Origin of the sequence: Deinococcus humi (assembly GCF_014201875.1) — a bacterium.
Lineage (GTDB): Bacteria > Deinococcota > Deinococci > Deinococcales > Deinococcaceae > Deinococcus > Deinococcus humi.
In genome coordinates, this window is the sequence record NZ_JACHFL010000001.1 from 111398 (window position 1) to 166225 (window position 54828).

The window sequence follows — 54828 nt, forward strand, 5'->3', positions numbered from 1 at the left end:
ATGCCCGCCGCCGTGGTCAGGCCCTTGGCCTTGTGTCCCCGGTCCGAGAAAATTGCCCCCGCCCCCAGGAAGCTGATGCCGCTGACCACCGCGCCCAATAGGCCGATCATGTCGAAGCGTACGCCATTGTCCCAATCGCCAAACGAGGTGATCAGCGTCTCGGCCAGCACCACGAACAGCGCTGAACTCATGCCGATCAACATGTGGGTCCGCAGGCCCGCGCTGCGGTGGAGCTGTTCACGCTCCCAACCAATGGCGCCGCTGAGGACAAAGGCGACCAGTAGACCCTGCATCAGCTTCAATTCATCCCAGATGGCTTCCATGGCCTCAGTTTAAGCAGGCGGCCAGCCCTGGCTCCCGCTTCGTCTCCGGGGGTAAAGAAGCAGGCTCATCTGCGCCTTGATAGGATGGCAGACCTGATGACCTCCCGGTTCGTGATGAGCAGCCCTGTGTCTGGCAGTCCCCTGTCCCAAGGGGTGACCCCGTGAGCGGCGGTCTGGTGGCCCTGCTCGATGACGTGGCGGCGCTGGCCAAGCTGGCCGCTGCTTCCGTCGATGACATCGGGGCGGCAGCGGGCCGGGCCGGGGTCAAGGCCGTCGGCGTGGTGGTGGACGATACGGCGGTCACGCCGCGTTACGTCACCGGTTTCACGCCGGACCGCGAACTGCCGATCATCTGGCGCATCGCCCGGGGATCGCTGAAGAACAAGATCGTGTTCATCCTGCCTGCCGCCCTGCTGCTCAGCCAGTTTCTGCCGTGGGCGCTCAACCCGCTGCTGATGGTGGGCGGAGCCTACCTGTGTTTTGAAGGGGCCGAGAAGCTCTACGAGGCCATCTGGGGGCACCACGACACGCAGCAGGAGGAAGTGATCAAGCTGAGCAGCGCCGCCCACGAGGAAAAGATGGTCTCGGGCGCGATCCGCACCGACTTTATCCTGTCGGCAGAAATCATGGCGATCTCGCTGGCCGAGGTGGCCGACCAGCCCCTCGTTTCCCGCGCGCTGATCCTGGTGGTGGTGGCCCTGATGATCACCGCGCTGGTTTACGGCGTGGTGGGCCTGATCGTCAAGGCCGACGACTTCGGCCTGAAGCTGACCCGCAGCGGCTCAGGTGCGGCGCAGGCCATCGGACGCGGGCTGGTCAAGGGCATGCCCGTGGTCATGTCGGCCCTGTCGGTGATCGGTACGGCGGCCATGCTGTGGGTGGGCGGCCACATCATCATCGACGGGCTGGACAAGTTCGGGCTGACCTGGCCGGCCCATACCCTGCATGAGCTGGCGCTGGCCGCAGGGCACGCGATTCCCTTTGCAGAGGGTGTTGTGGAATGGCTGGTAGAAACGCTGGGCTCGGCTCTGGTGGGCGTGTTGCTGGGCGGAATCATCGTGGCGGCGCTGCACCTGCGGCCTGCCAAGGCGGCGGCCCACTGAGGGGTTGACCGGGACGCGGCCCACCACCGGCACAACTCCAGTTCCTGGGTCAGGAGCGCTCCAACAGCCACGCCAGCAACGCTTCCCGGACCTCCTCACGAGGCTCGTCGTTGAGCAACTCGTGGTAGCCGCCCTCTTGCAGGACTAGGGTCTTGTCGGGGCTGGCAATCGTGTCGAAGAACCGTTGGCTCCCTGCCGGATCGGTAATGGTGTCTGCCGTGCCGTGAAGGATCAGGGTCGGGAGCTGCCAGCGGGGGTAGTGGGCCCACAGCTTCTGGCTCAGTCCCAGCATGGTGGCGGCGGTTAGAGCGCGGACCTTGCCGTGGTACATCAGCTCGTCGGCCTCGTAAGCCGACACTTCCGCGGTCAAACGGGACAGGCCGCCCGTACCCAGATCGCTGACCGGCGCCGCCGGGGCCACCAGCGCCAGCAGTGGGGCGAGCGCCTTGATCAGCGCCGATTCCTTCTGGCCCACCAGCAGGGCTGGGCTTGACAGAATCACGCCTGCCAGTCCACGTGGGCCGCGGGAGGCACTTGCCGCCGTGACCAGGCCGCCCATGCTGTGGCCCAGGGCAAACAGCGGCAGCGGCGTATCGTCGCCGGGACGGGAGCGCAATGCCTCGCGGGCTTTCAGATGATCGTCGACCAGCACGTTCAGGTCCACGACCGCCCGCCGTCCCCCCGAGCGGCCGTGACCGCGCTGGTCGTAGGCGTAGACGGAAAATCCGCGCTCCACGAGCGTGGGAATCAGGGCGTGATATCGCTCGACGTAGCGGGTGGCGTATTCGCCCACCCCGTGCGAGATCAGCACCTCCCCGCGCGGTTGTTCGGCCCGCCAGACATATCCGCTGACCGGCGCACCCGGGACGCTCCATTCTTCCTGCGGCCATTGCCCACTTTGCATGGCGCGAGTCTAATGCCCTGCCCGCTCACATAAAGCCCGGATGAACCGCGGTCATCACGGCCCCGGCAGGGCGCGCGGCAGACTGTCGGGATGGCAGATATTGCAAGGAAAGCGAATGCCCAGTGGATGGGTGACCTCAAGGGTGGCAAGGGCAACATCAGCACCGAGAGTGGCACGGTCAAGAACGCGCAGTACTCGTTCAGCACGCGCTTCGAAAACGGAACCGGGACCAACCCGGAAGAGTTGCTGGCCGCCGCACACGCAGGCTGCTTCACCATGCAGCTGTGCGCGATCCTGGCAGGTCACGGCCACGATCCGCAGGACGTGCGGACGGAAGCCACCTGCGAGATGGTCAAGGATGGCCCGGGCTTTAAGGTCAGCGCCATGAAACTGAACGTGCGCGGCAAGGTGGGCAACATTGATCAGGCCGAGTTCGAGAAGCATGTGGCCCAGGCGGCCAAGATGTGCCCCCTGAGCAAGGTCATGGAGGGCAACGTGGACATTACCCACGAGGCCGTGCTGGAGTAGCCCACTGCGCACCAAGAAGAGCGCCTCCGCTTCGGCTGGGGGCGCTCTTCTCTTTTGGTTTCTAGTCAGCTGACCGGCGCGACTACGGCTGCTTCGGGGTCGGCTCGGTGGGCTGTGCAGGGGTAGACGGGGGCGTCTCCCCGCCTCCCGGCGCCGAATCCCCGGGTGCCGGCTCCGCTGGCGTGCTGGCCGGCGGCGTGTCCGTTCCGGGCGCCGCTGGAGTCTCTGGCGTGGTGGGCGTTTCGGCTGGTTTCTGCTCCACCGGGGCGGGTTCGGGCGTGCGCACCGGCTTGTACTGACTGCTGAAGATCCGCAGGTCCGCGTCGTCCACCTTGCGGTCCTGGTTCAGATCGCCCACTGAGGCGGCCTTGCCATAGTTTTCCATCAGGATCGCCAGATCCTTCAGATCGATCTGGCCGTCGCCGTTCAGGTCCGCGCCGCTCAGGCGGGTGCGGGCGGCCTCAGCCGTCCAATCTTTGAAGCCCAGCTCACGGGCCAGTTCCTGCCGCACGGCCTGTTCCAGCGGCAGCGGTCCCGCCGGGTTGAACTCGATGCGGCGCGTCCCAGCCACCGTGACCACGCGGGCCGCCACGTCGGGGTTGAACGGCGCAGCGCTGCTCCCCGCGCCGCCCAGGACCAGCACCGTACCGCTGCCACTGTCCAGCGTCACGGGCAGTTCCTTGGTGCTGATGGCACCCAGGGCCGCCTGCACGGCGCGGGTCAGGGCCTCGCCCTGCGGTTGCAGCTTGACGCTGGCGGCATCGGCCACACCCAGGCCCACAGTCAACAGCAGCGCCGCACAGAGGGGACGGAATCCCCAGAGGCGCTTCATTTGGTCCCCAACGCGGCGCGGATGGCGTCACGTAGTTTGGCGGGATCGGTGATCGGTGCCTTGGCATCCCCGGCCGACACCTTGCCGTCCGTGACCGGGTACAGCCCCTGGTTGAAACCCACCAGCGGGCTGTCCTGCTTACGGGTGTACAGCAACGCGAAGACCTCCTGTCCACTTTTCAACTCCGGCAGATCCGCCAGTCCCTGAAGGAAGAACAGCGCAGGCTTGCCGTCGTTCTGCGGCAGGCGGGCGGCGTCCCCGCTGATGGTCTCGGCCACGGTCAGCGGGTAGGCCAGGTACGTGACCTCGCCTTCCTTGACGCTGACGGCCGCCCCCAGCGTACCGCGCACGATCACTTCCGCCTTGCCCACCTGCTGCGCCAGCGTCAGGGGGGGCGCGGTGGTGGCCCCAGCTGTGGCCGCCAGAAGGGCGGCCAGCACCATTCGCCGGCGCATCACAGTGGCGCTCCAGTGTTCAGCCGCGCCCCGGGCTCACCCTGAACGGGCGGCTTGGGCGGCTCAATGGGGTTCGCGGGGTCTTGTCCCGGAGGCGTTGCAGGGGTGTCGCTGGGCGCCGTCTGGGGAGCGGTCGGCGTCGTCTCGGTCGGAGGCGTTGCGTCGGGTGTCGTCGGCGTGGGTGTCGTGGTGGGGACGGGCACAGCTTCGGTAGAGGCGGGCTGCTCCGTGCTGGCCGGAGTCTCCCCCTTGCTGGCCGTGGAGGTTTCGCTCATGACCGCCCCCGCCATGGTTCTGCCCGCCAGCAGCTTGCCTGTGCCGTCGCGGGCTTCGTAGCCCAGTTTGGTGGCGTCCAGGGTGACGGGCTTGGCCGGTTTGACTCCAATCAGGGCGACACGGACCCCGTTGCGTGGAACGGTCTTGAACCCCATGTCCACGGTCAGCACCTGACCCTGCTGCTGCCAGAACAGCACGCCGCTTCCCTCGGAGGCCTGCACGCGGGTTACAGCCACGCCCGCAGGCAGTTCCCAGTTCAGGCGGGCGGCGCGCACGTTGCGGGGCGCGGTGATGTTGACAGGAATGCGCGTCTCGCCGCGAATCTCGCCCGAGGGCAGCTTGGGGGCCAGCGACAGGGGCGGCAGGGTGTTGACGTTGACGGTGTATTCCTTGGCCCGCGTACTGAGGGTGGAATCGGTGACTTCCAGCGTGAACTTGTAGGTGCCGGTGGTGGTGGGCATGCCGGTCAGGCGCTGACCGCTCAGCTTGATGCCAGGAGGCAGCGTGCCGCTCGCCACCTTCAGGGTGTACGGTCCTGCGCCGCCCGAGATGCTCAGATCAGCCCCGTATTCCTCCCCCTGGTACATCACGGGCAGACCAGCGGCGCTGTCGGCAAAGTAGAGGATGTCCCGGCCGCTCCCGGTGGAGGTGCCGGTGACCGGCTGACCGCATCCAGCCACGGCGAGGCTCAGCGCCAGGGCCAGCGCGGGCCACGTTGTGCGAACTCGCTTCATGCCCGCCAGTGTACCCGCCGCCCCGTGTCAGTCCCGTGAGTTTGCGGTGATTTACCGGGGGCCAGGGATGGGGGGCTGGTCAACAGCTGCACCCAGCGTGTGATTTTCAGGACCCGCTGCACCAGCTGTCGCTGAATCTAGCTCCCCACGTGGCGCGAATCTGAAATCTGCAAACGCTCAATAGACCTGGGCCACTTCGGCGGACCAGCCACGGTCTCTTTCTACCCATGCTCTAGACTTGCCGCCATGACAACTGCAGCAACACCGCTTCCCGCCCTGCCCGGCGTGGGCGAACGCCTGGGCCGCTACACCGTCAACCGCGTCGAGAGCCTGCCCGAGATGAGCGGGCACCTGATCCTGCTGACCCATGAGAACGGGGCGCGGCACGCCCATGTGGTGCGCGACGACGACAACAGCGCCTTCGGCGTGACCTTTCCCACCGTGCCGCGCGACAGCACCGGGGTGGCACACATCCTGGAACATATCGTGCTGATGGGCAGCCAGAAATACCCGGTGCCAGACCCGTTCTTCGCCATGCTGCCGCGCAGCCTGAACACCTTCATGAACGCGATGACCAGCAACGACTGGACCACCTATCCGTTCAGCACCCGCAACGAGAAGGACTACTTTAATCTGCTGGGGGTGTATCTGGACGCCACCTTCTTCCCGCTGATGCGCTACGAGAGCTTCCGGCAGGACGGCCACCGCTTTGAATTTGAAACGCCCGATGACCCGTCCACCGAACTGAAACTCCAGGGCGTGGTCTACAACGAGATGAAGGGGGCGATGGCCTCGCCGGGTTCGGTGATGTGGCGGGCCTTCGGCAAGGCGCTGTTTCCGGACCTGACCTACGCCAACAACAGCGGCGGCGCGCCGGAGAATATTCCGGAGCTGACCTATGACAACCTGCGGGCCTTCCACGCCGCGCACTACCACCCCAGCAACGCCTTTTTCTACACCTACGGTAAGCTGCCGCTGGCGCGCATTCTGGAGGAGATCGAGTCGCACGTCATGTCGCGCTTCCAGGCGCAGACGCTGGACGTGAGCATTCCCGATCAGACGCCGTTCCCCGAGCCGCGCCAGGAGCGCGTGACCTACCCCGGCAGCGACACCGAGCGCGGCACCCAGGTGAGTGTAATGTGGAAGCTGGGCCTGAGCAACGATGCGGACGCCAACCTGCGCTGGAGCGTGCTGAGCGACGTGCTGCTGGGCAACGCGGGAGCGCCGCTGACCCGCCCGCTGATCGAGTCCGGCCTGGGCAGCGCGCTGGCCGATCTGACCGGCTACCGCGACTCCTTCCGTGAGGGGGCATTTGCCGTGGGCCTCAAGGGACTGGGCGCCGGTCAGGTACAGGCCGTGCAGGACCTGGTGCTGAACACGCTGCGGGAGATCGTGGAACAGGGGATTGATCCGGCACTGATCGAGAGCAGCCTGCACCAGTTCGAGATCGGCCAGAAGGAGGTCAGCAATTCCGGCTTTCCCTACGCGCTGGGCGTGATGTTCCGGCTGCTGGGACCGTGGTTGTACGGCGGCGATCCGCTGACTGGCCTGCGCCTGGACACCCAGCTGGAGAAACTGCGCGCCGATCTGGCCGCGGGCCAGGTCTTTGAGCCGATGTTGCAGCGTGAATTGCTGGACAACCCCCACCGCGTCACGCTGGAACTGGCCCCCGATCCCGAACTGGTCACCCGCATGGCCGAGCAGGAGCGCGAGCTGGTTCAGAAACTCAGCGCCGACTTCACCGACGAGGACCGCCAGCGCATCGTGGCCGAGAGCCTGAGACTCAAGGAATTGCAGGCGCAGGAGAGTGACCCGGACGTGCTCCCCACGCTGGTCCTCTCCGACGTGCCCGCCAGCATTCCGCCAGTCCCATACGACACCGAGGAAGCGGGCCGTGCCCTGATCGCCCGCGTGCCCCAGCCCACTGGCGGCCTGACATACCTGGACGTGCAGGTGAGATTGCCCGAGTTGCCGGACGACCTGCTGGAGGTACTGCCCCTGTACGCTGCCGCCGTGACCAAAAGCGGGGCGGCAGGGCAGGATTATGTCGCCCTGGCCCAGCGCATGGAGGCCGTGACCGGCGGAGTCAGTGCCAGCGCCAGCAGCGGCGTGCGCCCCGACGATTTGCACCGGTTGCGCCTGGCAGTGTCGTTCAGCGGCAAGGCGCTGGCCCGCAACGGGGAGGCGCTGGTGGAGGTGATGCGCGACATCATCGCGGCCCCTGAATTCACCCGCGAACGGCTGGAGCAACTGCTCAAGCAGCGTCTGGCCGGGCTCAAGGCCAGCGTGGTCAACTCGGGCAACGCCTACGCCGAGCGTCTGGCCGCCGCGCAGGTCAGCCCCGCCGCCGCCATCAGCGAGACCTGGGGCGGCCTGAGCGGGCTGGAGACCCTTAAGACGGTTGTGGAGGAGAACAAGCTTGACGACCTGCTGGAGCGCTTCGGGCGCATCCATACGCTGCTGCTGTCCGGTCAGCCGGTGCTGTGCCTGACGGCCACCCAGGACGACCTGGGACTGGATCTGACGCCGCTGGCGAATCTTTTCACCACGGAGACCCCGGTGGGCCACCCGCAGCCCCGCCCCCATGACGGCGGCCCGCAGGCGCGCGTGACCGATTCCCCGGTGGCGTTCAATGCGGTGGCCTTCGAGACGGTGCCATACACCCACGCCGACAGCCCGGCGCTGCTGGTGCTGGCGCGGCTGCTGCGAAGCGAGTACCTGCTCAAGGAACTGCGCGAGAAGGGCGGCGCGTATGGCGGCAGCGCATCCTTCGATCCGCGCGAGGGCGTGTTTGCCATGTCCAGCTACCGTGATCCCAACATCGCTCGGACCTACCGCGTCTTCCGAGATGCCCGCGCTTTCCTGAACAGCGATCTAGGCGTTCGCGAGGTGACCGAGGCGGTTCTGTCGGCCAGCAAGGCGCTGGACCCGCTGACCAGCCCGGATACCGTGGGCCGCCTGCGCTTCTTCGGTGATCAGGCAGGCTTCACGCCGGAGGTGCAGGCAGCCTACAAGACGCGGCTGCTCAACGTTGGCCTGGACGATCTGAAACGCGTGATGGACACCTACCTGACCCCGGAGCGCGCCGCCTACGCCTTGGTGGCTGGACGTGACCCCAACGAGGAAATGCTTGAGCTGGGCCTGAAGTTCAACGTGCAGACCGTTTAGGGTGGTGCAGCAAACAGGACGGGGGTCACTCTTCCCGTCCTGATTCAACAGTGAGAAAAACGCACGGGGCGCCTGAATGGAAGCAGGATTCCTTTCGGGCTGCTGGCTGTCAGGCTGAGAACATGTTCAACCAAACTAATCTGAAACGGCCCGCCGCCTCTTTCGCCGCCGTCATTGGTCTCAGCTTGGTGTTGAGTGCCTGTGGGGGCGGTGAAATCGTGACGCCTGATCCTGATCCGAAGCCGGACCCCACCCCTACAGAGCAGGTGGGATTGATCAAGGGCCAGATCACCCCCTTCAAAGCGGGTGACGTTTTGAGTGTCAGAGCAGGTGTTGAGAATGATCAGGATTCGGCGATCGCCAGAGCACCTGTTGACATGAAAGGGGCATTTGACCTTCAATTACCCATGGTTAATGTCATAACCACGAACTTCAATGGTAAACTGATAAGTCCTAAATATGTTTTTGGCTGCGATGATTCTCAGATTGACAAGGAATCCTCTTTCACGACAGGCTTACTACTACTTCCGATCAATGATTTAAAAACTGATAAATTTCAATCGATTATCGCAGAAGTTGATCCCAATAGCCCAACCTTCAATTATAAAGCATGGTATTTCGCGAATATGGACGGGAGTTTAAAATTCAAAGGGGATTGCATCCTTAGAGGCAAAATAGACACCAATTTGAATTTCAAGAGGGGCTGGAACGTCGTCAACACATACACCGATACCAGTGCTGGAACAACGACCTACACCATTACGTCACAGCCTGAAGATCGCATCCCCTGGACATTTGCTACGGCAGCAGCGACCAGCCTAAGTCTGCGCGGGCAAAGCGTTCAGCTCACTAAAAACTACTTCACACCCTGGAAGAACCTGCCCCAGTATCAGAACCGCTAAGCGCTCAATAGCAAAAGCCCCCGCACTTATGCGGGGGCTTTTCTGGTGGCTCGGCAGGTAGGGGTCGAACCTACGACCATTCGATTAACAGTCGAACGCTCTGCCACTGAGCTACTGCCGAACACTGGTCCTTCTCAGATCCTACTCCCGAAAAAGCGTTGGGGGTAAGGTGGCGGGCCGTTTCCGGCGCGAGAAGGATAGTACCATCCGCCTTCAAAACACGCAAGTCCCAGCCACTCGCCCAGAGGACGGGTGAAAGCGCCCCTCTTCTAAACCAGTTCCGCCTGGGCCGCCTGTTCCTGACGGAACTGCAACTCGTACAGGTCACGGTACAGTCCACCCTGGGCCAGCAGTTCAGCGTGGGTGCCGTCCTCCACCACTTCCCCCCCATTCATGACCAGAATGCGGTCCGCATTGCGGATGGTGCTCAGACGGTGGGCGATCACGAAGGTGGTGCGGCGCAGCATCAGGCGTTCCAGGGCGGCCTGCACCAGAGACTCTGATTCGTTGTCCAAGGCGCTGGTGGCTTCGTCCAGAATCAGGATGCGTGGGTCCTTGAGGATGGCGCGGGCAATGGCGACACGCTGGCGCTGACCGCCCGACAGTTTGACTCCGCGCTCGCCCACCACGGTGTCGTAGCCATGTTCAAAGGCACGGATGAAATCGTCGGCATTGGCCGCCTTGGCCGCCGCTTCCACTTCCTCAGGCGAGGCGTCGGGGCGGCCATACAGAATGTTTTCGCGCACCGTACCGGAAAAAAGCAGCGTTTCCTGCGGCACCAGGCCCACCTGAGCGCGCAGATCCTGCAGTGGGTATGAGCGCACGTCCTGACCGTCCACCCGCAGGGAACCGCCCGTCACGTCCCAGAACCGCGGAATCAGATTCACGAAGGTGGTCTTGCCCGCGCCGCTGGGGCCGACCAGAGCCACCACCTGTCCGGCAGGCACGTCCACATTGATGTGCCGCAGCACCGCCGCGCCCTCGAACTGGGATTCGCCGTCGTAGGTGAAGCTCACGTCGCGGAATTCCACCCGGCCCTCGGCACGGGCCAGGGACAGCGGGGTGACCGGCGCGGGGAGATCGCTGCGCTCGTCCATCAGCTCGAAAATGCGGCTCGACGCCCCCAGCGCTTCCTGAAACTGGTTGAAGATGCCGGTCAACGCGGCCACCGTGCCACCCACCTGCAGCGCGTAAATCAGGAAGGTCACCAGGTTGCCGGGAGTCATGCTTCCTGCCATGACCTGCCGCCCGCCGTACCACAGCACCACGGCCAGTGCGCCGAAGGTCAGGAAACTCATCACGCCGCCCATCAGGGCTTGCAGGCGGGCGCGGCGCAGGGCGGCCAGAAAGCTGACAACGATGCCCTGGCCGTAGCGGTTCCTCTCCACGTTCTCGGCGGTGAAGCTCTGCACCACCCGTACCCCGCTGATGGCTTCCTCGGCGTTGGCGTTGGCGGCAGCCACGGCGTCCTGTACCTCGCGGCTGACCTTGCGGATGCGCCGACCGATCACAATGGCCGTGCCGATGATCAGCGGGATGACCGCCAGGGTCAGCAGGCTCAGGCGCGCGCTGGTCAGGATCAGCAGGATCACTGCCCCGATCAGGCTGACCGACTGCGCCGCAAGCTGCGCCAGCGCCGTGCTGGTCACGGTCTGCACGGTCCCCACGTCGGCGGTCAGCCGGCTGGTCAGGTCACCGGTCTTGTGATCCCCAAAAAAGCGCGGCGACAGGGTCAGCAGGTGCGAGAACAGCGAGCGACGCAGGTCCGCCACCACGCCCGCCCCCACCCGCGACAGCAGGTACGACTGCGCCGCCCCGAAGAGTGATGACAGCGCAAAGATGCCCAGCAGCAGCAGCACGGTGCGGTCCAGCGGCCCGGTGTCGGTGCTGCCCACCTTCAGGAACGAGGCGTCGATCAGCCGCCCGAACAGCAGGGGGAAGACCAGGTTCAGGCCGCTGGAGATCAGTGTGGCCAGCGCCCCTAGAATGAAGAGGAACCGGTACGGTCTGGCGTAGGCCAGCAACCGGACCAACTGCCGGGGATCGCGTTTGGGACGGGGCGCGTCGGGATCATGGCTGGAGGTAGAACGGCCAGGGCGCGAGAACATGCGATCAGGGTACGCCTGCATGCGGGGTCAGATGGCCGGAAAGATGACCAAGCCTGCCCCGGTGGCTTGCCAGCATAAACTGGCGCATGACCATCGGTGAGCACCTCACAGAATTTGGCGGCTTTCAGGTTCAGCAGTGGGAGCCAGGACAGCCGCTGAGCGACACGGCAACGACGATTCACCGCATAGCCGTGGATTACGACGATGAGAACAACTGGACTGACAAATTCCGGACCTTTCTGGCGCTGCCGGGGGTGGAGCAGACTCAAGGGCTGGTGGTGGGCCTGTGGACAGACGAGAGCACGGAAGGCGACGTTTCGCCCATGATCGAAGCGCTGGTCAGTGCCCACGGGCAGCTCCCGCAGCTCAGAGCCCTGTTCATCGGCGACATTACCTACGAGGAGAACGAGGTGTCGTGGATCACGCAGGGCGATCTCTCTCCCGTTCTGGCCGCCTACCCACAGCTCACCCATCTGGGCATTCGCGGCGGCAACGACCTGAGCCTGGGTCAGATCCATCTCCCCGAACTGCGCGAGCTGATCGTCCAGGCGGGCGGTCTGAGCGCTGAAGTCGTGCGCGAGGTCACCGCCGCCGAACTGCCCAAGCTGGAACATCTGGAACTGTACCTGGGAACCGAGGATTACGGCGCGACGAACGCCGCCGACGATCTGACGCCGCTGCTGGACGGCTCACGCTTTCCGGCCCTGAAGTACCTGGGGGTGAAGAACAGCGAGCATCAGGACGAAATCGCGCAGATGTTCGCCCATGCTCCGGTACTCGATCAGCTTGAAGTTCTGGACCTGTCTCTAGGAACCCTGACCAATGAGGGCGCAGCTGCCCTTCTGGACAGCGAGCGTGTCAGGACGCTGAAGAAACTCATCCTCACCCACCACTTCTGCACTGAGGAAATGATGGAGAAGCTGGCCGCGCTGCCCATTGACGTGGATACCTCCGATCCTCAGGACCATGAGGACGACTGGCGTTTCGTGGCCCTGGGGGAATGAGGCCGGCTCCCGTTGTCACCAAACTGCCACCCTGCGATGTGCTGCTGATCGCCCCGCCGCAGGGCCGACGCGCCCGCGCTTTCGGGGCCACCCTGAATGACCTGGGCTGGCCCCCGGCGCGGGTGGTGTCGTATCTGGATTTGATGGAGGACCGCGTCAGGCTGGCCGATCAGGTGCGCCCCGGCAGCATCGTCCGATTCGAGTCTCCGGGCGAGGACATCGGCACTGAACTGGCCCTGATTGAGATGGGAGGCGGGCCAATGGTGGATCTGGAGGCAGGCGAACTCGCTCCGTCGCGGGCGTGGCACGCGGGCTTCAGTCAGGTTCTGCAGGCATTGGACGCGCAATTGCAAAATGCCCCCCCCCACACCCGCATGCAACAGACCGCCCACATCCTGACCATGTTCGACAAGCCTGCCACGCACGCGCGGCTGGGGGCAGCGGGCGTCCCAGTGCCAGAAGCGCTGCCGGAAGTGAACTCGTTCGACGGGCTGATGGTCGCGGCGAGGGAACGCGGCTGGACACGGCTGTTCATCAAACTGGCTTACGGCTCCAGCGGTTCAGGCATCGTCGCTTTGCAATGGACCGGGCAAAGGGTCAGCGCCGCAACCACCGTACGTCAGGAAGCTGGTCGTCTGCTCAACTCACGGCGGCTGATCAGATCACAGGACTGGGCGGAGATCAGGGCGCTGATTGACGCGCTGGCCCCGCACCGCCTGCACGTCGAACGCTGGCTGCCCAAGGCCAGTTTTGGCGGCGGCACCATTGATCTGCGCGTGGTGGTCATAGGTGGAGAGGCGCGGCACGCGCTGGTGCGAACGTCGCGCGGGCCGATTACGAATCTGCATCTGGGGAATCAACGGGGCGACATCGAGGCGCTCAAAACGGAACTGGGTGCGGAACGCTGGACAGAAGTGGGGCGCACCGCCGAGGCCGCCCTTGCCGCCTTTCCTGGCGCCCTCTACGGCGGCGTAGACCTGCTGCTGACGCCAGGGTGGAAGCGTCGGGCGGTGCTGGAAGTCAACGCTTTCGGCGACTACCACCGGGGCATTCTGGTGGGCGGCAGGGACACCTACGCGGCAGAACTGTTTGCGCTGGGGCAGGCGAAACGGGGAGGGCAGAATGCTGAATGCGCGTGAATGGATCGGCACCTGTGACGTGATGCTCCTCACACTGGACAGCTTGCGCTATGACGTGGCCGTTATGGCGCTAGAAGCGGGAGAGACGCCCCATCTCGCCGCTGTCCTGCCCGGCGAAGTGTGGGAGAAGCGGCAGACCCCCGGCAGCTTCACCTACGCCGCGCATCACGCTTTTCTGTCGGGCTTTCTGCCCACGCCCGCGCGTCCGGGGCGTCATCCACGCCTGTTCGCCGCCGCTTTCGAGGGCAGCCGCAGCACCTCGCCGCAGACCTTTACCTTTGAAGAGGCCACCTTGCCGGAAGCGCTGGCGACTCGCGGCTATCACACGGTCTGCGTGGGCGGTGTGGGCTTCTTTAATAGGCGCTCGGCGCTGGGAAGCGTGCTGCCTGACCTGTTCGCCGAGGCACACTGGTCCCCAGCCAGCGGCGTCAAGAATCCTGACTCGGCAGACGTGCAGATGCGTGTGGCAGCGAAGGCCCTGGAGGCCGTTCCGCCAGGGCAAAGGGTTTTCATGTTGCTCAATGTTGCGGCCACCCATACGCCCACGCACTTCTACGTGCCGGGCGCGCGGCAGGATTCGGTGGAAACTCAACGGGCCGCCCTGCGAACGGTGGACGCCGCCCTGCCTATCCTTTTTAACGTTTTGCGCGCACGCGGAGACACGTTGCTGATCATCTGCGCCGATCATGGCACCTGCTTCGGCGAAGACGGCTACCACGGTCACCGCCTCGCACATCCACAGGTGTGGACGGTGCCATACGCGGAGCTTCTTTTGAAGGAAACTGAAGCATGACTGCCACCCTGCCGCCCGCATTGGCCGAATTGCTCAGGGGCGGCCCCTACCAGAGCTACACCTACGGCTATCCACACAAGACGGCCTACCGCCCGTTGAGCAAACCCGTGGCCCTGCGCGACGCCTGGGCCAACGAAAAACGCGACTCTCTGTTCCTGTACCTGCATATTCCCTTTTGCGAAATGCGGTGCGGCTTTTGTAACCTGTTTACCGTTGCCAACGCCCCGCTCAGCCTGGAACGGGCGTATCTGGACGCGCTGGAACGGCAGATGAAGGTGGTGCGCGGAGCACTGGACGGTGCGAAGTTCTCGCGCCTCGCCATTGGCGGCGGCACACCCACCTTTCTGGAGGCACAGGAGCTGGAACGTGTGTTTGATCTGCTTGACACGCATTTCGGGGTGGCGGGACTGCCTGCCAGCGTCGAAACCTCTCCCGCCACCGCCACGCCAGAACGGTTGCAGGTGCTGGCCGGGCGGGGCGTTTCCCGCGTCAGCATTGGCGTCCAGAGCTTCCTGGAATCCGAGGTCCGGGGCGTGGGACGCGCCCAGAGCAATGCGGAGGTATGGACTGCGCTGGACAACATCCGCGCTGCCGGGCTGCCAGCGCTGAACATTGATCTGATTTACGGACTGGCCCACCAGACGCCGCAGACGTGGCTGGAGTCGTTGGAAACGGCGCTGATGTGGACGCCAGAGGAGCTGTTTCTCTATCCGCTGTACGTACGGCCACTGACGGGAATCGGGCGGCTGGGGCGCACCTGGGACGACGAGCGGCTGGAATTATACCGACTGGGGCGTGAATTCCTGACCTCGCGCGGGTATCTGCAGACCTCCATGCGCCGTTTTCAGCGGGACATCCTGCCGCTGGCCTCCGAGCCGGAATATGCCTGCCAACTGGACGGCATGGTGGGGCTGGGGTGCGGGGCACGGTCCTACACGCGCGGTCTGCACTACTCCAGCGAGTATGCCGTGGGCCGCGTGGGCGTGCGCGAGATCATTCAGGACTTCGTTCAGCAGCCTGCTGGGGCCTTTGAGCACCTCACCCACGGCATCTATCTGAGCGAGGATGAGCGGCAGCGACGGTACGTCTTGCAATCGCTGCTGCACATATCGGGTCTGAATCTGGAAGTGTACTGTCAGCAGTTTGGCGGTAACGCACTGGCTGACTTCCCACCGCTTGTCGGATTGGCGGATACAGGCCTCGCCAGGCTTGAAGACGGCGTCTTGACCCTCACGCCCGCTGGCATGGAGCTGTCCGACGCCATCGGGCCGTGGCTGTATTCGCCTGCCGTGCGTGCGCTGAGCGAGGCTTACGAGTGGAGCTAGAAGGCCCCTTACCCGCCGCCTGCGAAGAGGTTCAGAAAACGGCGCCAGAGCCCCTCTCCGTGCTTTACCGGGGACCGCTGTCCAGTTGCAATTACGCTTGCCCATACTGTCCCTTCGCCAAACACACCGAGACGGCGGCGGAGCATGCAGCAGACGCACGGGCACTGGCCAGGTTCAGTGCCTGGGCGGAAACGCAACCTTTCTCCCTGTCTATTTTCTTCACGCCGTGGGGTGAGGCGCTGGTCAGGCCGCGCTATCAGGCCGCTTTAACCCACCTGAGTCATCTGCCGCACATTCGGCAACTCGCCATTCAGACCAATCTCTCCGGCTCGTTGAGGTGGCTGGAAAATGCCGAGAAATCGAAGATCGGTGTGTGGGCCACCTATCACCCCGGCGAGGTGGCGCGCGAACGCTTCCTGACCCGCTGCGCCGAACTAGACACTCTCGGCGTGCGCTACAGCGTGGGGGTGGTGGGCAAGAAAGGGCATTTCGGAGACATTGAAACCATGCGCGCCGCTCTGCCAGGGCACGTTTACCTGTGGATCAACGCCTTCAAGGTGGGAGACGGCTATTACTCGCAGGCCGATCTAACCCGACTGGGCGCGGTGGATCCACTGTTTGAGGTCAACACACGCCGCTACCGCGTGCGCGGCATGCCGTGTAACGCGGGCGAGACAGTCATTAGTGTGGAGGGTGACGGCACCGCCCGCCGCTGCCACTTCATCGAGCGGCCCATCGGTAATATTTACGAGCAGGACGTACGCGACTTGCTGCGCCCCCGGCCCTGCACCCGCTCAAGCTGTGAGTGCCATATCGGCTACGTCCATCTGCCGGCACTAGACGCAGCCTCTGTGTACGGCGACGGGCTGCTGGCGCGTCTGCCTGACCCGACCCTGTGGGCGGACGCAGCGAGGCTGGAAACGTATCTGGCACGGGCACGAAACCTCCGAGCAAATTGATCTGCGCCCACCCTACGCCTCGATCACCGGTTGATACAACCCGGCGTCATCAAAACCCGCCAGCCACGCTGAGGCCGCCTGGGCGCGTGTGATCGTGGGTGGCACGCGCAGGGTGTAACGCCGCCCGGTGGAGGGGCAGCCCACGCAGACGGCCACGAACGGCTCGTCGTCCGGCAAATCCACGCGGACCAGGGTGCGTTCGCCACCCGCATCAGTGTCGCGGTCCAGCACCTTCGCGCCCACTTCCTCCAGAAAGCGCTCGGAGCCGATGCGCTCCATCATCACGCGGCGGACCTCGGCATTGGGCTGGGCAAGGATTTCCGCGCCAGAGATGGTGTGGGGGGCAAAGGCCAGCCGTTCGTCCACACGGACGCCGCGCCAGCGCAGGGCAGCAACTGAGCCAGCGGGCAACCCGGTCAGGCCGCTCCCAGCTACATCCAGCCAGCCGCTGACCCGCAGCCCCCGTGGCAGGGCCGTAATGCCCCGGCAGCCGGAAATGTCCAGTTGCGCCACCTGCCTCAGCCATTCCGGCAACCCGCGCAGGCTCAGGCAATCCCGGGCCGACAGATGGCCGAAGCGTACCCGAGCGTGCATGGGCCAGCCTGAGAGCGCCTCGCAACGGTTGATGTTCAGAAAGCAGACGTCCAGCCCCTCGGGCAGCGATTCCAGCGAGAGGCAGTCCTGCACATTCAGCGAGCCGACCGTTAGGCCTTCGGGAAGCGTCTGGAGACGGGCGCAGCCGTCGAGCGTCAGGCGAAATTGTACGCGCAGGCTGGCCGGAACGCTCTGGAGGGGCAGATTTCTGGCAATCAGTTCGCCCACCTGTAAGTCTTCGGGCAGCTCGGTCAGGCCAGTATCGCTGAGATCTAGGGTGTCGCCGCTCAGGCCGTCGGGCAGGCAGCGCAACCCTTTCTCGCCGGACAGATCCAGGCGCCCCCGGAATTTCAGAGGCCCACGCGCCTCACCACTCAGCAGCAGTTGCCGCACCTCAGCGGCGTTCAGAATTTGGGGCATCAGTCCAGCACCCGGCGAATGGCTGCGGGGCTGTATTCGCGCTGCATCCATACCTTGTAAAAGCCGCGAGGCAGCGTGATGGTGGCGTGTTCCTCGTGGATCAGATCGGCGGTGTCGGACAGCACCTGCACGTAGGTGTCTGTGTCAGCCGTGTAGAGCTGAACTGCCGCTGCGTCGGAGAAGCGATGGCTATGTCCCGTGACCTCACCGCGAGCCAGCGTGGCGCCGGGGCGGGAGTGGGCATTGGGCATCGTGGGCACGCTTTGGACGAGAACATCACCGTGGCGGTAGAGCATGAAAGACCTCCTGAATGGATGAATTGGGCAGATTGATTACGTTCACAGCATAACAGAATGTATGTGCTACGGCAACTTAGGAAACATTTGCCGAGATGTCTGGTGAGACCGACATGGTTAGCGCCTCCTGACGATCTGCGCATTCCTCACGTTTCCTTGCTTCTCAGGAGCCGCCCCCGGCAATTGGGAGGTACACTGGTGGGTGATGACTGATCTTTCCCCCCTCCGTCGCCTGCACCGCGTCCAGGAACTTGACCTGGGCCTTGACCGTCTGCGCGACGAGGAACAGAATTTCCCCGATGACCTGCGCGCTGCCCGCGCCGAGCAGGAACGTCTCAACAACGCCCTGGAAGACACCGAGATCACCCTGGAGGGCGTGGACAAGCGCGTGCGCCAGCAGGAGCAGGACCTGGGCGGCACCCGCGAGCAGATTGCCCGCGCCGCCGAGGAGCAGGAAAAGAACGCCTTCGACGCCCGTGCCCAGAGCCAGTACGGCAGCCGCATCCAGCAACTCGGCGAGCGCGCCGATGAGATGGAAGAGGATCTGGCCCCCCTGCGTGAGCGTCAGCGCGAACTCAATGAGCGGGCCGCCGAGCTGAGAAGCCAGCACCGTGCCTTGCGGCCCAGCCTGAACGAGATGGAGCAGAGGGACGAGGCACGCATTCAGGACCTGCGCGCCCAGGGCGAGGCGGACCGTCAGGAACGCGCGGGACTGGTCAGTGACCTGGACGCCCGCACCGTGCGCGAGTACGACATGATCCGCAAGGCCAAGAAAGGGCTGGGCGTCGTGGAGATCCGGAATGGACGCTGCACTGGATGCAATGTGGTGTTGCCCGTCAACGTTCAGCAGAAGGCCGCGCTGGGCAAGCTGCCACCCGTGAAGTGCCCGTCTTGCGGCCGATTCCTGATCCGGCTGGATCTGGACTAGCCCACGGTGGGTGTTGCCGTCGCTTGACGATGGAGCGGTTCAGCACACCACTTAAAATCCTCCCTCCCCGAACACAGTCCTGATTTCCTCCCTCTCTAGGCCCGATCCCAGCAGCGTCAGCAGCAGGATGCGGGCCTTGTGGGCGTTCAGGAAGCTGGCGGGAATGGCCCCGGCCTCCACCAGCGTCGCGCCGCCGCCCGCATAGCCGTAAACCGGCAGCACGGGGCCGGCGTGGGTGCGGGTGGCGATAATCACGGGCTGTGCCGTGGCGGCAATGAGGGGCAGCAGTTCGGCGGGCAGGTTGCCGGTCCCCAGGGCGGCAATCACAATGCCGTCAGCCCCGGTCTGTGCGCCAGCGAAGCCCTCGCCGCGCCAGCCCGCGTAGGCGTACAGGATGTCCACGCGGGCATTCAGACTGTGGGGCAGGTAGGTGCGCCGGGCTTCAGGGGTGGCGAAATAGCGGACGTAGGCGGCATCCTGCGTGCGGTCAATCCGTCCAATCGGGCCGGGATAACCGCCGAAGGCGTCCACGGCAGTGGTATGCACCTTGGTCACGGTCCGTGCGTCGAAGACGTCGCCGCCAAAGACCACCAGCGGGCCGCGTCCGGCGCTCTGGGGATGCAACGCCACTCCGGCGGCATCCAGCAGGTTTGCCGGGCCGTCCCACGACACCTCTCCCGCGTGCCGCATGCTGCCGGTCAGGACGACAGGTGTGGGGGTCGAGAGCAGCAAGTGCAGCGCGAAGGCCGTTTCCTCCAGCGTGTCGGTACCGTGGGTCACGACAATACCGTCGTGGTCCGGGGCGAGTTGCCGGATCAGCCCGGCAAGCTCCAGCATATGCGCGGGCGTGATGTGCGGACTGGGGAGGTTGAAGGGCTGAAAGTCATGCACCTCCACCCCCAGCAATCCGGGCAGACTGGGGGCCTGCTGGGGGGTCAGCCCACGCCCATCGGGGCTGGGACGGCTGGCGATGGTGCCGCCGGTGTGGATCACGGCGAGACGCTTCATGGAACGCTGCATGGGGAGCATTGTGGAGTCTGGCCGGCCCCAACAGAGCGTGGTCTGGGCAGCGGCTCACCCGGCACAGGCGGCTTGCATTACACTGGCGCAAAGGTGAAATGGAATGACTGCATATAGACGTCCGCTGGACGTGGTGATCCTTGCGGCGGGTCAGGGGACCCGCATGAATTCTGCCCTCCCCAAGGTGCTGCACCCGGTCGCGGGCCGCCCGATGGTGTCCTGGGCCGTGAAAGCGGCGCGTGAGCTGGGCGCACGGCACGTCGTGGTGGTGACCGGACACGGCGCGCAGGCGGTGGAGGCGGCGCTGGAGGATCAGAAGGTGGTCTTCGCCCGTCAGGAGCAACGGCTCGGCACGGGGCACGCCTTTCTCTGCGGGATCGACGCGCTGACCACCGCCCTGCCTGAAGACGCCCGGCGGGACGCGGACGTGCTGGTGCTCTACGGCGACACGCCGCTGCTGCGCTCTGGGACGCTGGAAGCCATGCTGGAGGACCACCGCGCGCGCGGCAGCGCCCTGACCATTCTGACCGGAGAACTGCCCGACGCCACCGGGTACGGCCGGATCATCCGCGACGCGCAGGGCGATGTGGAACGCATCGTGGAACAGAAGGACGCCACTCCCACGGAGGCGGCGGTGGGCGAATTCAACAGCGGCGTGTACCTGATGGACTCGCGGGCCGGCGAGCTGGCGCACCGGATCGGCAACCACAACGCGGCGGGCGAATATTACCTGACCGATCTGCTGGGCCTGTACCGCGCCGAGGGCGAGGTGGCCCACGCCTTCAAGCTCAGTGACCCCGACGAGGTCATGGGCGCCAACGACCGCGCGGGCCTGGCCGAACTGGAGACCATCCTGCGCCGCCGCATCAACGCGGCCCACATGGCCGGGGGCGTCACGCTCCACGATCCCGACACCACGCGGATTGAGGACACCGTGAAACTGGCCCGCGACGTAACGCTGGAACCCGGCGTGATCCTGCGCGGTCAGACCTCTCTTGGCGAGGGCGTGAGCGTGGGGGCCTACAGCGTGGTCAGCGACAGCGTGCTGGAGGCGGGCGTGGTGGTCAAGGCCCACAGCGTGCTGGAGGGGGCGCACGTCGGCGCGGGCAGCGATGTCGGCCCCTTTGCCCGCCTGCGCCCCGGCAGCGTGCTGGGCGAGGGCGTGCACATCGGCAACTTCGTGGAGACCAAGAACGCGCGCCTGAGCGCCGGGGTCAAGGCCGGACACCTGGCCTACCTGGGTGACGTCGAGATCGGCGCAGAGACCAACGTTGGAGCGGGCACGATTGTCGCCAACTTCGACGGCGTCAACAAACATCCCAGCCGGATCGGCGCGGGCGTCTTTATCGGCAGCAACAGCACGATCATCGCCCCGCGCACGGTGGGCGACGCCGCCTTCATTGCCGCCGGAAGCGCCGTCCATGAGGACGTGCCCGAGGGCGCCATGGCCGTGGCCCGTGGCAAGCAGCGCAACATTGAGGGCTGGTCACGGCGCTACTGGGGCGGCATGCGTGAGAGGGTGCGGCAGAAACTGCCATGGCTCTCTGGCTGGCTGGACCGGGAGGGATAGGGACAGCGCCAGCGAGGGGACCGTGGCTGACGCTACGGTCCCCTCGTCTATGTGCCTGCCCTTCAGCGCGAGCGCAGGGTGGTCTGCGTGGCGCTCATGAACTCGGCGCGGGTGCGCGGATCGTCGCGGAACACCCCGCGCATGGCGCTGGTGGTGGTAGACGAATTCTGCTTCTGCACGCCGCGCATCGCCATGCATAGGTGCGTGCCTTCCATCAGCACGGCCACCCCCTTGGGGTCCAACAGTTCCTGCACGGCGTCGGCCAGTTGCGTGGTGATCCGCTCCTGCACCTGCAGCCGCCGGGCATACAGATCCACGATCCGCGCGAACTTGCTTAGCCCCAAGATCTTGCCGTCGGGAATGTAGGCGATATGCGCACGCCCATAGAAGGGCAGCATGTGATGCTCACACATGGAGTAGAACTCGATGTCCTTGACGATCACCATCTCGCTGCCCTCGGCCTCGAAGACAGCGTTTCCTGCGGCCTCCTGCAGGGTCATGCGGTAGCCGTCTGTCAGAAAATTCCACGCCTTGGCCACGCGGTGTGGGGTCCTGAGCAGGCCCTCGCGCTGTGGATCCTCGCCCACCGCGGCCAGCCACTGCCCGGTCAGGGCGCTCAGGCCGGGCAATTCCAATTCCTCCTGCATGAATGGATCGGCGGCGAGATCGACATCGGGGACGTTCGTGGTCATTGAGCCAGTATGGACTGACAGGGGCGGATTTGACCGTAACTTCGGTTAAAAGTTCAACATTGACCGTATGAATCTGCTTTGCGCCCCTGAAGGGAAGAGACCCCGTCAGCGCTGCATTTTGGTCTGACGGTCTTAGTTGGCATCAGCATGGAGAACGCGCACTGCCATGGTGCGCCAGGGAAGAGGGTTCGTAAATAGCAACCGACGGTTGACCTGGAGGGTATCAAGCCACTGAGCGCAGTGGTGAGGAACAGCGGTCCAAGCCACACCCGTTCCAGCAGGACGCTGACATGCAAATAGGCCGCCCCCGAACTCCGGCAGGCGGCCTTCTGTCATTCTCCCTAGCTGCGGCTCTTGTACCGTTCGAGCAACTCGGCCTTCAGCTCGTCGAAGCGCACACCCTTGCGCTCCCGGTGACCGTCGGGCCAGCGCTCGCGGGTGCTGACCTCGCGGGCCTCCTGCTCCTTGTCACCCACGATCAGGATCACGGGGATCTTGGACAGCTCGGCGTTGCGGACCTTGGCCTGCATGCGGTTGCTGGAATCGTCCACCTCGGCTCGCAGCCCCGCTGCGTGCAGCTCGGTGCGCAGTTCCTCGGCGTAGGCGTTGTGGCGGTCCGCAATGGGCACAATGGCGATCTGGCGCGGGGCCAGCCACAGCGGGAAGGCCCCGGCGTAATGCTCGATCAAGATGCCCACGAAGCGTTCCAGACTTCCGAAGGGCGCGCGGTGGATCATGACCGGGCGGTGGTCCTGGCCGTCCTCGCCGACGTAGGAGATGTCGAAGCGTTCGGGCAGGTTGTAGTCCACCTGAATGGTGCCCAGCTGCCACTCACGTCCCAGCACATCCTTGACCACGAAATCCAGCTTGGGACCGTAGAAGGCGGCGTCGCCCGGCTCGATGCTGTAGGGCAGGCCCACTTCTTCCACCGCCTGAATGATCTGGTCTTCCGCCACCTGCCAGTTCTCGGCGTCGCCCACGTACTTGTCGCTCTGGGGATCACGGGTGCCGACGCGGAAGCGCACGTCGTTCATGCCGAAGGTCCGCAGCACCAGCACCGTCAAGTCCAGCACGTCCAGGAACTCTTTTTTAAGCTGATCGGGCCGGCAGAAGATATGCGCGTCGTCCTGCGTGAAGCCGCGCACCCTCGTCAAACCGTTCAGTTCGCCAGACTGTTCGTAACGGTAGACCGTGCCGAATTCGGCCAGGCGCACCGGGAGGTCGCGGTAACTGCGAGGCTTGCTGTCATAGATGCGGATGTGGTGCGGGCAGTTCATCGGCTTGAGCATGTACTGCTCGTCATCGACCGTGATCGGCGAAAAGTTGCTCTCCGAGTAATTCTGATAGTGGCCGCTGGTCTTGTACAGCTCCAGGTTGCCGATGTTGGGTGTGATAACGCCCTGGTAGCCGCGCCGGAACTGCTGCTCCTTGAGAAAGGCGGCCAGTTCCTCGCGCAACACCGTGCCGTTGGGCAGCCACAGCGGCAGGCCCTTGCCCACCAGCGGGTCAATGGTGAACAGTTCCAGTTCACGGCCCAGCTTGCGGTGATCGCGGCGCTTGGCCTCTTCCAGCCGCTCCAGGTACTCGTCCAGCTCCTTCTGGGTGGCAAAGGCCACGCCGTAGATGCGCTGGAGAATCGGGTTCTTCTCATTGCCCCGCCAGTAAGCGCCGCTGGTGCTGGTCAGCTTGAAAGCCACGGGCAGCTTGCCGGTGTTGGGGAAGTGCGGCCCCCGGCACAGATCCACGTACTCGCCCTGCGTGTAGAAGGTGATCGGCTGCCCGTCGGGCAACTCGGAAATCAGCTCCACCTTGTAGGGATCGAAGGAAAATTGCTCCAGTGCCTCGGCCTTGCTCACCTCGGTCCGGATGATGTCCAGGCCGCGCCCGATGATCTCACGCATGAGCTTCTCGATCTCGGGCAGCTCCTCCTCGCCCAGCGGTTCGGGCAGATCGAAGTCCTGGTAGAACCCGTTCTCGATGCTGGGGCCGACGCCACGTTTCACCGCCTCGCGGGGGTAGCCCTTGCCCTCGTAATACTCGCCCACCGCCTGACTGAGAACGTGGCCCAGCGAGTGCCGGAAAACGCTCTGCGCCTGTCCCGGATTCTTCTTGGTGATCAGGCTGATCTCCGCGCCCTCGGGCAGAGGGGTCATCAGGTCCGTCAGCACGCCGTTGGCGGTGGCGGCCAGCGCGTCCTGGGCCAGGCGCGGGCCAATCGCCTGAGCGGCGTCCAGGGCCGTGGCCCCCTGCGGGAGGTCCAGTTGTTTTCCATCGGGAAGATAAACGTGCATGGTTTTTACTCCTTGGTTGAGCACAAAAAAGCCCGGTCTGGCCGCGAGGTCAGCACAACGCCTGAAAACCGTGGACAGGTTTTCAGGCGCGTGGAGTTCGCGTGTTCAGACCGGGATGCTGGGGTATTCGCCGCCACACGGCTGCCATCACCAGACCGGAGTGATGGGCGCGTGACTTCATGGGTTCAGGATAGCGGTTTAGAGGCGGATGGGGCAAGGCCAGACCGCAAATGACATCAGAGGCTCTTGTGGAATCGAAGGGGCCGTTAGACAGCAGCCTCTGACGCCTCGGCCCGCGTTCCCAGCCGGTAGGCCCGACGCGCGTTCGCGTCCGTCATTCGCTCCAGCACGTCGGCAGGCATCTCACGCAGACTGGCGATAAAATCCAGCGTGTGGCGCACGTAGCCGGGGCGGTTGGGCTTGCCGCGTTTGGGCACGGGGGCCAGGAAGGGCGCGTCCGTTTCGAGCAGCATGCGTTCCAGGGGCAGCGTACGGGCGGCCTCGTGAATCTCGTGGGCGTTCTTGTAGGTGGTGTTGCCCGCGAAGCCGAAGAAGGTGTGCTCGCCGCGCTCCAGCCCAAAGCGCAGCAGGTCCGGGTGACCGCTGAAGCAGTGCAGGATGACGGGCACGTCCGGCCACTGGCCCAGCACGTCCATCACGCCCCGGTGGGCACTGTCCTGGCCCTGTTGGTCGCGGGTGTGAATTACCAGCGGCTTGCCCAGGCGTTGCGCGAGCTCCAGTTGCCACTCGAAGGCGCGGCGTTGCGCGGCCCGCTGAGTGTCGTCCCAGTAGTCGTCCAGTCCGCTCTCGCCCAGACCCACCACGCGTGGATGACGGGCCAGTTGCTCCAGCTCGCGCCGCGCCTCCGGGGTGTCCTCTGTGGTGTCGGTGGGATGCAGGCCCACGGTGGCGTATACGTCAGGAAACTGTTCGGCCAGGACGACGGCGTTCCGGGCATGCTCGGGGCTTGCGCCGATGCAGACCATCGCGCTCAGGCCCAGCTCTCCGCGCGCGGAGGCCGGATCGTCCAGGTAGTCGAGGTGGCAGTGGGTGTCGATCATGAGGGACAGGGTAAGGCTCGACAGGCCGCCTGTCTGGTGCTTTGATCCTCTCCCCCACTACACTCCCCCCTTCACCCATCACAGGCCCACCACTCTCATGAGGAGGGAGCGCTAGAGTGCCCGCGTGCAGAAAATGGGCCTCTACGCGCTGCTGGCGATCCTCGCTTTCGCCCTGATCTTCGCCTTCTTGCCGGGCGCGGACCGGACGGGACCGAAGACGGACGCCACCCTGCAGGGCGTGGAGTTGCGCCTGTTTCCCGCACGCGACGCGGACGCGGTGTGGAGTTTTGCCGCGCAGAACGTCAGCAGCAATCCGGTGTCCAACGAAACCGTCCTGACTGGCATTTCCGGTGGCAAGCGGGTCTTGAAGGAACGCGACGCTAGCGGCAGACTGACAGGCCGCGAAACGCTGGACGCCACGCTGGACGCGCCTGGGCTGACCATCGACGGCCAGGACGACATGACCACGGTTAAGGCCAGCGTCAGGCTGGTCAAGGAGTGTGCGGACATCGTGATGACCGGCCCGCCCCAGAACCCAGTCAAGATCGAGCAGGGCTACGGTTTCACCGCGCCGGTGGCCGACATCACGTCTCCCCTGGTCGATGTTCACGCCGAGAAATTGCGGATGTCGTTCCAGTTTGACCTCGACGACATGGACAACGAAACCTCCTCGACCACCTTCAAAACGGAGGCCGAAGAGATCTGCAAGGACGGAAAACTGGTCCCCAGAACCTGAAGCGCCGGCCCCTGCCCCTTCCTATAAACCCATCTAGGATCCAACTAAGGAGTCCCACCATGAAACGAATTGCCCTGATGATCGGTCTGCTGAGCCTGACCGCGCTGGCCCAGACCGCCGCCAACCCCAACCGCATCGTCAAGATCCAGGGTGGGGCGCGCGGCAACGTCCGCACCGGACCACTGACGTACAGCGGTAACCCGGTCAAGGCCACCGTCAGTACCCTGAAGATTGAGGCCGCGCAGGCCACCCTCGCCGCCCCCAGCGGAGTCGCGCTGCTGGAGGCCGAAGGCAAGCGCACCGCCAACTTCACAGGCAACGTGCAGGTCGACCGTGGCCGCCTGAGCGCCAGCGGCAGTGCCCTGGCCTACAGCGAGGCCACCGGGCAAGGTGTCCTGAGCGGCAATCCCAGCGCCACCTTCGTCCCCGAAGACAAGGAAGACGGCGACAAGGTGAGCATCAATGCCTCGCAGATGAGCCTGGACGTGGACAACAACGTCTCCACCAGCACGGGCAACGTCCGCCTGACCAACGGCAACCAGACTGGTAAAGCCGACAAACTGATCTTTGACGAGGACAAGGAACTGGCCCAGATGACCGGCATGCCCAGCCTGACCCGCGCGGCCAAGGCCAACCAGAAGGAACTGACCATCACCGGTCAAGAGGTCCGGGCGCTGACCAAGACCAAGACGCTGTACGTGTCGGGCGGCGTCAAACTGGTGCAGGGAACGCAGACCACCACCGGCAATGCGGTGTACTACGACGACCGCAAGAATGTGGCCTACGTGGTGGGCAACGCGGTTAGCGTGGACAGCAAGAGCAAGGTCACGGTCCGCGCCCCGGCCAGCGGCTACCTGGAACAGCGCACGGACCTCGGGCGCGTGCGTGCCCTGAACTCGGCGTACAAGATTCCCGTCGAACAGTTCAAGCTGAGCGGCGAGAAGTAAGCTGAGGGGTATGCGGAGGTCTGGAATCGGGCGGGCAGGGCTCAGGGGGGTGGGCGTCACCCTGGCCCTGATCCTTGGCACAGGGCTGCCAGCGTGGGTGCTGGCGCAGGATGCGGCTCCTGCCACCCCTCCAGGCCAGACCGAGCCTCAGCAGACCCCCACTCCTGCGGTCCCAGATCAGGCCACCCCTTCCGCTCCGGACACCACCGAAACGGAGCCGGGGGCGGAAACCTCCAGCCTGGAACTGGTCCGCAAGAGTGACACCGACGGCCAGGAGCGGCGCATCCGCATCGTGCGGACGGGAACCAGTGACGACACGGGCATCTTTGCCCTGTGCAGCCCGCAGGAGGAAGACCCGAAGGATGCGCCCACGCTGGCCGTCTTCAGCGAAACCGGACCTGGAGGCGTGCGGATCACCATCGACAAGAATGTGATTCGGGTGCCCCTGGCGGTGGTCACGCAGCAGCAGCCCGGAGACGGCGAGGAGGGCAGCGACGGACGGGTGGAAGCCAGCGCCGGAACGGCCCGCTTTCTGGATGATGTTCCCGCCGACGCTACCGAGCGCCTGCCCCGTTGCGGCGTGGAGGCCACCCCCAAATCCGTCCCCGACACTGTATTTGTCACCCAGGGCAAGACCGAACTGAAAGGTCAGAAACTGGTCTACGACGAGACGGACGGTATCGCCCGCATTGACGGCCCCGTAACCTTCCGGCGGGCCAACGAGACGGACCCGCTGACCGGCAGCAGTGAGCGCATTGAGGTCAACGTGGACGAGGAGAAGACCACGCTGGTGGGCAACGTGGTCCTGAATAGCGAGGGCGGGCGCGTCAGCCGGGCGGGACGGGTAGAATATGACGACGCCGCGAACCTGGCCCGCTTGATCGGCACGCCGGAGCAGCCTGCCGTGAGCGTCAAGGGCGGCGATACCCTGCGGGCCGGGATGATCCTGTACGATCTCGAGAAGAACGAGGTCTACGCCGTGAAAGCCGAGGGCGGGACCATCACCGGGGAATTTGTGGAGGAGGGAGACACGCCTGGAACCAGCTCGGCCCCGGGGACCGCGCCCGCGACCAGTCCTGTGTCTCCCGCACCTTCTTCAGGCACGCCAGACCCCAACTCCGACAACCCAGACGCCCCGCCGCCCGGACCTACAGACCCAGCCTCGCCACCGACGCCCTGAGGACGGCCGCACTGCGCTCCAGTGCGGTCTTTTCTTCGTCGGTCAGGTTGGGCAGCACGCTGGCCTCGATGCCTCCCGACGCCACGATACGCGGCAGGCTGAGGCTGACGCCGTATTCGGGAGTGGGCGCGCTGACGGTCAGCACGGCCCGGCGGTCCCCCAGCACCCGCTCGACAATGCGGGCCAGCGCCGCGCCAATGCCGTAATAGGTGGCCCGCTTGCCACCGATAATGCTGGCGGCGGCGCCCCGCGTACCGGCCTCGATCCCGGCACGGATTTCGGGAGTCCAGGGCAGGCCGCGCGCCGCCATGAATTCGGCCACCGGCAGCCCGGCCACCGTGGCGCTGCTCCAGGCGATAACCTCGCTGTCGCCGTGCTCGCCCAGCACGTAGCCGTGAACATTGGTGGCGTCCACACCGGCGTGCTGCGCGATCAGCCAGCGCAGCCGCGCGCTGTCCAGCACCGTGCCGGACCCCATCACCGCGTGGCCGGGAGCCAGCCGAACGGCCAGATCGGTCAGCGCATCCACCGGGTTGGTGGCGATCAGCAGCACCGCGCCGGGAGCGCACGCGGCCACCTGCGGGATGATCTGCCGGAAGATCTCGGCGTTGCGGTCCAGCAATTCCGGGCGGCCCTCACCGGGCTTCTGGTTGGCCCCCGCAGCCACCAGGACCACCCGGCTGCCCTCCAGCGCCGCGTAGTCGCCGCTTTCCACCCGCACGCCGTGGCTGATCGGGGCAGCGTGGGCAATATCCTGGGCCTCGGCTTGCGCCCGGCCTCCGTCCTGATCGACCAGGACCAGCTCACTGCACGAATCGCGCAGGGTCATCGCGTAAGCGGCGGTGGCCCCCACCAGCCCTGCGCCGACGACTCCGACTTTCATGTGTGGCGGTCGGGCAGACGAACGGTCAGCACCGGGGTATGGCTGCGGCCCACGATCTTCTCGGCGCTGCTGCCGATGAAGAAGTGTTCGAGCGCACCCTGCGCGTGCGTGCCGACCACGATCAGGTCCGCGCCCCAGCGCGCAGCGGCCTCCACGATGCCGGTCACCGGATCGCCCACGAGTTGCTCGGTTTCCTCGCCGTCCTGCATCAGCGCGGCCAGCCGCCGGGCGTCGGAGTCCTCCAGCGAGTTCAGCAGCCCCGCATCGAAGACCGCCGGGGTCACGCCGCCCATCAGGTCCGGCGAGGCGGTCACGCGCGCGTCAGTGACGTGCAGCAGCCGGATCTGCGCACCGGGGAAGCGGGCCCGGGCCACCGCCAGCGCGTGCTGGCTGGAGGGCGAGAAATCCACGCCCACGGCAATCTTGGCAAAACCAGTCGAGGTCGGTTCACTCTGGGTCATGCCTGCAACTTACTCGCGTGAGTGGGTGCGAGACAAGGTCACGGGCGGAAGGCGGCGGCTTGCCCTTACCATGTTCCCCATGTTCCGCCGCCGCCGGCCCCTCCCCCCCTTTCCGTCCGGAGGCCTGCTGGTGGGCGGCGCGGCGCGGGACTGGCTGCGCGGCGAGTCCCCGAAAGATTACGACTGGGCTGTGCCGGAGCCGGTGGGGGCCGCGCGGACGATGGCGGACGCGCTGGGCGGCTCGGCCTTCCCGCTGGACGAGGAACGCGGCTACTGGCGGGTACACCTGCCGGGCGAGGTCCACCACGACTTCGTGCCGCTGCCCGCCGACGTGAATCAGGACCTCCTGCGGCGGGATTTTACCGTCAACGCGCTGGCCATCACTGAAGACCGGCAGGTGCTGGACCCGTCGAACGGACGAGCGGACGTAAAGGCGCGGCAGCTGCGGATGGTGAGCGCGGCCAACCTGCGGGCCGATCCGCTGCGGGCGTGGCGGGCGGGGCGGCTGGAGATCACGCTGGGCTTCCGGCTGGAGCCCGGAACGGAAGGGGAGGTGCGAGCGGTGGCGGCGGAACTGGCGGGCGGCACGCTGAAGATGCCGGCCACCGAGCGCATCCGCGACGAGGTGCACGCCCTGCTGCTGCACCCGAACGCCGCCCACGGTCTGAAACGCCTTGAAGACTTGGGCCTGCTCGCCCTGACCCTGCCCGAACTGCGTGAGGGCATTGGCCTCCAGCAGGGCGGTTTCCACCATCTGGACGTTTTCGAGCATGGACTGGAGGCACTGCACCAGCTGCTGGCCCGCCTGCCGGACGCGCCGCTGCCCCTGCGCTGGGCCGCACTCCTCCATGATGTGGGCAAACCCCGCTCCCATACCGTGGACCCCGACACGGGCCTCACCCACTTTTACGGCCACGACAAGCTGGGGGCGGCATTGACGACGCAGATGCTGGGCCGCCTGAAATTGCCGGGCGACGACATCAGGCACGCGGCCCGGCTGGTGGAAGCCCATATGGTCCCGCTGCCCGCCGGGGAAAAGGAGGCCCGGCGCTTTGTCCACCGCCGCCGCGATCTGCTGCCGGACCTGCTGTGGGTGATGCTGGCGGACCGCGAGGCCGCGCGGGGGCCGAGCAGCTCTGACGCCAGCCGCCACGCCTACGCCGTCGCCATGGGCCGGGTGCTGGAGGCGCTGGAGGACCGCCCTGCACAGCCCAGGCCGCTGCTGACGGGGGCGGACGTGATGGCCCTGCTGGACATCCCGCCCGGCCCCCGCGTGGGCGAGGTGATGCGGGCACTGGACGAGGGGGTGGCGCTGGGCGAGGTAATGGACGAGGCGCAGGCGCGGACCTTCGTCAGGGCCTGGGCGGAGCACAACACGGACAGACGCTAGCAGCCGCCTGAATGACCTTTGTCAGGCCTGCTCCGCTATGCTGGCGCGCAAATGACCGCCGTGTTGACCGCTCCCCAGACCGACCATCCCACCACCCCCGACTGGGTCAAGGACGCCGTGTTTTACCAGATCTTCCCGGACCGCTTCGCGCGCAGCGGGCGGGTGACCGGCCTGAACTTGCAGCCGTGGGGGGACACCCCGGAATTCAACCGCTACATGGGCGGCGACCTGTGGGGCGTGACCCAGCACCTGGACCATATTCAGGGTCTGGGCGTGAACGCCATCTACTTCTGTCCGGTCTTCCAGTCGGCTTCAAATCACCGCTACCACACCCACGACTACTTTCAGGTGGATCCCATGCTGGGCGGCAATGCGGCGCTGCGCGCCCTGATTGACGAGGCCCACGCCCGCGGCATACGCGTGGTGCTGGACGGCGTGTTCAACCACAGCAGCCGGGGCTTTTTCCAGTTCAACGACCTGCTGGAACAGGGTGAGGCCAGCGCCTACCGCGACTGGTTCCACCCGGAGAGCTGGCCGCTGCACGCCTATGACGACTCCCGGCCTGCCGGATACGCGGCGTGGTGGGGCAACCGCGCCCTGCCCAAGTTCAACACCGATAACCCCGCCGTCCGCGACTTCCTGTGGGAGGTGGCCGAGTACTGGACCCGCTTCGGCATCGACGGCTGGCGGCTGGACGTGCCCAACGAAATCGACGACGACTCCTTCTGGCAGGAGTTCCGCCGCCGGGTCAAGGCGATCAACCCCGACGCCTACATCGTCGGCGAGATCTGGGGCGACGCCCACCGCTGGCTGCGCGGCGACCAGTTCGACGCCGTGATGAACTACCACTTCACCCGACCCTGCCTGGCTTTCTTCGGGGCCAGAACGCTGGACCATCCCATGAACGAGCGCAGCGGCACGGGCCGCGTGGATCCGGTGGATGCCCCCGCCTTCGCCGCCCGCATGACCGAGGTGGCCCGCATGTACCACCCCGAGATCGTCAGTGCCCAGCTCAATCTGCTGGACTCGCACGACACGGCCCGCTTCATCACGGCGGTGGGCGGCGATACCACGGCCTACCGCCTGGCCACCATCTTCCAGATGACCTACCCCGGCGCGCCGTGCATCTACTACGGCGACGAGATCGGGTTGCACGGAGGCCCCGATCCCGACTGTCGCCGGGCCTTTCCCTGGAACGATACAGAGTGGGATCTGGACACGCTGGAGCTGACGCGCAAGTTAACGGTAGCCCGCCACGCCAGCCGCCCATTGCAGCGCGGCAGTTTCGAGGTCCTGCACGCTCAGGGCGAGGCCCTTCTGTTCGAGCGTGGCCATGAGAACCACTGTGCTTACGTCGCTCTCAACTGCGCCCAGGCTCCGGGCCGCGTGCCGCTGCGCGGCGTGAAGCCCGGCACCTACCGAGACGTGCTCAGCGGCCAGACGTACGAGCTGAGAGAAGGTGCCGGCCTGGAACTTCCAGCGCGGGGCGGCATGGTCCTGGTGTGGGAGGGAGAGGGCTGAGCGCACTCCCCGCTCAGGCCAGCCCCGAAGGGCAAAACTCCCCTGCCGCCGTGGGCCTCTGTGACCTTTCCCCAACGCTCAGCTGAACTCCGCCTTGTCCGGTTCGGGCAGGCGGTAGGCGATCACGGCGCTGGGAATCAGGAGGCTGATGCTGACCAGAGCTGCCGTGGTGGGGGTGGTGACATCGGCCAGCATGCCGACCAGGAAAATCAGCAGGCCAGCGAAGCCCCAGGAAAAGCCCATCATGATGCTGCTGGCCACGGCCACATGCTCCGGGGCGTATTCCTGGGCCGTGACCACCCCCACCGGGATGCTGGCGTTGACCGCCGCACCCACCACAAAGGTGAGCGGGTAGAACCACCACTGGCCGGGATGCGACAGGATCAGCACGGCGAAGAACGGAATGGTGGTCAGAATGGCGGCGCGCAGCACAGGGGTGCGCCCGTAGCGGTCACTTAGGCGCCCGCCCACGATGCCGCCCAGGGCGCTGGCCAGCGCGTAGATGGCCAGCGTGATGCCTACCTCGCGCTGCCCGAAGCCCCGCGCGAACAGCATGAAAGGGAGCATGGTGTTGTAGCCCATGCTGGCCAGCGAGCGCAGCACCGCCATCCCCCACAACCACTGCATCGGCCCCCTGAAGATCTGGGCGTACTCGCGCAGCTTGAATTTCCGGGCCTTCTGCGTGCCGGACGGCGTGACGGCAAAGGTCATGGCCGCGAACAGCACGCCAATCAGGGCAAACCACGGGAGGTGCGTCAGGCCCACCCCGGCGAAGACCGGTCCCAGCGCCATGCCCGCCGTCCCGCCCGCGCTGAAGATGCTGGCCCACAACCCGCGCTTGTCCGGCGGGCTGTTGTGCGCGACGTACGCGGACCCCGCCGGGTGAAAGAAGCCGCTGCCGAAACCCGCCACCGCCACCAGCAGGATCAGCGCCCCGAACAGCGGCACGAAACCCATCATGGTCAGGCCCAGGCCAGTCATCAGCGGCCCCAGCGCGGCAGCGTAGCGGCGGTCCAGGCTCTCGCCCAGGATGCCCAGCAGGGGCTGCATCACGCTGCTGGTCAGGCTGTAGACGCTGGACAGCAGCGTGACAGCGGCGATGCTGACCCCGTACTTGCTCTGCAGGGCAGGCATCAGGGGCGTGAGCATCGCGCCGTAGGCGTCGTTGATGAAATGCCCCGCAGTGACGGCGAGGGCGATGGCCGTGCCGTGCTGGATCATGGGCGTTGGGGAGCTGACACGGACCTGCATGGACCGCACATTACTCCGCACTGGGCCGCCATGCTGCTCCACCGTCCGGTCAGGCAGAACCGTCCGGCCAGGCAATTCAGGGGCGGCCTGCACAGTTGCCCCCGACGCCTGCCCCCAGCGCCAGCCCAGTCCCGTCTGAACAGAGTGTTTCCACCGCGCTGGGAAAGCGTTAGGCTAAGGCATGGCCCAATCGCTTCTCGCTGTCATTACACGGGCGCTGCCCAGCGAGACGCAGTTTGAGGACCGCCTGCGCGACCTGAGCCTGCGTGACCGCACCGCCGTGCTGGATCATTTCAACCTGACGCTGCCCTATTTCGACGTGGTGATCGCCCTGCCGGACGCCGAGCGGATGGCGCGCGTCCTGGGACGCATGCGCGGAACACCAGTCGTGGTGGCCCTGCCGGACCCGACCATGCTTGCAGGAGGAAGTCCTGGGCCGTCCGGCGAGCAGGGCACGGAAGTGCCCGACGAACAGCCGAACCACTGGTCGCTGCCGACGCCGGACCCCCTGCCCGAGGATCTCCAGACCGCCGTGATCCTGACCCGGCAGCTTCAGGACGGTCTGCCCGAACTGCTGATTGCGCTGCTGGCCGCCAAGCGCGGCTGGACCGTGGGCGCGGTGGCCGCCGTGGTGGAGCGCACCAATTTCCGGGGCCGCACACGCCTGGAATTGCAGGGGATGTCGGTCCACGCCGCGCTGCAGATTGCCGACACCCCCAGAGGACTGGAAGTCGAACGGCGCTTTCCTCACCCCGAGTAGGGCGCAGGGCCGCAGTTCAGTCCTGTTCCGCCCGGGCCAGGGCGTAGTGTGCCAGCGCCCGCTCCTCGGCCGGAATCCGGATCAGCAGCAGCAGTCCGGCGTTCAGCAGCGTGAAGACAAAAGCCGTGCGCCACGCGCCCACTGCCAGCGGCGCGGCCGCCAGTTCCAGCGCCACCACCGCGTAATTGGGATGCTTGAGAAAGCGGAAGGGCCCGCCTGTGACGCGCTCGCCGCCCGGCACGATCAGAATGCGGGTGTTCCAAAACCGGCCCAGCGTGCGGATGACCCAGTAGCGCAGCGGCTGCGCCAGCATGAACAGCGCCAGCGCGGGCCAGTGGACACGCCGCCCGGACGCACGGCCCTCCAGCAGGGTAGACAGCATCCAGGCCGGGTGCAGCACAAAGAACAGCGGGTAGTGCCCCTGACCGTACTCCACTGCGCCACGCCCGCGCGCCCAGCGTTCGTTGGCGCGGGCCACCCGCAACTCCAGCAGGCGCTGAACGCTCAGAAAGGCCAGCAGGATCGGGGCGAGGGTGCGGGCCTTCACTGCCCTGTACTCACGGCTGGCCCAGCAACTCGTCCGCTGCCGCCTCGGCGTCCAGTTCGCCACGCGCCACGCGGGCGTAGAGGTCTCCCGCCTCGCGGGCGCGGCGCAACAGGCGTTCCTGCACCAGCGAACGCACCTCGAATTCGGCGCGCAGGCGGCGGCGTTCCTGCAGGCCCGCCTCGCCCAGATGGGCGCGGTGTTTCAGGACCGCCTCGATCACGCTGACGATGCCCTCACCCGCCGAAGCGATGGTCTTGCGGACCGGGGCCAGCCAGGTGTGCTCGTCGTGCCAGCCCAGCGCCTGGGCGCTCGTCAGCTCACGCACCGTGCGGGACGCGCCGGGGAGGTCCGACTTGTTCACGGCAATCACATCGGCAATTTCCATGATGCCGGCCTTGAACGCCTGCACGCCGTCGCCCCCGGCGGGGGTGACCACCAACAGGGTATGGTCACAGGCGGCGGCCACGTCCACCTCAGACTGACCGACACCGACGGTTTCCAGGATGATCCAGTCGAAACCGCCGCCTTCCAGCAGCGCCAGCACGGCCATCGTGCGGGCCGACAGCCCGCCCAGCGCGCCGCGGCTGGCCAGCGAGCGCACGAACACCCCGGAATCGGCGTGGTGGCGCAGCATGCGGATGCGGTCCCCCAGAATGGCCCCGCCCGAATACGGGCTGCTGGGGTCCACTGCCAGCACCGCCACCCGTTTGCCCTGCGCCCGCAACTCCGCGATCAGGGCGTCGGTCAGCGTGCTCTTGCCGCTGCCAGGGCTGCCCGTGATGCCCAGCACCACCGAACGGATGCCGCCGGCCCGCGCGAGCTTGAGCAGGGGCCGTGCGGACGCAAGTCCCGCCTCGGCCAGCGTGACGGCGCGGGCCAGGGCGCGCAGATCTCCAGCGTGGTAGCGGGCGGCGAGGTCCGGGGCGGGGGTGGTCACTGGGTCTGCCCCAGCACATCGTCGGCCTCCGTCGCCTCGATCAGGTCCTCCAGGTGCGCGTCGTCGTTGAAGCCCAGCAGGGTGCCGCTGTTCTCGCCCAGCAACACGCGGGTGATGCTGGTGTTGGTGACGCTCAGGCGCGCCCAGGCGTTGGCAGGAACGCCGCCCAGTGCCAGCCCCACCGCCACGCGCACCACCCCGCCGTGCGTGAAGACCAGCACGCGCTGTCCCGGATGGCGGGCGCGCAGGGCGTCCAGCGCCGCGCCGCTGCGGGTGTACAGGTCCTTCATGCTCTCGCCGCCGGGCCGGCGGGTGGTCCAGGGATCGGTCTTGAGGGCCTCCAGATAGTCAGGATGGCGCTCCCGGATGTCGGCGATCACCAGACCCGACAGCTCGCCCACGTCGATCTCACGCAGGCCGGGATCGGGCCGCACCGTGGGCGCTCCCTCCAGGCGCTCTGCCACCGTTTCCGCCGTCTGGGAAGCGCGCAACAGGTCACTGGTGTACACCGCGTCGAAGTGCTGTCCGGTCAGGCGCTCGGCGAGGCTGGCCGCCTGAAGGACGCCGACGTGACTCAGCGGCACGTCGGCCTGACCCTGATAGCGGCCTTCAGTGTTCCAGGTGCTCTCGCCGTGACGGACCACCCAGAATTCAGTGGCGCTGCGGCGATCCGGCGGCGTGAAGCCGAAGGGGGCCAGCCGGGACTTGGAGATCCGGGACCGGGTGGAGGAGGTCAAGCGCTTCCCCCGTCCGGGGTCATGGGGTCGAAGGTTACGCCGCTCCCCGCCACCATCTGCCCGATGATCCAGGGCTGCTCGCCCGCGCCGCGCAGGGCGCTCAGGGCCGACGCCGAGTCCGACGCAGGCACGATGAACAGAAAGCCGACGCCCATATTCAGGGCGCGGAAGGCCTCGGAACGCTCCACCTGCGCCTCCCGCACGATCAGCTCGAACAACGGCGGCACGGTCCACGACGCGGTGTCGATGTGCATGCCCACCCCCGATGGGAACACGCGGGGGGGGTTGTCGATCAGGCCGCCGCCCGTGATGTGCGCCATGCCACGCACGTCCACCCCGGCCGCCCGCAGGGCATCGTGGGCGGTGACGTAGGCGCGGTGCGGCACCGGCAGCAGCGTGGCCAGGGTCTGCCCGTCCAGATCGGCGCGTTCCTCGTGCCAGTCCAGCCCGTCCAGCGCCAGCCGCGCCAGCGAGAAGCCGTTGGTGTGCAGCCCCGCGCTGGGCAGCGCGATCACAGCGTCACCAGCCTCGATGCGCGAGCCGTCCACCAGCGCCGGGCGGTCCACCACGCCGACAATCGTGCCCACGATGTCCAGTTCGCCGTCCACGTACACGCCGGGCATCTCGGCGGTCTCGCCGCCCAGCAGGGCCACGCCCAGCGCCCCGCAGGCCTGCGCCGCGCCAGTGACCACGGCAGCCACGCTCTCGGGGTCCAGCCTGCCCATCGCCACGTAATCCAGGAAGAACAGAGGCCGCGCGCCCTGCACCAGAATGTCGTTGACGCAGTGGTTGACGATGTCGGCGCCCAGGCCACCGGGTTGCCCCAGCCGCACGGCCACCTTGGTCTTGGTGCCCACGCCGTCGGTGGAGGCCACCAGAACGGGGTCCGCCAGATTGGCGAAGGCCTTGGCGCTGAACAGGCCGCCAAAGCCTCCGATGCTGCCCAGCACGGCAGGGGTGTGGGTGCGGGCCACGGCGTCTTTCATCAACGCCACAGCGCGGTGTCCGGCGTCGATGCTGACGCCCGCACGTTCGTAGGCGGACGCGGCTGGGGCGTCCCTATCGGTCTGAGTCATGGTCCTCCTGCCCCGCGTGTAAGCGGGCATGGAACGCAGTTTACCCGAGCCGGGGCTTCAGGTCTTCGGCCGGGCGTCCTGAACCGGGTCCACCCCTGCCGGAGCCGTTTTCCCCTGGCCCGTCCGCCGGGCCAGCAACCAGCGCACCAACGCCACGCCGCCGACCACCAGCGACATGATGGCCAGCCCCCACAGCAGACGCTGGGCCGATTCGCTGAGCCACACCACCAGCAGCGTGACCGGCAGCACGCCCACGGCGGTCGCCAGCATGAAAGGCCGAAAGCCCATGCGCGCTGCTCCGGCCACCAGGCTCAGGACCTCGGCGGGCAGGACGGGCATCAAGCGTACCAGCAGCACACCCTGGGCGCCGTGGCGGTTCATGAAGTTCTGCGCCTGTGCCCGCGCCTTCTCGCCGGCCAGCGCGCGGACCATGGGTTCTCCCAGGGCACGGCCCAGCCCGTAGCCCGCCGCCGCGCCCAGCAGCGCCCCGGCAAACACCAGCATGAAGCCCACCACCACCCCGTAGGCCCGCACCGTGACCGCCGTCAGGACCAGCGAGGGCAGCAGCGGTATGACCGCCTGAATCACGTAGGCCACCAGAATGGCCACCGGTCCGGCCCAGCCCAGCGAGCGCACAAAGGCGTGCGTGACTTCCGGGTCCTGCGAGGTCAGCGCCGCGTAGCCGCGCTCCAGAAAGGCCCGTACCTCGGGCAGCAGCAACGTTCCCAGCAGCAGCGCCGCCAGCACCGCCATCAGGATCAGGCGCAGCTGAAAGGGCGGGCGGCGGGCGGCGGTCATCCTTTCCAGTGTAGACGCCGGAAATGTGCGCCGCGCCCAACCAATGGATGAGCCCCGAGAAGTCCGGGCTTTGTGGCGGCGCGGCCCCCTGTCCATGGTGCGCTATGCTGTGCCGCACAGCGGGCGGCAACTGGCGCTGAACGTGGGCCAACCACGGGGAAGCCGCCTTTGCCACACCTGATCGCGCGCCTGGGTCGGACGTCTGCCGCACACGCGGCGCGTCCGAAATCTTTTCTCGGAATCTTTCCGGAGGCGGTCAATATGGGCAGACAGGCATTACTTTCGGTCAGCGACAAGACAGGTGTGGTGGAGTTCGGGCGTTCCCTCGTCGAGCGTGGCTGGACCCTCCTGAGCACCGGCGGCACTTTCGCGGCCCTTTCCGAGGCGGGCGTACCGGTCACGGCGGTCAGCGCCGTGACCGGCTTTCCCGAAATGCTGGACGGACGGGTCAAGACGCTGCACCCGGCCATTCACGGCGGCATCCTGGCTCGGCGCGAGGACGGCCACCTGTCGGAACTGGCCGCGCAGAATTTTGGCACCATCGATCTGGTGTGCGTCAACCTGTACCCGTTCCGCGAGACCGTGGCGCGCGGCGCACCGGACACCGATGTCATCGAGAACATCGACATCGGCGGCCCGGCCATGATCCGCTCGGCGGCCAAGAATCACGCCGGTGTGCTGGTGCTGGTGGACCCGGCAGACTACGGCGTGGCGCTGCTGGACGAGGTCAGCGGGGCCGAGCGCCGCCGGCTGGCCGCCAAAGCCTACCGCCACACCAGCGAGTACGACGCCGCTATTACCGCGTACCTGGAGGGTGACTCGGACACGCTGCCCACCCGGCTCCCAGCCCAGCTGAGCCTCAACCTGTCCAGGGTGGCCGAGGTGCGCTACGGTGAGAACCCCCACCAGCCGGGCGCGATCTACCGCTGGGGCGGAGCACGCGGCCCGGTGATCGACGCCCGCGTGGTGGCCGGAAAGCCCATGAGCTTCAACAACTACGCCGACGCGGACGCTGCCTGGGCGCTGTGCCAGGAGCTTGTCCAGCAGGAAGAAGGGATGGTCTGCGTGGCCGTCAAGCACGGCAACCCCTGCGGCGTGGCGCGCGCCAATGACGTGCGGGCGGCCTGGGAACTGGCGCGGGATGCCGATACCCTCAGCGTCTTCGGGGGCGTGGTGGCGGTCAGCGGCACGGTCGATCTGGACGCCGCCCAGGCCATGCGCGGTACCTTCCTGGAAGTGCTGATCGCGCCGGACGTGACCTCAGAGGCCGTGGAGTGGTTCGCGGCCAAGAAACCCGATCTGCGCGTGCTGATCGCCGGACAGGCCGGGGCGGTCAGCGTGCTGGACCTGCGCCCCCTGGCCGGAGGATTTGCCGTGCAGGAGCGCGACGCCCGCCCCTGGGACGATCTGTGCCCGGAAGTGGTGACCAGCCGGCAGCCCAGAGAGGAGGAATGGTATGACCTGCGCTTCGCGTGGGCGGTGGTCAAGCACGCCCGCAGCAACGCGGTGGTGCTGGCGCGGGGCGGCGTCAGCGTGGGCCTGGGCGCGGGGGCGGTCAGCCGGATCTGGGCCGCCGAGCGCGCCGTGGCGAACGCGGGCGAGCGGGCGCGGGGGGCGTCGCTGGCCTCTGAAGCGTTCTTTCCCTTCGACGACGTGGTGCGGCTGGCGGCGGGCGCCGGGGTAACGGCCATTCTGCAACCGGGAGGGGCCAAACGGGACCCTGAGGTGATCGCCGCCGCCAACGAATTAGGCCTGAGCATGGTCTTCACGGGTTCGCGCCATTTCCGGCACTGAAGGGGACGGTGGAGGGCTGATGGCTGATAGAGAAAAGCGCAGCAAAGCAGAGGTCGGCGTTCCCGAATCTCCGTCCACAGGCCACGGGCCACAGGCCTCAAGCCTGACCGGCAAACCCCTCGCTGATGGGGTGATCACCGGCGTCAGGGAGGCGCTGAAGCTCTGGAACTTCCGCCCGCATCTGGTCAGCGTGCTGGCCTCCGAGGACGAGGCCTCGCGCGTGTACGTCGACAGCAAGGCGCGGCGGGCTGGCCGCCTGGGGGTGGATTTCAGCGTACGCGAGCTGGGAGCAGGGGCGTCTCAACAGGAACTGGAAGCGACGCTGCGCGAACTCTCGGGGGACGCAGGCGTTCACGGCATCGTGCTGGAGTTGCCGCTTTCAGCCGGGCTGGACGCGGACGCCGCCCTACTCCACATTGCGCCGCGCAAGGACGTGGAGGGCTTAACTCCGGCCAACCTCGCCCTGATCGCGGCAGGCCGGGAGGCCGAGGCGTTGCTGCCGCCCACGCCGCGCAGCGTGCGCTTCCTGCTGCGGCGTGTGCTGGGTGACGATCTGCGCGGCCTGCGTGTGGCCGTGATCGGGCCGGGGCGCACGGTGGGCCGCCCGCTGACCTTCATGCTGAACAACCGGGGCGTGACCGTGACGCTGTGCAACGAACACACCCACGGACTGGCGAATGTGCTGGCCCCGCTCGACGCGGTGGTGGTGGCGGTGGGCCGCGCCGGACTGCTCAAGCCTGAAGACGTTCAGCCGCACCACGTCGTGATCGACGCCGGCATCAACGTGCAGGGCGACGGCGAGATGGTGGGGGACGCCATGCCGGACCTGCCGGTGCGGGCCCAGACCCCGGTGCCCGGCGGCGTCGGCCCGCTGACCAGCGCCCTGATGTACCAGAATCTGGTACGCGCCGTGAAGTTGCAGCGCGGCGAGGCGGTGGAATGATGTTCCCGCGCCGCCTGCCATCTCTATGCTGAGGGCCGCCTTCCTGACCGACGCGCCGCGTGTGGCGGGCAGCGAGATCTGGCTGCTGGAAGTGCTGCCCCGGCTGGCCGATCACGGCATCGAACCCAGCGTGTTCCTGCCGCGCGCCGCGCCGCTGGATGAACTGGCGGCCCGGCTGACTGCGGCGGGCGTGGCCGTCCACCGTATCACCCATCCCAGCGAGCTACCCCCCCAGACTGCCGACTTCGACGTGCGCGTGCTTCAGGTGTGGAATCCGCGAACTTACACACGGTTGCTGCCCGATCTGGCCGCGCCGCGCGTGGTCATCGTCCATGATCAGCTGGACTACCACTATCCGCTGGGCCTGCGCCCCCTGTACCGCGAAATCTACCGCCACACCAAGGCCCGCCCGCAACGCAGCGCGGAGCGGGTGGTTACAGTCTCGCAGTGGGGCCGCGCCTTTTTGGAGCGGCTGGGCGGGGCTGGGGTGGTGGGCCTGAGGAACGGCGTGGACCCGCACCGCTTTCGCCCAGCGGAGGCCGGGGAACGTCAGCGCCTGCGGGCCGGGCTGGGCTTTGACCGCTTCACCGTTCTGGTCCCGGGCCGGTTTGCCCCGGAGAAGAACCAGCTCGCCGCGGTGCGGGCGGCCCGGCACTCGCGCAACCTGAACTACGTGTTCGCAGGTGACATGGATTCCGGCACGGGAGCGCTGGCCCGGCGGCTGGCGCGGGCACTGCGGCTGGACAACGTGCACTTCCTGGGGCGCCGCTGGGACATGCCGGAGCTGTACCGCGCCGCCGACGCGCTGCTGCAACCCACCCTGGCCGAGAACCAGTCGCTGGTGACGCTGGAGGCCATGGGTTCGGCGCTGCCAGTGGTCACCACGCCGATTCCCGCCCAGGCCGAGCTGGTGGGCGGGGGCCAGGGCGGGCTGCTGGTGCCGCCGGTGCCCGCGTTGCTGGCCCAGGCCCTGAACGCCCTGGCCGCCCACCCGGACCGGGCGCGAGCGCTGGGCGAGGCAGGGCGCAGGCACGTGCTGGCACACCATACCCTGGCGCACACTGCAGCCCAGACTGCTGAAATGTTGCGCGAGGCGACGAGGACTGCAGCCCCACGCTGACCCCAGCGCCCGCCTCCGAACAAACCCCTTTCCCCCCAGGAAGAGGCGTGCTACACTCCCGCTTGCCCATTGTTTGACCCGGCGCGGAGAGGTGCCAGAGTGGTTGAATGGGTCAGTCTCGAAAACTGAAGTACGGGCAACTGTACCGTGGGTTCGAATCCCACCCTCTTCGCCAACGCAGCGCCCCCAGCCCACCCGGCGGGGGCGCTCGCTTATGCAATTCGGCCTTCGCTACAGCTGCGCCGGGCATGATCCGCAGGGCCACAGCAAGAAGGGGTCCAGCCACTCCACTTTTTACGCCTGCCCCGCCGTCAGATTCGCCAGATGGAACCGCAGGGCGCCGGTGTGGTAGGCAGCGTGCGCAATGGCCCCGAAGGCGATTCGCAGCCCCTCCGGCGACAGTGGCAGGTACAGCGCCTCGTACAGCCCCTGCCCGGCGCGGGCCAGAGACACGAGTTCCGATCGCCACGCCTGTGGATTGGCCGGGCGCACGCTCCAGGCGTCGGCCTCGTCTGACAGCAGGGCGTAGGGATCCGTCAGCTGGGCAGCGGCCAGATCCAGCGATTGCCGCAGGTGGACCGTGATCTGGGCGGGCGTGGGGCGGCCAGGAGCGGCGGGCGTGTTCACGTGAGCGAAATCCAGCGCGTGGACGGTTCGCAGCAATCCCGCCTCGCCCACGCTGAACAGGCCCACGGCCAGCGGGCCGCCGTCCGGGCCATACAGCACCTCGCGCAGGCCCTCGCGCAGCAGTTCGGGGGTGGACATGGGGCCAGTGTAGGACGGTGCAGGCAGAAGGATGGGAACGCCGTAGGCCGTTCGGCCCATGTTCGGTGATGCGGCGCGGCGTTACCCTCGGCCCGATGTCCACCCCCACCGAGCCCAGGATGCACGCCGACGAGATTCACACCGATGTTTCGCTGGTACGCCGACTGCTGGCCACGCAGTTTCCCGACTGGGCCGCGTTGCCGGTCCGCCGCGTCCACTCCTTCGGCACGGACAATGCGCTGTACCGACTGGGCGAGGGCCTGCAGGTGCGCCTGCCCCGGATCGGCTGGGCGGTGGGGCAGGTGGAGAAGGAGCTGGAGTGGCTACCGCGACTGGCCCCGCAGCTGCCGTTGCGCGTGCCTCAGCCACTGGTGCTGGGCCAGCCGGAGGGGGACTATCCGTACACCTGGGGCGTGTACCGCTGGCTGCCGGGCACGATGCCGGAGTTGCAAGAGGTGGCGGCGCGGCCCGAACTGGCCCGTCAACTGGCTGAGTTCGTGCTGGCGCTGCGGAGCTGCGGCATGACGAGCGCGCCGCGCGCGGAGCATCCGGCCACCGATCTTCAACAACTGGACCCGCATGTCCGGCACAGCATCGAGAATTCGGCAGAGTGGCTGGACGCCCCCACGCGCGAGCAGATCACCGCCGTCTGGGACGAGGCCATGCGGCTGCCGGGCTGGGAAGCCGCGCCCGTCTGGGTTCATGGCGATCTGCACAGCAGCAACCTGCTCTGGAACGGCGAACGCCTGAGCGCAGTGCTGGATTTCTCGGCGCTGGAACTCAGTGACCCGGCGATTGACCTGATGGCCGCCTGGAACGCCTTCGGGGCACAGGCCAGAGCAACCTACCGCGCCGTTCTGCAACCCGACAATGCCACCTGGCAGCGCGGGCGGGCCAGGGCGCTGGCAAAAGCTCTGTTTGCGTTGCCGTACTACCGGGACACCAATCCGGAAATCATGGAGCGGAGCTGGTCCACCGTGCGGGAAGTGCTGGCAGACGCGCAGGACGATTAGGCCAAGCGGCTGATGCGCCCCTACCCCCCTCTCCCCTACCCTGAATCCACCATGATCAAGCCCTGAAAAGTCCCGAATTCCATAGCCCCCTGAAGGCATTGCACACCTTTGCAATGGCCCTGCGGCGCTATTCTGGGACCAATGACAGAACCCTTCAGCCACCCGCCGCGCGAACCTTGTTCGGGCCCGGCGATGCTGGGCTGTTCTCCCAATTCAGACACCACCTCTGCACCCTCAAAAAGGATGTGACTTCACATAGATAAAGTTCTTGGCAATACTTCGGGACTGCGTCCCGCACAACTGAAAGCCCTGGGCAACCTGTACCGCCGCCGCATTGAGCCGGGGCGGGTGGGTTCTCCCGAATTGGCCCGTACGCTGGCTGAACTGGCCCACGAAATCCGGCGCGAGGTCAGCGTGCTGATCGACCGGCGCGGGCGCGTGCTGAGTGTCTCCGTGGCCGACGCCAAGGCGGCAGAACTTCCGTCGATCCGCGCAGGTGAGAACCGGCTGGCGGGGTACCACCTGCTGCACGCGCACCCCAAGGGCGGGCCGCTGAGCAAGGGTGACCTCTCGGCGCTGTTCCTGAACCGGCTGGACGCGGTTTCGGCCATTGACGCGAAGAACGAGGGGCAACCCGGCCCGGTCTACACCGCGCACCTGACCCCGCCCGGCACCGTGGGCGAGGAAGAGGACTGGCGCATCCTGCCGCCCGTACCGGTGTTCCAGATCGACGACTTTGACCTGGGTGCACAGGTCTCGGCGCTGGAGGAGGAAATTGCCCGCGCCGCCGTGGGGCGTGAATCCAAGAAGGACCGCGAACGCGCGTTGCTGGTGCAGATCGATCAGGGCGAATTCGACGCCGAGGAACGCCTGGAGGAGCTGAGCGAGCTGGCCCGCACCGCCGGGGCCGAGGTGGTCTACAAGGAGCTGATCTACCGCCGCAACCTCAAGGCCGGAACGCTGGTCGGCGCGGGTAAGCTGGAGGAACTGACCAGCAAGGCCTACCATCTGGACGCCGATCTGCTGATCTTCGGGCAGGAGCTGGGCGCGGCGCAGGCCCGCGAGATTGAGGCGGCGACGGGTCTGAAGATCATTGACCGCACGCAATTGATCCTGGACATCTTCGCGCTGCATGCTCAGGGCGTGGAATCACGCCTTCAGGTAGAGCTGGCGCAGCTGCGCTACATGAAGCCCCGGCTGCTGGGCGCGGGAGCGCAACTCTCGCGGATCGGTGGGGGCGGGGGCAGCGCGGCAGGTGGCGCCATCGGCACGCGCGGCCCCGGTGAGACCAAACTGGAGCTGGACCGCCGCCGGATCAACGACCGCCTTAGCTTTCTGGAAAAGCAACTGGAGGGCGGCTCGCTGCGCCGTGAGGAACGCCGCAAGAGCCGCGAGCGCAACGACGTGCCGGTGGTCTCCATCGTGGGCTACACCAACGCAGGCAAGTCCACGCTGCTGAACGCCTTCACGCACGCCGCCGAGGCTCCCAAACGCGTGCTGGCAGCCAACAAGCTGTTCGCCACCCTGCGGCCCACCAGCCGCCAGGGCTTTATCGACGGCATCGGCCCGGTGATCTTCACCGACACCGTGGGCTTTATCCGCGATCTTCCAAAAGATCTGACCCGCGCCTTCCGGGCCACCCTGGAAGAAATCGGCGACGCCGACGTGCTGCTGCATGTGGTGGACGCTGCCAGCCCCGGCGCGGACACTCGCCTGAACGCCGTCAACCGCATTCTGGAAGACCTGGGCTTCGTGGACATGCCCACCGTGGTGGCTCTGAACAAGGCCGACTCGGCCGAGCCGGACGCCCTGGAACGCGAAATCGAGCGCACCGGGGGGGTACCCGTCAGCGCCCTGAAAAGCGCAGGCATTTCCGAACTCAAGGAGGCACTGGCCGACGCAATCGGGCAGGTGCAGCGGCAGGAAATGGCGCAGCGGGAAGAGGCACGGGAGGTGGCGGCTCAGTACCGATAGTCTACCTGCAACGAAAGAAGAGGCGAGGGCAGTTGCCCCGCCTCTTTTTCATGCCGACATCACTTTGGATTGACGCCCTTCTCACCAGGTTGTGACAGGCTCTTTCCCGATGTTCCGCTCCCGCCTCGCCCTGTGCTATCTGCTGTTCGTCACACTGATCTGGGGGCTGGGCGAGTTCGTCGGGGAATGGACGCTGCCGACACTGCTGCTGGCGTACGCTCCTGCCACGCTGTGGCTGCTGCCTGCGCCGTTCGTCGTGCTGTGGACGGCCCTGAGAAGGCGTGGTCTTGCAACCGCCCTGGCCGGGACCCTGCTGGCAGCGTGGGGCGCGGGCTCTCTCCATTGGAGACCACAACACCCCGGGCCGCTGCGGGTGCTGGACTACAACGTCAACAGCGGCTACAAATCCACGCCTGAGCGACTTGCCGCCGTCCTGAAGGGGGCGGACGCGGACGTGATCCTGTTGCAGGAATCCAACTTCCAGCCGCGTGGTTACCCTGCGGCCCTGGCCGCCGCCCTGCCCGGCTACTCTGTGCATTCTGCGGTGGAAGTCATGACCCTCACGCGGCTGCCCGTCCTGACGGCGGAAACGGTGGACCTGCCCGGCAACCAGCGCGAGGTGTTGATGACGCGCCTGCAGTGGCGCGGACAGCCATTGACGGTGGTGAACGCACACCTAGGGACAGTGCAGGTGATGGACGCACTGGCGCAGGATTTTGCTTACCTGAAACTCACCCGTGACCGACGTGAGGCCCAGGCGCAGGTGTTGCAGAGAATCGCCGCCCGGAGCGCAGGCCGGCTGCTGCTGGGCGGTGACCTGAACACGCCGCCGCGTGGGCTGATCTACCGGAAGTTGCAGGCCGCCTTTGGTCCGGACGCTTTCGCGCAGGCCGGACGTGGCCCTGGCTGGACCTTCCCCAGCCTGCGCGTGCGAATAGACCACCAGATGGCGCGTGGACTGACGCCGACACGCGCCACCATTCTGGCAGTGACCGAGAGCGACCACCTGCCGCTGGTGGTGGACTACCGCTAAAGGGGGCGCAGCGCCTGGCCTACTTCGCGGCCAGCTTCAAGATCCGGCCGCTGCCGTACTCGGCCACATAGACCTCCCCTGCCTCGTCCTCGCCGAAGGTGCTGGGATTGCTCACCTTGCCCAACGTCGCCTTGTCCCAGGTGTTGCCCCCAGTCGGTGCGGCCCAGACCGTGCCCGTGGCGAAGTCGGCAAACACGTACTGGCCCTTGAGCGCGGAAATGGCCTTGCCCCGGTAAACGTAGCCGCCCGTGATGCTCTGTCCTTCATTGCGGCCATACACCAGCACTGGCTCCACGAAACCCTTGTCGGCGCAGCCCTTCTCGTAACACACGCGGCCCTCACGCACACGCCAGCCGTAGTTCTCGCCGCCCTTGCTGGCGCGGGGCTGGACATCCACCTCCTCGAAACTGTTCTGGCCCACGTCCGCAATCACCAGCTGTCCCCCGTCCCGGTCAAAGCTGAAGCGCCAGGGGTTACGCAGGCCGTAAGCCCAGACGTTGGGATTGGCCCCCGCACGGTTTACGAAGGGATTGCCTGCGGCGGGTTTGGCAGTGTCACCCGACACGTCGAAACGCAGCAGCTTGCCCAGCGGTGATCCGAGATTCTGCGCGTTGTTCTGCGGATCGCCGCCCGAACCGCCGTCCCCCAGCCCCAGGTAGAGGAAGCCGTCAGGGCCGAAGGCGAGCTGGCCGCCGTTGTGGTTGCTGTACGGCTGCTTGGCCGTGAACAGGGTCTTCGCGCTGCCCGCCTCGGCGCGGCTGAAATCGGCGGTGGCGGTGTAGCGGGCCAGCACCGTGTCGCCGTTCAGATCGGTGTAATGCACGTACAGGCGGCGATTGGTCTTGTAGCCGGGATCGAAGGCCAGCCCGATCAGACCGCGCTCCCCGCCCGCCTGGGTCAGCTTCTGGACATCCAGAAACAGGCTGTCCCGGACCTTCCCGCCCTCGATCACGCGCACCCGTCCATCCTGCTGTGCGGCGTACAGGCGGCCAGAGCCGTCCCCCGCGTGCGTGATGGCCGTCACCTGCTTCAGACCGCTGACAAACGGCTGGAAAGCCACGGCAGGCGCGGCCTGTGCGGAGGCCAGCAGCGCCGCGACGCCCCAGGCCAGCGGAAAACGGAAATTGGATTTCAACATGGACCAGTCTGGCCCGGCCACCACACGTCAGACTGTGACGCCGGGCGCCGGGGCGTAAAGGCCCCTTTAGATCTTTCTTCCCTGCTGGACACCAAGAAGGTGCAGGATCGGTCACATTCCCAACCTGGAGGTACCCTATGACTGGACCGTATGACCGTCCCCCCGCCCCGGCGAGCGAACCCACCGACACCCCCCTGCCCATGCCCGAGCGTATGCCTGGCGAGGGTGGCACCGGCCCGATCAACGATCCGCCAGTCAACCCGGATCTGCCCGGAATGCCGATGCCTGATCCCAGCGAGAATCCGGACACCCCGGGCCTGCCCACCCCCAGTCCCACGCCAATGCCCGCGATGTAAATTCATTACAAGGCGGAGGGTGCATCTCAATCTTGCGGGATGCACCCTTTCCGCTTTTTTTCATATAAAGGACAGCAGTCTCTCCCGTTGGCTTTCAATGCACTCGGGGACGAAAGGAAGATCTTGAACTTAAGAAGAGCCATCGCCTGCCTGACGTCGGGCGATTTACAACGTCTGCCCATGGTCGCGTAGCCAGCGTCGCTGCATCTGCCACTCCGGCATGACGCGCCCGACATGCCCCCAGTAACGCGGGGAATGGTTCATTTCCAGAAGGTGCGCGGCTTCGTGTAAAGCGACATAACGCAGCGTTTCCAGCGGTGCGCGGGACAGCTTCCAGTGCAGACGGATGTCGCCCCGACTGCTACAACTGCCCCAGCGAGTTGCTGTGCTACTGACCCGTATCTTGCCCAGACGGTCAGTTGCGCCCAGAATCCCGGCATACTCCTCGACCAGAACGGTGTAGGGGCCGAGGCAGGCCGCCCGCGTCCACACTTCCAGGGACCGCTCGGCATCATCTGCGGGCAGGTAGAGTTCATTTCCCACGCGCAGCGGTGTTTTTCGTGCGGGGTCAAATCGGAGCGTGAGCGTCTCGCCCAGAAAGGGCAGTTCAGCACCATCGGTGTGGGCCTGCGCAGCCACTGGGCGGGCGGCGTACTGCGCCAGATGGTGTTCCACCCACGCCTGACGGCGCTGCAAGATGCTCTGCAGTTGTGGCAGCGGCACGCGCTGCGGGGCGTAAATCGTGACCGCGCCGGGCCTGACCTGCAGGGCTACCGTGCGCCGCCGGGCGCTGCGTTTGACGGTCACTGGAATGCCGGAGATCAACCACTGCGCTGCCATTGACTCCAGAAAAGCGTATCCGGGCGGGCGGCGGAGCAACACGGTTCACGTTCTGGCACAAAAAACGGTGGGCACGAGTTCAAGTCTCGCGCCCACCTCCTGCTCCTGCCGTTACAACTGGTTGTAATTCTGGTTGAAAGTGTCGCACTTATTTGGATCGCCGGTCTGGAAGCCGGTGGTAAACCACTTGATCCGCTGCTGGCTGCTGCCGTGCGTGAAGGAGTCGGGCACCACGCGGCCCGCAGCCTGTCGCTGCAAGTTATCGTCGCCGATGGCCTGCGCGGTGCGGATGGCCTCCTGGACATCGGCCTGCGTAATTTTGGCCTGATCGCCCACGCGGTTGCCCCACACGCCGGCAAAGCAGTCGGCCTGCAGTTCCAGGCGCACGCTGGCCTGGTTGGCCTGGGCCTCGCTCCGGGCGGAACGTTGCTCGCGCTCTACCTGATCGGCGATGCCCAGTTCGTTCTGGACGTGATGACCGATCTCGTGGGCGATTACGTAGGAATACGCGAAGTCGCCCCCGCCTCCCAATCGGCGCTGCATGGTGTCGAAAAAGGCGGTGTCGATATAGACCTTATTGTCCAGCGGGCAGTAGAACGGTCCCACAGCGCTGTTGGCCACGCCGCAGCCGCCCTGGGTGCCACGTGAGTACAGCACCAGATTGGCAGGCGTATAGGTCCGGCCCGCTTGCTGGAAGATGTTGCTCCAGACGCCGTTGGTACTCTGCAGGATCTTCTTGACGAATTGATAGTCCTCATCGGTGGCCTCGCCGCTCGGGGACTGTTGCTGATCCTGAGTCTGCGTTTGAGTCTGGGTCTGCGTCTGGCCGCCGTCACCACCCAGAATCGCGCCGGGATCGATGCCAAAGAACATAGCGATCAGGGCGATGATCAGCCCGCCGACGCCGCCCACGGCGATCCCACCGCCGGGAAGGCCACCGCCCCGACGATCCTCAATGCCGCCGCCCCCACCGGGAAGATTTTTCCAGTCCATAGTCGTGTCTCCTTGAGGAACAGGGGCACAGGTGCTGCGGCCCCGATAGTTGTTATGCAGCGCATTGTAGGCTGCAAGCTCCGCGCGCGGGCTGACCCGTTCTTTAGGCAGTGGGTGCTGGCATGGCCCTCAGCGTTCCGGCATCCGCCCCCGCCACGACAGCCAAGACAGGATGATCAACACCACCGGAGAGGCAATCAGGATGCCGTTGCTCAGGTTCTGCGAGATCTGAGACTTAATCGAGAACCAGGTCTGTGTATCAGATGAAGGCAGAAGCGCCCCCAGCAGAGTGTCTACCCCCACGCCGACGGCGATCAGCAGCAACGTGGCAGCCATGCCCAGACCCAGGCTGATCCACACCGGCTCCTGACCCACCCACCGCAGCAGTCGTGTCAGGGCCAGTACCACCCCAGCCAGCAGGCCCACGGCGAGGTACACCGCGCCGAAACTGCGCTCCAGACTGTTGCTCGCAAATACAATGCTGCCCACCACAGCGAGCAGCGCCACAGAGGCCAGCACTGCCACTCCGCGCGCCCAGCCCAGCGGCAGGGCCGTCACCAGCAGCACACCTGCTGATACGCCCGCCCCCAGCAGGAGCCCCAGGATTGCCATGGCACAGTGAACCATGCAAAAGTCACGAAACGTGACGAAAGTGCGGAACGGGTCTAACGCCCTGTTCCCAGCGTGACATCCAAAAGGCCGTCCCAAGCCTGAGACGGCCTTTCTGTGCATTGCGGCTTAGCCAGGGATGCGGATCTGTTGCCCCACCGTGATCAGATCAGGGTTGCTGATGTTGTTGTAGTGGGCGATCTTCTTGTACTCGGTCACGTTGCCGTAGTACTTCTGGGCAATCGCACCCAGGGTATCGCCGGGCTTGACGATGTACACGGTGTCACCAGTCCCGGTGTCCTTCTCCTGGCTCAGTTGCTTGACTCCAGCGGCCACGCGCAGGCCGCTGATGTCCACTCCCGACACGCCGGCGACCTCGCGGGCCAGTTTCTCGGCCAGGCGCTGCTCGTGATCGCTGTCCACCACGCCGCGCAGGATCACGCTCTTGCCACTCTGCAACACGTCGATGGGGTCGTCCTTCAACTCGCCGTTGTTGCGGATGGCCTGGTGAACGGCCTTGGCAATCTTGCTGCGCTCCTCCATCTCCTTGACTTCGGCCTCGAACTCAGGTGCGGTTGGCGCAGGTCTGGCGCTGGAACTGGCCGGAATCTCGGTGCTGGAGTCAACCGGGTCGGAGGTGAACGAGTTGTCCGAGGCGCTGGGTCCGGCGTCCTGAGGTGTTGGCTGCGCCTGCTGAGGGGCTTCCTGGGCGATCAGTCCGCTCGTGTCCACGCTCTTGACGCCGTTGATGCCCTCGGCCACCACCTTGACCAGATTGTTGTAGCGGTCATTGGGGACCATCCCGGTCACGGTGACGTTGCCGCCCTTCTCCTGGACCTGCAGCCCTAGGTCCTTGAGGCGGGGCTGCTCGTTCAGGGCGTCCTTGACTCTGTCTGCTGTGCTCTTTCCAAATGGCCACATGGTTTGATCGTAGTACGCCGCACTGGAAAGTCGTGAAAAATAGCACGTTCGTAAAGATTTGCTCAGGGTCACAGGGCGATCCGCGTTTCAGCCTTCGCCCCAGCCCTGGCGCAGCACTCAGCCGTCGCTGGGAGTACGTTTCTTGGGCTTGCTGGCGGCGAACTTGGCAAGCCTGGCAACCAGCACGGGCGGCGTCCCCGTCAACAGGTCACGCGAGACCGGGCGGCGCCTTGCGAAATCATCCACCCGGTCAAACAGAGCACTGAAGACATCATCGGGCATGTCCAGCGCCGGGGTCAGGCGCACAGTGCGCTTGCTGCTCAGGCTCAGGTTGGCCATCACGCCGGACTGGTGCAGTTCACGCAGGGCCAGCAGGGCGGTGGCCTCGAACACCAGTTCCTTGAGGACGCCGGGCAGCGGGACGCCCAGCATCGGTTGAAATTGCATGGCCAGCAGCAGGCCCTGGCCGCGCACGTCCTCGAACAGGCGGGGATGGTTGCGCTGGGCGGCGCGCAACCGCTCCAGCCCAAGGCGGCCCAGTTCCAGACTGCGGGCGGGCAGATCGTTCTCGATCAGGTATTCCAGCGACTTGAGGCCCACCGCCATCGCCAGTGCGCCGCCGCCGAAGGTGTTGCTGTGGCGCTTGCTGCTCAGGCCACCCAGCATCTTCTTGTAGATGTCGTGGCGGGCAATCGTCGCTCCCACCGCCGTCATGCCGCCGCCCAGCGGCTTGGCGAGCGTGATGATGTCAGGATCCAGCCCCTGCGCCGACGACTCGAACCAATGGCCGGTGCGCCCCAGGCCAGTCTGGATCTCGTCGGCAATCACTACGATGCCGTGCCTCCGGCAGTACTCGCCCAGCCCGCTCAGGAAGCCCGGGGGGGGAATGTTGACGCCGCCCTCGCCCTGAATAGGCTCCACGATGACGCAGGTGATCTTGTCCGGCCCGACGCGCCGGATCAGCGCCTTGAGGGCGTCCAGATCGCCGTAGGGCACGGTCAGCGCTCCCGGCACCAGCGGGCGGAAGATGTCCTGATATTCCGGGTTGGGGGTCAGGCTCAGGCTGCCCAGCGTCTTGCCGTGGTAGCCGCTGCCAAATGAGATCTGGAATTTGGAGGCGGGCCGGAAGGCCTTGGCGAACTTCAGCGCTCCTTCGACGGCTTCGGTGCCGCTGGAACAGAAGAAAACCTGGGAATCGGCGTGGCTGGGCAGTTCGCGGGCCAGCAGGCGCACGAGATTGGCCTCCAGCGCCGCGCGCCAGGGGGCGCTGGACTGCTGCGGCAGGCCCATGGAGCGGTTCTGATCGAGAAACTGACGCAGAAACCCGGTCAGGACGGGCGGCATCTCGCCGAACGGCGTGGCGGCGTACCCGCTGGCGTTGATGCGGCGCACGCCGTTCTCGTCTTGCAGTTCCCAGGGGGTCACGCGCGAGAACGGCCCGGCCACACCCAGCAACTCCAGGCCGTATAGCAGTTCGGCGTTGCCGTATTTCAGTTCCAGGCGGCGGACTTCCGGGGCGCTCAGGCGATCATGCAGGACCTCATCGGCGGAAATGAAACCGGAGGGCAGTTTTGAGAGTGGTGCAGACATGGGGGTCAGTGTAGGGGAAGGGATGAGGTCCGCAAAAAAGCCGTGTCTGCTGCCCGGTTATTCCCTCTCGCGCAGCAGAGCCGGAACCCCACCCGGATAGGCCGAGGCGTCAAGGCCATCGGCCCGCAGGTACTTGGCCGCCAGCCCGGAGCGCACCCCGCGCTCGCAAATCACGAGCAGTGGCCCTGCTTGGGGGGTCAGACCGTGCGCACCGTCCTCGATCTGGTCCAGAGCGACGGCAACAACCGGCAACGTGGTCAGCAGTTCAAGGGGCTGGGCAAGGCGCAGTTCAGGGGGGCGCAGGTCGACGACGGTCACGCCTTCGGGCAGGGGCATGGGCGCAGGATAGGCCACGGCCACCGGACAGGCGGCACATTCCGCCCGTAGGACTCGGTTATGCTGCTCGTATGGAAGAAGTGACCCCGCAGGAAGGACAGAAGCGCGTGGAGCAGGGCGCGATGCTCGTGGACGTGCGCGAGCAAAACGAGTACGACGAGATCCACGCCCAGGACGCCACGCTGCTGCCCCTGAGCGAACTGGAAAGCCGTTTCTCGGAACTGCCCAGGGACAGGGAACTGGTGATGATCTGCCGCAGCGGCGCACGTAGCGCCCGCGCGGGCGAGTATCTGATGCAGAACGGCTACGACCGGGTGGTCAATCTGGGCGGCGGCACGCTGGCCTGGGCTGAAGCGGGACTGCCCACCGAAAGCGCTGCTTCTAAAGGAGACGTGAACTGATGGCCCCTGAATCGATGGACGGCGAACAGAACGTGCAGGCTTCCACCACCCCGGCGGGCGCCCTGCCCAGCGAGGAGCAGGTCCGCGAGGCCCTGAAGATCGTCAAAGACCCTGAAATTCCGGTCAATGTGGTGGATCTGGGCCTGATCTACGGCGTGGACGTGCAGGAAGGCGGTTTGGTGGACATCACCATGACCCTGACCAGCGTGGGCTGCCCGGTCCAGGACCTGATCCGCGCCGACGCCGAGATGGCGGTGGGCCGTCTGGACGGCGTGACCGACGTGAACGTGGAATTCGTGTGGACACCGCCGTGGGGACCGGACAAGATGACGGAAGACGGCAAGCGCCAGATG

The 54828-nt window shown here is 66.3% G+C and carries 54 protein-coding genes, 2 tRNA genes and 1 riboswitch (2 of these 57 only partly in view); of the genes, 27 read left to right on the plus strand and 29 right to left on the minus strand.

What is annotated here, in order from left to right; translation table 11 throughout:
• On the minus strand, window positions 1–323 hold the 5' portion of the coding sequence (locus tag HNQ08_RS00550) for an MgtC/SapB family protein (protein WP_184127027.1). The gene continues 148 nt to the left of window position 1, outside the view; only the first 323 of its 471 coding nucleotides appear in the window; it begins with the start codon at window positions 321–323; its stop codon lies beyond the left edge, outside the window.
• Window positions 324–484: 161 nt separating this feature from the next.
• Here HNQ08_RS00550 and HNQ08_RS00555 point away from each other — a divergent pair, with 161 nt between their 5' ends.
• On the plus strand, window positions 485–1426 hold the full coding sequence (locus HNQ08_RS00555) for a DUF808 domain-containing protein (RefSeq protein WP_184127029.1): 942 nt from the start codon (window positions 485–487) through the stop codon (window positions 1424–1426).
• Window positions 1427–1475: 49 nt separating this feature from the next.
• Here the strand turns inward: HNQ08_RS00555 and HNQ08_RS00560 are convergent, their stop codons facing one another.
• A complete protein-coding gene (locus HNQ08_RS00560) occupies window positions 1476–2330 on the minus strand; it encodes an alpha/beta hydrolase (protein WP_184127031.1) in 855 nt (284 codons plus the stop codon).
• 90 nt (window positions 2331–2420) lie between these two features.
• Here HNQ08_RS00560 and HNQ08_RS00565 point away from each other — a divergent pair, with 90 nt between their 5' ends.
• Window positions 2421–2858, plus strand: a complete 438-nt coding sequence (locus tag HNQ08_RS00565) for an OsmC family protein (RefSeq protein WP_184127033.1) — start codon at window positions 2421–2423, stop codon at window positions 2856–2858.
• A gap of 82 nt (window positions 2859–2940) precedes the next feature.
• Here HNQ08_RS00565 and HNQ08_RS00570 read toward each other — a convergent pair whose 3' ends face one another.
• The 3 genes from HNQ08_RS00570 to HNQ08_RS00580 are packed head-to-tail and all read right to left on the minus strand — an operon-like array spanning window position 2941 to window position 5155.
• The gene (locus HNQ08_RS00570; protein ID WP_229789529.1) at window positions 2941–3690 is read right to left on the minus strand and encodes a hypothetical protein; all 750 of its coding nucleotides are present in this window, start codon (window positions 3688–3690) and stop codon (window positions 2941–2943) included.
• Window positions 3687–4145 carry a hypothetical protein gene (locus tag HNQ08_RS00575; protein WP_184127706.1) on the minus strand — a complete coding sequence of 153 codons (459 nt, stop codon included), beginning with the start codon at window positions 4143–4145 and terminating at the stop codon, window positions 3687–3689. The genes HNQ08_RS00570 and HNQ08_RS00575 overlap by 4 nt, the downstream gene beginning before the upstream one ends.
• Window positions 4145–5155 (minus strand): Ig domain-containing protein, encoded by a 1011-nt coding sequence (locus tag HNQ08_RS00580; protein ID WP_184127035.1) that lies wholly within the window; start codon window positions 5153–5155, stop codon window positions 4145–4147. Before HNQ08_RS00580 ends, HNQ08_RS00575 begins: the two co-directional genes overlap by 1 nt.
• Before the next feature lie 246 nt (window positions 5156–5401).
• On the opposite strand from HNQ08_RS00580, the gene HNQ08_RS00585 reads away from it, so the two are divergent.
• Both HNQ08_RS00585 and HNQ08_RS00590 read left to right on the plus strand, forming a co-directional pair.
• Window positions 5402–8323, plus strand: a complete 2922-nt coding sequence (locus HNQ08_RS00585) for an insulinase family protein (RefSeq protein ID WP_184127037.1) — start codon at window positions 5402–5404, stop codon at window positions 8321–8323.
• A 122-nt stretch (window positions 8324–8445) separates the two neighbouring features.
• A complete protein-coding gene (locus HNQ08_RS00590; RefSeq protein ID WP_184127039.1) occupies window positions 8446–9225 on the plus strand; it encodes a hypothetical protein in 780 nt (259 codons plus the stop codon).
• 46 nt (window positions 9226–9271) lie between these two features.
• Here HNQ08_RS00590 and HNQ08_RS00595 read toward each other — a convergent pair.
• Both HNQ08_RS00595 and HNQ08_RS00600 read right to left on the minus strand, forming a co-directional pair.
• Window positions 9272–9346: transfer RNA gene (locus HNQ08_RS00595), tRNA-Asn, on the minus strand.
• Window positions 9347–9494: 148 nt separating this feature from the next.
• Window positions 9495–11333, minus strand: a complete 1839-nt coding sequence (locus HNQ08_RS00600; RefSeq protein WP_184127041.1) for an ABC transporter ATP-binding protein — start codon at window positions 11331–11333, stop codon at window positions 9495–9497.
• 86 nt (window positions 11334–11419) lie between these two features.
• Here HNQ08_RS00600 and HNQ08_RS00605 point away from each other — a divergent pair, with 86 nt between their 5' ends.
• Genes HNQ08_RS00605 through HNQ08_RS00625 form a run of 5 tightly spaced genes read left to right on the plus strand, consistent with a single transcriptional unit; the run spans window position 11420 to window position 16553 of the window.
• Entirely contained in the window at window positions 11420–12337 is a 918-nt protein-coding gene (locus tag HNQ08_RS00605; protein ID WP_184127043.1) for an STM4015 family protein, read from the plus strand.
• Window positions 12338–12375: 38 nt separating this feature from the next.
• Entirely contained in the window at window positions 12376–13476 is a 1101-nt protein-coding gene (locus HNQ08_RS00610; protein WP_184127045.1) for an STM4014 family protein, read from the plus strand.
• Window positions 13460–14269 carry an STM4013/SEN3800 family hydrolase gene (locus HNQ08_RS00615; RefSeq protein ID WP_184127047.1) on the plus strand — a complete coding sequence of 270 codons (810 nt, stop codon included), beginning with the start codon at window positions 13460–13462 and terminating at the stop codon, window positions 14267–14269. The genes HNQ08_RS00610 and HNQ08_RS00615 overlap by 17 nt, the downstream gene beginning before the upstream one ends.
• The gene (locus HNQ08_RS00620) at window positions 14266–15594 is read left to right on the plus strand and encodes an STM4012 family radical SAM protein (RefSeq protein WP_184127049.1); all 1329 of its coding nucleotides are present in this window, start codon (window positions 14266–14268) and stop codon (window positions 15592–15594) included. Before HNQ08_RS00615 ends, HNQ08_RS00620 begins: the two co-directional genes overlap by 4 nt.
• A 59-nt stretch (window positions 15595–15653) precedes the next feature.
• On the plus strand, window positions 15654–16553 hold the full coding sequence (locus tag HNQ08_RS00625; protein ID WP_229789530.1) for an STM4011 family radical SAM protein: 900 nt from the start codon (window positions 15654–15656) through the stop codon (window positions 16551–16553).
• A 12-nt stretch (window positions 16554–16565) separates the two neighbouring features.
• Here the strand turns inward: HNQ08_RS00625 and HNQ08_RS00630 are convergent, their stop codons facing one another.
• Entirely contained in the window at window positions 16566–17567 is a 1002-nt protein-coding gene (locus tag HNQ08_RS00630) for a DUF6745 domain-containing protein (protein ID WP_184127053.1), read from the minus strand.
• Complete coding sequence (locus HNQ08_RS00635) at window positions 17567–17863, minus strand: hypothetical protein (protein WP_184127055.1); 297 nt, start codon at window positions 17861–17863, stop codon at window positions 17567–17569. Before HNQ08_RS00635 ends, HNQ08_RS00630 begins: the two co-directional genes overlap by 1 nt.
• A gap of 205 nt (window positions 17864–18068) precedes the next feature.
• On the opposite strand from HNQ08_RS00635, the gene HNQ08_RS00640 reads away from it, so the two are divergent.
• Window positions 18069–18791 carry a zinc ribbon domain-containing protein gene (locus HNQ08_RS00640; protein ID WP_184127057.1) on the plus strand — a complete coding sequence of 241 codons (723 nt, stop codon included), beginning with the start codon at window positions 18069–18071 and terminating at the stop codon, window positions 18789–18791.
• Window positions 18792–18842: 51 nt separating this feature from the next.
• Here the strand turns inward: HNQ08_RS00640 and HNQ08_RS00645 are convergent, their stop codons facing one another.
• Window positions 18843–19811, minus strand: coding sequence for an asparaginase (locus tag HNQ08_RS00645; protein WP_229789531.1), 969 nt, complete (start codon window positions 19809–19811; stop codon window positions 18843–18845).
• A gap of 103 nt (window positions 19812–19914) precedes the next feature.
• Here HNQ08_RS00645 and glmU point away from each other — a divergent pair, with 103 nt between their 5' ends.
• Entirely contained in the window at window positions 19915–21381 is a 1467-nt protein-coding gene (gene glmU / locus HNQ08_RS00650) for a bifunctional UDP-N-acetylglucosamine diphosphorylase/glucosamine-1-phosphate N-acetyltransferase GlmU (RefSeq protein WP_184127059.1), read from the plus strand.
• 62 nt (window positions 21382–21443) lie between these two features.
• Here glmU and folE read toward each other — a convergent pair whose 3' ends face one another.
• The 3 genes from folE to HNQ08_RS00665 all read right to left on the minus strand — a co-directional run bounded on the left by folE (window position 21444) and on the right by HNQ08_RS00665 (window position 25425).
• A complete protein-coding gene (folE, locus tag HNQ08_RS00655; protein WP_184127061.1) occupies window positions 21444–22073 on the minus strand; it encodes a GTP cyclohydrolase I FolE in 630 nt (209 codons plus the stop codon).
• Window positions 22074–22414: 341 nt separating this feature from the next.
• Window positions 22415–24364, minus strand: a complete 1950-nt coding sequence (gene thrS / locus HNQ08_RS00660) for a threonine--tRNA ligase (protein WP_184127063.1) — start codon at window positions 24362–24364, stop codon at window positions 22415–22417.
• 266 nt (window positions 24365–24630) lie between these two features.
• Complete coding sequence (locus HNQ08_RS00665) at window positions 24631–25425, minus strand: TatD family hydrolase (protein WP_184127065.1); 795 nt, start codon at window positions 25423–25425, stop codon at window positions 24631–24633.
• Window positions 25426–25558: 133 nt separating this feature from the next.
• Here HNQ08_RS00665 and HNQ08_RS00670 point away from each other — a divergent pair, with 133 nt between their 5' ends.
• Genes HNQ08_RS00670 through HNQ08_RS00680 form a run of 3 tightly spaced genes read left to right on the plus strand, consistent with a single transcriptional unit; the run spans window position 25559 to window position 28288 of the window.
• Entirely contained in the window at window positions 25559–26161 is a 603-nt protein-coding gene (locus tag HNQ08_RS00670) for a hypothetical protein (protein WP_221283960.1), read from the plus strand.
• Window positions 26162–26220: 59 nt separating this feature from the next.
• Window positions 26221–27108 carry an LptA/OstA family protein gene (locus tag HNQ08_RS00675; protein WP_184127069.1) on the plus strand — a complete coding sequence of 296 codons (888 nt, stop codon included), beginning with the start codon at window positions 26221–26223 and terminating at the stop codon, window positions 27106–27108.
• Window positions 27109–27118: 10 nt separating this feature from the next.
• On the plus strand, window positions 27119–28288 hold the full coding sequence (locus HNQ08_RS00680; protein ID WP_184127071.1) for an LptA/OstA family protein: 1170 nt from the start codon (window positions 27119–27121) through the stop codon (window positions 28286–28288).
• On the opposite strand, the gene HNQ08_RS00685 is transcribed toward HNQ08_RS00680, so the two are convergent.
• Complete coding sequence (locus HNQ08_RS00685; protein WP_184127073.1) at window positions 28257–29171, minus strand: lactate/malate family dehydrogenase; 915 nt, start codon at window positions 29169–29171, stop codon at window positions 28257–28259. The genes HNQ08_RS00680 and HNQ08_RS00685 overlap by 32 nt on opposite strands.
• A complete protein-coding gene (locus HNQ08_RS00690; protein WP_184127075.1) occupies window positions 29168–29632 on the minus strand; it encodes a universal stress protein in 465 nt (154 codons plus the stop codon). The genes HNQ08_RS00685 and HNQ08_RS00690 overlap by 4 nt, the downstream gene beginning before the upstream one ends.
• A 79-nt stretch (window positions 29633–29711) precedes the next feature.
• On the opposite strand from HNQ08_RS00690, the gene HNQ08_RS00695 reads away from it, so the two are divergent.
• Both HNQ08_RS00695 and HNQ08_RS00700 read left to right on the plus strand, forming a co-directional pair.
• Window positions 29712–31022: an HD domain-containing protein gene (locus HNQ08_RS00695; RefSeq protein WP_184127077.1), complete on the plus strand. Its 1311-nt coding sequence runs from the start codon at window positions 29712–29714 to the stop codon at window positions 31020–31022.
• 51 nt (window positions 31023–31073) lie between these two features.
• A complete protein-coding gene (locus HNQ08_RS00700; protein WP_184127079.1) occupies window positions 31074–32543 on the plus strand; it encodes a glycoside hydrolase family 13 protein in 1470 nt (489 codons plus the stop codon).
• Window positions 32544–32621: 78 nt separating this feature from the next.
• Here the strand turns inward: HNQ08_RS00700 and HNQ08_RS00705 are convergent, their stop codons facing one another.
• Window positions 32622–33794: an MFS transporter gene (locus tag HNQ08_RS00705; protein WP_184127708.1), complete on the minus strand. Its 1173-nt coding sequence runs from the start codon at window positions 33792–33794 to the stop codon at window positions 32622–32624.
• Window positions 33795–33975: 181 nt separating this feature from the next.
• On the opposite strand from HNQ08_RS00705, the gene HNQ08_RS00710 reads away from it, so the two are divergent.
• Window positions 33976–34554, plus strand: a complete 579-nt coding sequence (locus HNQ08_RS00710) for a hypothetical protein (protein WP_184127081.1) — start codon at window positions 33976–33978, stop codon at window positions 34552–34554.
• A gap of 16 nt (window positions 34555–34570) precedes the next feature.
• Here the strand turns inward: HNQ08_RS00710 and HNQ08_RS00715 are convergent, their stop codons facing one another.
• The 5 genes from HNQ08_RS00715 to HNQ08_RS00735 are packed head-to-tail and all read right to left on the minus strand — an operon-like array spanning window position 34571 to window position 38649.
• Window positions 34571–35101: an isoprenylcysteine carboxyl methyltransferase family protein gene (locus HNQ08_RS00715; RefSeq protein ID WP_184127083.1), complete on the minus strand. Its 531-nt coding sequence runs from the start codon at window positions 35099–35101 to the stop codon at window positions 34571–34573.
• Window positions 35102–35111: 10 nt separating this feature from the next.
• Window positions 35112–36038 carry a methylmalonyl Co-A mutase-associated GTPase MeaB gene (gene meaB / locus HNQ08_RS00720; RefSeq protein ID WP_184127085.1) on the minus strand — a complete coding sequence of 309 codons (927 nt, stop codon included), beginning with the start codon at window positions 36036–36038 and terminating at the stop codon, window positions 35112–35114.
• Window positions 36035–36775: a histidine phosphatase family protein gene (locus HNQ08_RS00725; RefSeq protein WP_221283942.1), complete on the minus strand. Its 741-nt coding sequence runs from the start codon at window positions 36773–36775 to the stop codon at window positions 36035–36037. The genes meaB and HNQ08_RS00725 overlap by 4 nt, the downstream gene beginning before the upstream one ends.
• Entirely contained in the window at window positions 36772–37851 is a 1080-nt protein-coding gene (gene purM, locus HNQ08_RS00730) for a phosphoribosylformylglycinamidine cyclo-ligase (protein WP_184127087.1), read from the minus strand. The genes HNQ08_RS00725 and purM overlap by 4 nt, the downstream gene beginning before the upstream one ends.
• A 57-nt stretch (window positions 37852–37908) precedes the next feature.
• Window positions 37909–38649: a TVP38/TMEM64 family protein gene (locus HNQ08_RS00735; protein WP_184127089.1), complete on the minus strand. Its 741-nt coding sequence runs from the start codon at window positions 38647–38649 to the stop codon at window positions 37909–37911.
• Window positions 38650–38765: 116 nt separating this feature from the next.
• Window positions 38766–38851, plus strand: a riboswitch (ZMP/ZTP riboswitch).
• 59 nt (window positions 38852–38910) lie between these two features.
• Between HNQ08_RS00735 and purH the strand changes: the two genes are divergently transcribed.
• The 4 genes from purH (at window position 38911) to HNQ08_RS00755 (ending at window position 42681) form a co-directional block, all read left to right on the plus strand.
• Window positions 38911–40443, plus strand: a complete 1533-nt coding sequence (gene purH, locus HNQ08_RS00740; RefSeq protein ID WP_184127091.1) for a bifunctional phosphoribosylaminoimidazolecarboxamide formyltransferase/IMP cyclohydrolase — start codon at window positions 38911–38913, stop codon at window positions 40441–40443.
• Window positions 40444–40462: 19 nt separating this feature from the next.
• Window positions 40463–41386, plus strand: coding sequence for a bifunctional 5,10-methylenetetrahydrofolate dehydrogenase/5,10-methenyltetrahydrofolate cyclohydrolase (locus HNQ08_RS00745; protein ID WP_184127092.1), 924 nt, complete (start codon window positions 40463–40465; stop codon window positions 41384–41386).
• A gap of 25 nt (window positions 41387–41411) precedes the next feature.
• The gene (locus HNQ08_RS00750; protein WP_184127094.1) at window positions 41412–42506 is read left to right on the plus strand and encodes a glycosyltransferase family 4 protein; all 1095 of its coding nucleotides are present in this window, start codon (window positions 41412–41414) and stop codon (window positions 42504–42506) included.
• 85 nt (window positions 42507–42591) lie between these two features.
• Window positions 42592–42681: transfer RNA gene (locus tag HNQ08_RS00755), tRNA-Ser, on the plus strand.
• Window positions 42682–42800: 119 nt separating this feature from the next.
• Here HNQ08_RS00755 and HNQ08_RS00760 read toward each other — a convergent pair.
• Window positions 42801–43271, minus strand: coding sequence for a hypothetical protein (locus tag HNQ08_RS00760; RefSeq protein ID WP_184127096.1), 471 nt, complete (start codon window positions 43269–43271; stop codon window positions 42801–42803).
• 95 nt (window positions 43272–43366) lie between these two features.
• Between HNQ08_RS00760 and HNQ08_RS00765 the strand changes: the two genes are divergently transcribed.
• The 3 genes from HNQ08_RS00765 to HNQ08_RS00775 all read left to right on the plus strand — a co-directional run bounded on the left by HNQ08_RS00765 (window position 43367) and on the right by HNQ08_RS00775 (window position 47291).
• A complete protein-coding gene (locus HNQ08_RS00765; protein WP_184127098.1) occupies window positions 43367–44284 on the plus strand; it encodes an aminoglycoside phosphotransferase family protein in 918 nt (305 codons plus the stop codon).
• Window positions 44285–44539: 255 nt separating this feature from the next.
• Window positions 44540–46258, plus strand: a complete 1719-nt coding sequence (gene hflX / locus HNQ08_RS00770; RefSeq protein WP_184127710.1) for a GTPase HflX — start codon at window positions 44540–44542, stop codon at window positions 46256–46258.
• 109 nt (window positions 46259–46367) lie between these two features.
• On the plus strand, window positions 46368–47291 hold the full coding sequence (locus HNQ08_RS00775; protein ID WP_184127100.1) for an endonuclease/exonuclease/phosphatase family protein: 924 nt from the start codon (window positions 46368–46370) through the stop codon (window positions 47289–47291).
• 19 nt (window positions 47292–47310) lie between these two features.
• On the opposite strand, the gene HNQ08_RS00780 is transcribed toward HNQ08_RS00775, so the two are convergent.
• A complete protein-coding gene (locus tag HNQ08_RS00780; protein WP_184127102.1) occupies window positions 47311–48429 on the minus strand; it encodes a PQQ-dependent sugar dehydrogenase in 1119 nt (372 codons plus the stop codon).
• Between the two features lie 137 nt (window positions 48430–48566).
• On the opposite strand from HNQ08_RS00780, the gene HNQ08_RS00785 reads away from it, so the two are divergent.
• Window positions 48567–48785 carry a hypothetical protein gene (locus tag HNQ08_RS00785; protein WP_184127103.1) on the plus strand — a complete coding sequence of 73 codons (219 nt, stop codon included), beginning with the start codon at window positions 48567–48569 and terminating at the stop codon, window positions 48783–48785.
• A 165-nt stretch (window positions 48786–48950) separates the two neighbouring features.
• Here the strand turns inward: HNQ08_RS00785 and HNQ08_RS00790 are convergent, their stop codons facing one another.
• From HNQ08_RS00790 to HNQ08_RS00815, 6 genes are all read right to left on the minus strand, one after another.
• Window positions 48951–49667, minus strand: coding sequence for a YgjP-like metallopeptidase domain-containing protein (locus HNQ08_RS00790; RefSeq protein WP_229789534.1), 717 nt, complete (start codon window positions 49665–49667; stop codon window positions 48951–48953).
• A 69-nt stretch (window positions 49668–49736) separates the two neighbouring features.
• The gene (ypfJ, locus tag HNQ08_RS00795; protein WP_184127105.1) at window positions 49737–50618 is read right to left on the minus strand and encodes a KPN_02809 family neutral zinc metallopeptidase; all 882 of its coding nucleotides are present in this window, start codon (window positions 50616–50618) and stop codon (window positions 49737–49739) included.
• Between the two features lie 129 nt (window positions 50619–50747).
• Complete coding sequence (locus HNQ08_RS00800; protein WP_184127107.1) at window positions 50748–51230, minus strand: hypothetical protein; 483 nt, start codon at window positions 51228–51230, stop codon at window positions 50748–50750.
• A gap of 126 nt (window positions 51231–51356) precedes the next feature.
• On the minus strand, window positions 51357–52148 hold the full coding sequence (locus HNQ08_RS00805; RefSeq protein WP_184127108.1) for a LysM peptidoglycan-binding domain-containing protein: 792 nt from the start codon (window positions 52146–52148) through the stop codon (window positions 51357–51359).
• Between the two features lie 117 nt (window positions 52149–52265).
• A complete protein-coding gene (locus tag HNQ08_RS00810; RefSeq protein ID WP_184127110.1) occupies window positions 52266–53738 on the minus strand; it encodes an aspartate aminotransferase family protein in 1473 nt (490 codons plus the stop codon).
• 57 nt (window positions 53739–53795) lie between these two features.
• Window positions 53796–54074 (minus strand): rhodanese-like domain-containing protein, encoded by a 279-nt coding sequence (locus tag HNQ08_RS00815; RefSeq protein WP_184127112.1) that lies wholly within the window; start codon window positions 54072–54074, stop codon window positions 53796–53798.
• Window positions 54075–54145: 71 nt separating this feature from the next.
• Here HNQ08_RS00815 and HNQ08_RS00820 point away from each other — a divergent pair, with 71 nt between their 5' ends.
• On the plus strand, window positions 54146–54475 hold the full coding sequence (locus HNQ08_RS00820) for a rhodanese-like domain-containing protein (protein WP_184127114.1): 330 nt from the start codon (window positions 54146–54148) through the stop codon (window positions 54473–54475).
• Between the two features lie 14 nt (window positions 54476–54489).
• Window positions 54490–54828 carry the 5' portion of a metal-sulfur cluster assembly factor gene (locus tag HNQ08_RS00825; RefSeq protein ID WP_184127712.1) on the plus strand. Its footprint extends 24 nt past the window's final position, so 339 of the gene's 363 nt are visible here — the first part of the coding sequence; its start codon is at window positions 54490–54492; its stop codon lies beyond the right edge, outside the window.

Coding starts and splice junctions, on each gene's coding strand:
- HNQ08_RS00560 (WP_184127031.1), bottom strand. CDS start 2,330: ATGCAAAGTGGGCAATGGCCGCAGGAAGAATGGAGCGTCCCGGGTGCG.
- HNQ08_RS00565 (WP_184127033.1), top strand. CDS start 2,421: ATGGCAGATATTGCAAGGAAAGCGAATGCCCAGTGGATGGGTGACCTC.
- HNQ08_RS00570 (WP_229789529.1), bottom strand. CDS start 3,690: ATGAAGCGCCTCTGGGGATTCCGTCCCCTCTGTGCGGCGCTGCTGTTG.
- HNQ08_RS00575 (WP_184127706.1), bottom strand. CDS start 4,145: ATGCGCCGGCGAATGGTGCTGGCCGCCCTTCTGGCGGCCACAGCTGGG.
- HNQ08_RS00580 (WP_184127035.1), bottom strand. CDS start 5,155: ATGAAGCGAGTTCGCACAACGTGGCCCGCGCTGGCCCTGGCGCTGAGC.
- HNQ08_RS00585 (WP_184127037.1), top strand. CDS start 5,402: ATGACAACTGCAGCAACACCGCTTCCCGCCCTGCCCGGCGTGGGCGAA.
- HNQ08_RS00590 (WP_184127039.1), top strand. CDS start 8,446: ATGTTCAACCAAACTAATCTGAAACGGCCCGCCGCCTCTTTCGCCGCC.
- HNQ08_RS00600 (WP_184127041.1), bottom strand. CDS start 11,333: ATGTTCTCGCGCCCTGGCCGTTCTACCTCCAGCCATGATCCCGACGCG.
- HNQ08_RS00605 (WP_184127043.1), top strand. CDS start 11,420: ATGACCATCGGTGAGCACCTCACAGAATTTGGCGGCTTTCAGGTTCAG.
- HNQ08_RS00615 (WP_184127047.1), top strand. CDS start 13,460: ATGCTGAATGCGCGTGAATGGATCGGCACCTGTGACGTGATGCTCCTC.
- HNQ08_RS00620 (WP_184127049.1), top strand. CDS start 14,266: ATGACTGCCACCCTGCCGCCCGCATTGGCCGAATTGCTCAGGGGCGGC.
- HNQ08_RS00630 (WP_184127053.1), bottom strand. CDS start 17,567: ATGCCCCAAATTCTGAACGCCGCTGAGGTGCGGCAACTGCTGCTGAGT.
- HNQ08_RS00635 (WP_184127055.1), bottom strand. CDS start 17,863: ATGCTCTACCGCCACGGTGATGTTCTCGTCCAAAGCGTGCCCACGATG.
- HNQ08_RS00640 (WP_184127057.1), top strand. CDS start 18,069: ATGACTGATCTTTCCCCCCTCCGTCGCCTGCACCGCGTCCAGGAACTT.
- HNQ08_RS00645 (WP_229789531.1), bottom strand. CDS start 19,811: ATGCAGCGTTCCATGAAGCGTCTCGCCGTGATCCACACCGGCGGCACC.
- glmU (WP_184127059.1), top strand. CDS start 19,915: ATGACTGCATATAGACGTCCGCTGGACGTGGTGATCCTTGCGGCGGGT.
- folE (WP_184127061.1), bottom strand. CDS start 22,073: ATGACCACGAACGTCCCCGATGTCGATCTCGCCGCCGATCCATTCATG.
- thrS (WP_184127063.1), bottom strand. CDS start 24,364: ATGCACGTTTATCTTCCCGATGGAAAACAACTGGACCTCCCGCAGGGG.
- HNQ08_RS00665 (WP_184127065.1), bottom strand. CDS start 25,425: ATGATCGACACCCACTGCCACCTCGACTACCTGGACGATCCGGCCTCC.
- HNQ08_RS00670 (WP_221283960.1), top strand. CDS start 25,559: ATGGGCCTCTACGCGCTGCTGGCGATCCTCGCTTTCGCCCTGATCTTC.
- HNQ08_RS00675 (WP_184127069.1), top strand. CDS start 26,221: ATGAAACGAATTGCCCTGATGATCGGTCTGCTGAGCCTGACCGCGCTG.
- HNQ08_RS00680 (WP_184127071.1), top strand. CDS start 27,119: ATGCGGAGGTCTGGAATCGGGCGGGCAGGGCTCAGGGGGGTGGGCGTC.
- HNQ08_RS00685 (WP_184127073.1), bottom strand. CDS start 29,171: ATGAAAGTCGGAGTCGTCGGCGCAGGGCTGGTGGGGGCCACCGCCGCT.
- HNQ08_RS00690 (WP_184127075.1), bottom strand. CDS start 29,632: ATGACCCAGAGTGAACCGACCTCGACTGGTTTTGCCAAGATTGCCGTG.
- HNQ08_RS00695 (WP_184127077.1), top strand. CDS start 29,712: ATGTTCCGCCGCCGCCGGCCCCTCCCCCCCTTTCCGTCCGGAGGCCTG.
- HNQ08_RS00700 (WP_184127079.1), top strand. CDS start 31,074: ATGACCGCCGTGTTGACCGCTCCCCAGACCGACCATCCCACCACCCCC.
- HNQ08_RS00705 (WP_184127708.1), bottom strand. CDS start 33,794: ATGCAGGTCCGTGTCAGCTCCCCAACGCCCATGATCCAGCACGGCACG.
- HNQ08_RS00710 (WP_184127081.1), top strand. CDS start 33,976: ATGGCCCAATCGCTTCTCGCTGTCATTACACGGGCGCTGCCCAGCGAG.
- purM (WP_184127087.1), bottom strand. CDS start 37,851: ATGACTCAGACCGATAGGGACGCCCCAGCCGCGTCCGCCTACGAACGT.
- HNQ08_RS00735 (WP_184127089.1), bottom strand. CDS start 38,649: ATGACCGCCGCCCGCCGCCCGCCCTTTCAGCTGCGCCTGATCCTGATG.
- purH (WP_184127091.1), top strand. CDS start 38,911: ATGGGCAGACAGGCATTACTTTCGGTCAGCGACAAGACAGGTGTGGTG.
- HNQ08_RS00745 (WP_184127092.1), top strand. CDS start 40,463: ATGGCTGATAGAGAAAAGCGCAGCAAAGCAGAGGTCGGCGTTCCCGAA.
- HNQ08_RS00750 (WP_184127094.1), top strand. CDS start 41,412: ATGCTGAGGGCCGCCTTCCTGACCGACGCGCCGCGTGTGGCGGGCAGC.
- HNQ08_RS00760 (WP_184127096.1), bottom strand. CDS start 43,271: ATGTCCACCCCCGAACTGCTGCGCGAGGGCCTGCGCGAGGTGCTGTAT.
- HNQ08_RS00765 (WP_184127098.1), top strand. CDS start 43,367: ATGTCCACCCCCACCGAGCCCAGGATGCACGCCGACGAGATTCACACC.
- HNQ08_RS00775 (WP_184127100.1), top strand. CDS start 46,368: ATGTTCCGCTCCCGCCTCGCCCTGTGCTATCTGCTGTTCGTCACACTG.
- HNQ08_RS00780 (WP_184127102.1), bottom strand. CDS start 48,429: ATGTTGAAATCCAATTTCCGTTTTCCGCTGGCCTGGGGCGTCGCGGCG.
- HNQ08_RS00785 (WP_184127103.1), top strand. CDS start 48,567: ATGACTGGACCGTATGACCGTCCCCCCGCCCCGGCGAGCGAACCCACC.
- ypfJ (WP_184127105.1), bottom strand. CDS start 50,618: ATGGACTGGAAAAATCTTCCCGGTGGGGGCGGCGGCATTGAGGATCGT.
- HNQ08_RS00800 (WP_184127107.1), bottom strand. CDS start 51,230: ATGGCAATCCTGGGGCTCCTGCTGGGGGCGGGCGTATCAGCAGGTGTG.
- HNQ08_RS00805 (WP_184127108.1), bottom strand. CDS start 52,148: ATGTGGCCATTTGGAAAGAGCACAGCAGACAGAGTCAAGGACGCCCTG.
- HNQ08_RS00810 (WP_184127110.1), bottom strand. CDS start 53,738: ATGTCTGCACCACTCTCAAAACTGCCCTCCGGTTTCATTTCCGCCGAT.
- HNQ08_RS00815 (WP_184127112.1), bottom strand. CDS start 54,074: ATGCCCCTGCCCGAAGGCGTGACCGTCGTCGACCTGCGCCCCCCTGAA.
- HNQ08_RS00820 (WP_184127114.1), top strand. CDS start 54,146: ATGGAAGAAGTGACCCCGCAGGAAGGACAGAAGCGCGTGGAGCAGGGC.